Source organism: Pseudomonas sp. NBRC 111132, assembly GCF_001320565.1.
Lineage (GTDB): Bacteria > Pseudomonadota > Gammaproteobacteria > Pseudomonadales > Pseudomonadaceae > Aquipseudomonas > Aquipseudomonas putida_P.
On record NZ_BCBI01000013.1, the window covers coordinates 1 to 55568 of the forward strand.

Consider the following 55568-nt stretch of genomic DNA (forward strand, 5'->3'; position numbering starts at 1 on the left):
AATGGGCCGCAAAGCGGCCGCTGTAAATTCAGCCCAGAGCTGGAGTGCGCGGCGGGATCATGCGGCGCGAGCCGGTCGCCTCGAAGGCCGCACCAAAGCTCAGCAGCGCATTGTCGCTGTAGGCTCGGCCGGCAAAGGTCAACCCCACCGGCATGCCGATATCGGCCATCACGCCCATTGGCACGGTCACGGTCGGTACGCCCAGGTGGCGGATCGCCAGGTTACCGTTGGCCACCCAGATGCCGTTGCTCCAGGCGATGTCCGCCGACGCCGGGTTGACGTCGGCGTCAGCCGGGCCAACGTCCGCTACGGTTGGGAACAGCACCGCATCCAGGCCCAGCTTGTCCATCCAGTCTTCCAGGTCCAGCTTGCGGGTCTGCTCCAGGCCGCGCAGGCCATCTGGCAGGGTCTCGATCTGGTCCCAGGTCTTCAGGCCGCGCTTGGCCATGTTGACGTACTCGTCCATGCCCGCCGCCAGGTCGTCCTCGCGGTTGGGCAGGGTGCCTGGGTCGTGTGGGAAAATCTGTGGGCCATCGACATCGGCCAGGCGGTTGAGCTTGGGGTCGTCATTGGCACGCAGGAAGTCGTCGAAGCCCCAGCCCGAAAGCTCCCACAGTTCGTCATGGAGGAACTCCTTGCTGACGATACCGCGGTTGTAAACGGTCGGTGCGCCCGGGCGGTCGCCTTCGCAGTTGGACACCAGCGGGAAGTCCACTTCCAGCACTTGCGCACCGGCCGCTTCCAGGGCCTGGCGCGCTTGCTGCCACAGGTCGATGACCGTGGCGCGGGTGTTGATGCGTTGGCCAGTCGGGCCGCCGATGCCTGGTTTTTCGGAGGTACCGGCCTCGGTGTCGGCATTGATGTACATGCGTGGCACGCCAAAGCGCTTGCCCTTGAGCGCGCTGGCATCTACCGCCAGGTCCAGGTACGACGCCGGGCGCACCTTGGAGGCCGCCGGAATCGGCACCCACGGTTGCAGGCGCCACAGGTCGCCGCGCTTGTCGACGTCATCGGCGACCACCACGTCGAGAATTTCCAGCAGGTCGGCCATGGTGCGTGCATAAGGCACCACCACGTCCATGGTCGGGGTCAGCGGCCAGTTGCCACGCACCGAAATCACCCCGCGCGATGGGGTGTAGGCGCACAGGCCGTTGTTGGACGCCGGGCCACGGCCGCTGGACCAGGTTTCTTCGGCCAGGCCGAAGGCACTGAAGCTGGCGGCGGTGGCGGTGCCGGCGCCGTTGGACGAGCCCGAGGCGAACGGCGCGGTCAGGTAGTTGGCGTTGTAAGGGCTTTCGGCGCGGCCATAGACACCGCGCTGCATGCCACCGTTAGCCATGGGCGGCATGTTGGTCTTGCCCAGGCACACGGCACCCGCGGCGCGCAGGCGCTCGATGGTGAAGGCGTCGCGCTGGGCGACCAGGTTCTTGAAGGCAGGGCTGCCGGAAGCGGCAGTCAGGCCCTTGACCAGGTAGCTGTCTTTGGCGGTGTAGGGAATGCCGTCCAGTGGGCTCAGCACCTGGCCCTTGGCACGGCGGGCGTCGGAGGCCTCGGCCTCTTTCAGCGCCTCCGGGTTGCGTACCACTACGGCGTTCAGGGCCGTGGCCGTGTCGGCGCCATCGTAGGCATCGATACGTGCCAGATAGGCCTTGACCAGCTCGACCGCCGTCGTGCGGCCCGACTCGAGCGCGTCGCGCAGCGCGGCAATGGAAACCTCGGTTACCTCGATCATGCGTTCACCAAAAAAATGTGCAGGTGGGGGCTAGTGCGAGGAGTGTACAAGAAGGGCTTGGTGGGCGCAGGTTTGCGCAGGGGCAAATGGTTTTATGCAGGCGGGCATTGTCGGGGTCGCGCAGCGACCCCGGCCAGCAGTTAATCCAGGTCTGCCGCTGAATGGCGCTCCGGCACCTGGCTGTCTTCATCGCCCCAGGTACGGTTGACACGGGTACCGCGTTGTACCGCCGGGCGCAGGGCAATTTCCTCGGCCCAGCGCTGTACGTTGGGGTATTCGTCAACCGCCAGGAACTCAGCGGCGCCGTACAAGTTGCCGCGCACCAGCTGGCCATACCAAGGCCACACGGCAATGTCGGCGATACTGTACTCCTCGCCGCCCAGGTAGCGGCTCTCGCCCAGACGGCGGTCGAGTACATCCAGTTGACGCTTGGCTTCCATGGTGAAGCGGTTGATGGCGTACTCGAATTTTTCTGGGGCATATACGTAGAAGTGGCCAAAGCCACCGCCCAGGTAGGGTGCAGCGCCCATCTGCCAGAACAGCCAGTTCAGGCTCTCGGTACGTGCAGCTGGCGATTTTGGCAGCAGTGCACCGAACTTGTCCGCCAGGTACAGCAGGATCGAACCCGATTCGAATACCCGTACAGGCGGTTCGACGCTGCGGTCGAGCAGGGCAGGGATCTTCGAGTTGGGGTTGACCTGGACAAAGCCACTGGAAAACTGGTCGCCTTCGCCGATGCGGATCAGCCAGGCATCGTATTCGGCATTGGCGTGGCCCAAGGCGAGCAGTTCTTCAAGGGCAATGGTGACCTTCACCCCATTGGGCGTGGCAAGGGAATACAGCTGCAGCGGGTGCTTGCCTAGCGGTAGCTCCTTGTCGTGAGTCGGGCCGGCAACCGGGCGGTTGATGCTGGCGAACTGGCCGCCGGACGCTGCGTCGTTGCGCCAGACCTTGGGTGGCACGTAGGCGGGCTTGCTCATGCATGAATCTCCTTCATTGGCGCGAAACGGTCACGTAAGACGTGGACCTGCATCTATGCCACGGGTTCGACGCAATGCGCAAATGCATAGGGCGCAAGCGCGACATGCATGACGGCGTTTTCATCCAGTTTTCATCCGGCACAGGCCCGGCCGGTTTTATGCTGGGCCATCACTTCGCCCTGCAAGGAACCGCCGGCCGATGACCATTCCTCGCTGCTTGTTGGCGCTGGCTCTGCTCGGCGGCCTGTTGGCCCGCGCCGAAGCCGCGCCCTGGGTTGCCGGCCTGCACCACATGACCCTGGCCGACCCGGTCGATAGCCGCCCGATGCAAGCGTTGGCGTTCTACCCGGCCAATGGCGCAACCCGGAGCAGCCGCATAGATGGGTACCCGGTCGAAGTGGCCGAAGAAGCGCCCGTTGCCATGGGCCGGTTCCCGTTACTGGTACTGTCTCACGGCAATAACGGCAGCCCGTTGGCCTTGCACTACCTTGCCACGTCGTTGGCGCGCCAAGGGTTCGTGGTGGTCGCGGTGGTGCACCCAGGGGACAACGCGCGCGACCACAGTCGCCTGGGCACCCTGAGCAATCTTTATGGGCGGCCGCTGCAAGTCAGCGCCGCCATTAGCGCTGCACGCGATGATGCCGTGGTCGGGCCCTATCTGAATGAAGGCAAGGTGGGCGTGATCGGCTACTCGGCAGGCGGCGAAACCGCGTTGATCCTGTCTGGCGCGCGCCCTGATCTGGATCGGTTGCGTCAGTATTGCCTAGAGCGCCCGAATGACGCTGACGCCTGCAAGACCCACGGCATACTGATCGCCGACCGCAGCGAGCTCGCGCCTGAGGCTGATCCGCGAGTGGGTGCTGTGATGTTGATGGCGCCGCTAAGCCTATTGTTCGGTCGTCATGCACTGGCCGGGGTGCAGATACCCGCGCTGATCTACAGCGGCGACAGCGATCAACTGGTGGCCGTGGACCGAAATGCCGAAGCCTTGGCCCGCAAGCTGCCAGTCACGCCAGACTATCGCCTGTTGGCCGGTGCCGGGCATTTCGTGTTCATGGCCCATTGCGATGCCGAGCAATATGCGCGGATGCCGGCGCTGTGCAAGGACGCCGACGGCGTCGACAGGCGGCATATCCATCGCTCGCTGCAACGTGAAACGGCAGCATTTTTCAGCCAGGCTTTGGGGGCACCAGAGCCCGCCGAACGCTCAGCTGCGACGGGCACGCCGCGCCAGCAGCAACGTTAGGCCGACCCCGGCCAGGGCGAGCAGGGCCGCCACGCAGAAAATCGAGGCATAGCCCAGGTGCACGGCTACGGCCCCCATCACGGGGCCGGCGATGGCCAGCGCCATGTCGAAGAACACCGCATAGGCACCCAACCCCGCGCCGCGGCTGCTGCTGGGCACCTGCTTGATCGCCTCCACGCCCAGTGCCGGGTACACCAGCGAGAGCCCGAAACCGGTCAGCCCGGCGCCAACCAGCGCCCAGGGCGGCGAGGGCGCCAGCCACAGCAGGCACAGGCCGAGCACTTCGGTGGCCATGCAGGCTACTGCCACGTTGTAGCCACCAAAGCGGTTGACCGCGTTGACGAACAGCAGCCGCGAAATGATGAAGCACACACCGAACGCACTCAGGCACCAGGCCGCGCCTGCCCAGCCGCGCTCGAGGTAGTAGAGGGTAACGAAGGTGGTCAGGGTGCCGTAGCCGATCGAGGCCAAGGTCAGGCCCAGGCCACACGGCGCAACCCGGCCGAACGCTGACCAGAAGGGCAGACGCTCGCCGCGTACCACTACCACGTCGGGGCGCTTGCGCAGCACCAGCAGGGCAAGGGTTGCCAGTACCAGCAAGGTCGGCCCCAGTACGCTGAAGTCCAGCCCGTCCACGGCCAGTACGCCCAGCGGTGCACCGATGGCGATAGCGCCATAGGAGGCGATACCGTTCCATGAGATCACCCTGGCCGTGTGCTCGGGGCCGACCTGGCTGATGCCCCAGCTCAAGGTGGCCACCCCGATCAACCCTTGGGCGACACCCAGTAGCAAACGCCCGCCGAGTAACAGGGTCAGGCTCAGCAGTGGGGCGCTCAAGGTCCAGGCCGAGAACAACGTCAGCACACCGCAACCGGCAATCCCCAACAGGCCGAAGCGGATGGCCCGTTTACCACCCAAGGTGTCCGCCACCTTCCCCGCAAACGGGCGGCTAAGCAGCGTGGCCAGGTATTGCAGGCCAATCGTTACCCCAGCGATCACTGCGCCAAAGCCGAGTTGGTCGTGCACATAGCTGGGCAGTACTGCAATCGGCAAGCCGATGCAGAGGAAGGCAATGAAGGTGTAGAAAACGATCGACAGGATCTGCAGTGTGATGTGCAGCGTATTGCTGGTGGGGGCGGGTTGTTGCGCGGTCATGGGCTCTTCGCGGGCGGGCGGTTGGGCGTGGCCCCATCATGGCCGCTGCGCGAAATAAATGAAAGCAGGCTAACGAATTATTCGTCGGGGGATACTCACCTTCAGGATTGGTCGCAGGTACTTTACCTGTAGGAGCAGCCTTGTGCTGCCAAGAGGTCGGCCCAGCCACCTCAGATGGCCAGGCCTTACCCGTCAATCAGACCAATACGCCCTGGCTACGCAGGTAATCGTCATAGGTACCACTGAAGTCCACCACGCCATCGGGCGACAGCTCGATGATGCGCGTGGCCAGCGACGACACGAATTCGCGGTCGTGGCTGACGAACAGCAGGGTGCCTGGGTAGTTTTCCAGCGCCAGGTTCAGCGCCTCGATCGATTCCATGTCCAGGTGGTTGGTCGGCTCGTCCATTACCAGCACGTTCGGCTTCTGCAGGATCAGCTTGCCGAACAGCATGCGACCTTGCTCACCACCGGAAATCACCTTCACCGACTTGAGGATTTCGTCGTTGGAGAACAGCATCCGCCCCAAGGTGCCGCGGATCACTTGCTCGCCGGAGGTCCACTGGCCCATCCAGTCGAACAGGCTCAGGTCGTCTTCGAAGTCGTGGGCGTGGTCCTGGGCGTAGTAGCCCACCTCAGCGCTGTCGGTCCACTTCACCGAGCCTGCATCCGGGGTCATTTCGCCAACCAGGGTGCGCAGCAGGGTGGTTTTGCCAATACCGTTGGGGCCGATGATTGCAACGCGCTCGCCCGCTTCGACGGTAATGTCGAAGTTCTTGAACAGCACCTTGTCGTCGAAGGCTTTGGCCATTTTTTCGACGACCACTGCCTGGCGGTGCAGCTTTTTCGTCTGCTCGAAGCGAATGAACGGGCTGACGCGGCTGGACGGCTTGACCTCGGCCAGTTGGATCTTGTCGATCTGCTTGGCACGCGAAGTCGCCTGCTTGGCTTTCGAGGCGTTGGCCGAGAAGCGGCTGACGAAGGTCTGCAGCTCGGCGATCTGGGCCTTTTTCTTGGCGTTGTCCGACAGCAGTTGCTCACGCGACTGGGTGGCCGCGGTCATGTACTCGTCATAGTTGCCAGGGAACAGGCGCAGTTCGCCGTAATCCAGGTCAGCCATGTGGGTGCAGACGCTGTTGAGGAAGTGCCGGTCGTGGGAAATGATGATCATGGTGCTGTTACGCGCCGTGAGGATCGTTTCCAGCCAGCGAATGGTGTTGATGTCCAGGTGGTTGGTCGGTTCGTCGAGCAGCAGCACGTCCGGGTCCGAGAACAGCGCCTGGGCCAGCAGTACACGCAGCTTCCAGCCCGGTGCCACTTCGCTCATCGGGCCGAAGTGCTGCTCCAGCGGAATACCCAGGCCCAGCAGCAGTTCACCGGCACGGGATTCGGCGGTGTAGCCGTCCATTTCAGCGAATTCGGTTTCCAGCTCGGCGACGGCCATGCCGTCTTCCTCGGTCATTTCCGGCAGCGAGTAGATACGGTCACGCTCGGCCTTGACCTTCCACAATTGGCCGTGGCCCATGATCACCGTGTCGATCACGGTGAATTCCTCGTAGGCGAACTGGTCTTGGCGCAGTTTACCCAGGCGGGTATTCGGCTCGAGCATGACCTGGCCACCGGACGGCTCCAGGTCACCGCCAAGGATTTTCATGAAGGTCGACTTGCCGCAACCGTTGGCGCCGATCAGGCCGTAGCGGTTGCCGTTGTTGAATTTGACGGAAACGTTTTCGAACAGCGGCTTGGAGCCGAACTGCATGGTGATGTTAGCGGTGGAGATCAAAGGGCTTACCTATCAGTAACTTACGACGCTGGGCTTTCAGCTGATACCGATTTGATACCAATCTTGAGGTTTTCCAGCTCGCTCCAGTCGGAGCTTGAGTTAAGCCAACGGGCATACGTCGACAGCAGCATCTGAACGCTGTGACCCAGCTGTTGGGCGATAAATGCGGGGTTGAGGCCGGACATTGAGCGTATTGTCGCATAGGTGTGACGGCAGTTGTATGGGGGCGACGCCTGATCCCCAATTCATTCAGCTCGGGCACCCAAGGTTTTACGTATTCGGCATTGATAGGGGCCGATCAATCGGGAGGATCAGTCCGGCGCCCTGATTACGCACATTGCCGACGGCAGTGCTCACCCGATACCACTCGAAGGCCTCGGCCGGTTCGCTTAGGTTGAGCACCAGTTGCTCTGCATGCTCGCTTGGCATGCCCGCTGCGATCCACTCGCATGCCAGTTCTGGCGAAAGCACGACAGGCCTGCGGTCGTGCACGTCAATCATTCCTCCCTGGGCGTCGGCGGTAATGATCACGAAGCCGTCGTGCTCGTTGCCAGCAAACTGGCCGATGGACGCGCAAAGGGCAGGGCGCCCGTCACGCCGATGGATGAAGTACGGCTGCTTCTTCGGGCCGCCTTCATCTTTCCACTCAAACCATCCGTCCACTGGCGTGATTGCCCGGTGTGGCCAGATCGCACGGAAGAACGCGCCGTGCGCCACCTTTTCGACCCGAGCATTGATCGGCGCAGCACGGTCAGTCGCCCAGTGCGGCCGCCATCCCCACCTCACCAAGTCAGCGCGCGGGCCTGCATCATCCTCCCGCAGCACTGCCACCGGCATGGTCGGCGCGACGTTGTACCGTCCGAGCGCCTGGTCGCCGACATTGTTGCGCCAGGCCTCTGGCATGCTCAGGGTCTCAACGAAGTCATGGATCCCGCGGTACTGGCTCAGCCTTCCGCACATTCCCATTCCTCCTACTGGAGCACAAAGGATAGCCCGCCGGGCGGTGCTGGCCTGCTCGCAATAGTTTTTGAGCCGGCTGGAAATGGCTGCACGTTGAGACGCAGGTTATCTGGAGCCACGGGTAGCAGCCATTTGCCCCATGGCAGGCTCGTCAAACGGGTGGGCCTTCTGCACAATGAGGCCGTGCAGGTAGTGCAGCGTGGTTTATCACTCGCACCCCGACAACCACAGGAGGACACCGTAGATGAAGCGTTTGTTACTTGGCATCTTGCTCCTGGCGTCGGGCACTGCCCACGCCGGCATTCCGCTGTTGAACGCGACGTGCCCCGGAAACATCGAGGTTCATGCCGACAAGGGCGGGCCGATCTATATCAATGGCAAGGAAGGCAAACTGAAAAAATTCAACGACAACTACTACGAAGCCAAAGGCAGCGGGTTAACGGTATCGTTGTCGATCAATCCGGATGGCTCGCCTGACGTCTCATATACCGGCAAGAACAAAGCCAATGGTGTATGCCAGGTCAAGGACTAATTGCCCCACTTGTTTGCTTGGCTCCACCGGCGCCCGCAGGCTCCACCCAGTAGATGGAACGGGAATTGCTGTAGTCCTGAGACATTGATCATGCGGAGTACGCAGAAATGACTCAGGATGACCGCTATTACATGATTTTCGGCGTGGTTGCTGTGTTGGTGCTGGACCTGGCGGCAACTTACGTGTTTCTCAATGCCATTGCCTGACCCCGGTTATGGGTACGCCATACGCGTAATCGGGGCCAACCGCAGCCAGGGCCGCCGGGTAAATGAAATTATGCATGGAAGATGACCAACGGCCTGCGCCTGCCTGAACATCCCAACCCCGTGCGGTCCAACTCAGGGAAGGCATGGCTTCGCCCGCCGGAGGTTCGCACATGAAACGCAAGACTGCATGGGTTGTGGTGTTGTCCGGTTTGTTGTTGCTCAGTGGTTGTTGGCCGTACTGGCACGACGGCAGGCATCACCGCCATTACTATGACGGAGACCGTGGCGGGCAGGAATACCGTCGCTACTGATGCAGGGCGCGAGGGGGGCGCCCCAGAACCTATATAGCAAACAAACCTAATGCCCGGTTGTCATTGAGCAGTAACATGGGCATACGAAAACCAAAAAATGGGCAGGCTGCTTGGCAACACTTTCCCAGTTTTCGATGGGGGGCAGGAGCGTGTCGCGTGAAGAGCTCAAGATCGCTTGCCGGCGCAATACTGGTGTCCGGGTTTGCCACGTTGTTAATGGCAGGCTGCGCACAAAACCCTGATGTGCGTGACAGCCACGATTATACCGCTGGCACGACCGCGAAAAGCCCACCCGCGTATCTGGGGTGCGTCAAAGGCGAACTTCCAGGGCATGTGAAAACCTATGAAGTCGATGGCGATAACTCGGTCAAGCTGTTCATCGAAAGCACCGACCCCGACAAGGCTGATGGTCTTGTAGAATTGCGCGGCACGGGAACCCAGCACCAGTTCACGGCTTATCAACGTGATGCCTGGTACGACCACGGCAGGTTGCTGGATGCCGCGCTGATGTGTTCAAAAGCGTGATCATTCAACCGACGAAACAAAAAAGCCCGCCGTCCAGAGCGGGCTTTTTGCCAATGGGCCGCGTAAACTCGCGTGCTCAAGAAATGGCAGGAGGCACCGATAAGCTGCCTGCTAGTGTCTCGCTGACGCGATCAACACCATTACCACTGTCGGATGTCTCGCTTGCTCCTATTCGTCGCAAAACTCAAAAAACACCTGTCTCCGCGTCAGTTCATGCGCCTGCTGGATACCCATGACCTGGGTAAAAAACAGTTGAATCGCCTATTGGCCAAAACCGGTGTCCGTACCCAAAGCCATGTAGTCATTCGCCCGCCGTTCTACTTCGAGCGCGGCAACCTTGAATTGGGGCAGGGCGCTTTCATCAACAGCGGGTGCGTGCTCCTCGACGAAGCAACTATCCGCATCGGCCGCATGGCCATGCTTGGCCCGCAGGTGCGTTTGTGTACGACCAGCCACGATATCAACCCCCAGCGGCGCAAGGACAATGACTACATCGCCCCGATTACCGTGGGCGACAATGCCTGGATTGGCGCGGGTGCCGTGGTATTGCCTGGCATCAATATTGGCCATAACAGCGTGATCGCGGCGAACAGCGTGGTAACCGAGGATGTTCCGCCCAATGCGCTGTATGCCGGCTCACCGGCAAAGTTCAAGAAGTGGCTGGTGGAGCCGGAGCTGGCTTGAACCGCGCCGTTTTTGCATTTGCTGGCCCCGCCCGCGATAATCGTCGCATTTGAATGGAGAACAGCGGGTGGAAGCAAGAAGCGTTGTCGCCGAAATGTTCATTGGGATCCCGACGCATTTTTGGGTGTTGCCGGTTGCTGGCCTGGTTGCTTACTACGGCCTGAAGTGGTCCGCCAGGCTCGGCAATCGTGCCACTTGGCTGCAAGCCTCGACCTACTTGTCATTGCTGGCGCTGGCTGTGCTGCCCAACGGCTTTTATGCCCTGTTTCCGCCCGCGCCTGACCCGGATGTGCTGTTGAATCACGCACCGCTGCCCAACTATGCAGGGCGCTTCTACCTCGATGCATTCTATGTCTTCAGTGGTTGGGCGCTGAGCAAAGTGTTGAAGCTCAAGTTCAGCTGAGTCGCTGTCCGGTTACCACATGGTAACTGGAGCATTAATTGCAAGTCCCCAGAGAAAGTGGTGCATTTGGGGGAAACGGCAATGCTTACTGAAGACCTGTACGTCATGGCCCTGTTTGTAGGCAGTGTACTGGCCTTGGATGTTGCGGCCATCGTACTGTACCGGGGAGCCAAGCCCTGACCCCGCGTTTGGGGGCGGCGCCTAGAACCGGGTAGATTTCCCGTTCAGATGCCTATCATCAAGCACCTTCAATGTCGTCGATTCTTGCGGCCACGGCGCGCAACTCGTGCGCCACCACATCGATGGACCTGATGTGCGCGGTAACATCGAGCTCGCTCGGAGAGCTACCTCGCGCCTCCATGAACCTGGCGTGGCCACTCATGGCTTGGCTGAGTTTGTCCAGGTGCTCGGCAGTTCTGACCAGGTCTGACTTGATGTTGTGCAGCGTCTCCATAGTGCTAAAGGCCTTCCTTGTCTTCTGCTTCGACGGGCCTGTGAGCATCGCCTCAGGGCGGGGTGAAACGCAATAGCTGTGTGAAAGGCACTTGCTTGGAACTTCAGCTTTTCTCCTGCACCTGCAGCACCGAGCCCTTGTCGTCGGTCACCAGCAAGCCGCTGGTGTGGGTGCCGTTGGATTGTTGCTCGGCCAGTGGCACATCCGAAGAACGAAAGATGCTACGGCCCTGTTCACCGGTTTTAAGGGTGATGAGTTTGCCGTTCTGATAGAAGAACAGCGTGCTGTTGGCGTTATTTTGCATGGTAGGTTTCCTTGCCGAGTCGTAGTGATGCCCCATGGGCAGGTTCACTTTCTCAGCGTTCCGCCGCCCACGCTACTGGCAGAAATATCAGGTGTGCGCCAGTCATCGCGCTCAGGCTTCGTCTTGCAAACGCCCGGGGCTGAAGAAAAACGAGGCCACTACCACCGCTGTTATCACCCCTGTTGCATCGGCAAGGAACAGCAGTAGGGCACTGACGTCACCAGGCGCCATGTGATTGCCCAACGCAAAGTCCACGCCATGTGGGCATGCGGCGATCATTAGCAGCATGGCGGCCAGCAGGCCAGAGAGGACCTTCATGTAGGCCCTGCCGAATGCCAGGCCATAAGCCCAGAACACGAAGATACAGAGTACCGCCAAGCCGGTGGAAGTTACGTATTGGGCGAGTATTTCCAGCCACCACAACATGGGATTCTCCTTGGCGAAGCGCGCTGATCAATGTGGGTGGGTGAAGCCGGCCGGTGATTGCCGTTGCCGGATGCTAATCAGAAGCAGGGAAGAACGAATTCGTTCCCTCGCTTAAAACAATTCATTACTTTCAACCAGCCTTAGTTAATCAGCCGGCGTGTTGTTTGGTTGTCGTTGGCGCGTTGTGACTGTGTCAATTGCGCGAAAAAAACGCAGCAAGACCTTGGTTGATTAGAAACTCGCCGCAACCCCCGTTAGAATGCGGCGTATCCCTAATGGCCAATTGCAAATGCCTATTTTTCGTATCTTTGTCGCTTCTGCGCTAGTCGCCAGCCTTGTCGGCTGCGCAACGCCTGGCAAGCCCACTGCCAGCAAACTGACCAAAAAAACGCCGCAGCAGTACGCCGCCTGTGTATTGCCCAAATGGCAGGCGCTGGCGCCCCAGGCCACGCAGAAGTCGATAGCCCATGGCTACCGGCTGACGGCATCCAGCGCGGTGGCAAGTGACGATGTGCTGGACGTGGTCGACTCCCGCGATGGCAGCCGCGCGACTTTCTACAAGGGCAGCTTTCTGTCTGGCGACAAATTGCGTCAAGCTGCCAAGGACTGCCTGGACTGAATCAGTAGCCCGAGCCGCTTGAGCCGCCCATGCTGGGCAGGCGGGCCTTGTGCTGGGCATTGCTCCATTCGGCGCAGGTCATGAAGGCGGTCTTGTCCACCTTGCCGTTGCCGTCGAAGCTGACGCTGTAGGGTTGCCGTTTGCCGGCCTGGGTCAGCATGTAGTCGAAGCAGGTGCCGGGCACCACGGTACGGTCGGTCTCGGCATCAGGTTTGCCGCCTATTTGCACGACCTGGTCTTTGCTCATGCCGGTACCGACCTTGGCCACCAGTGGCTGGTCTTGGTACTGCGCAGAGTTGGATGAGCAGGCAGCAAGCGCAGCCAGGGCGAAGAGCAGCGCGTGATGGGGTTTGTTCATGGCAGTGCTCCGGTAGAGAACGGCGATGAAGGCAGGCCAGGCGAGTTGAGGCGGCAGGTAGCCCCTCATCCAGCCCGGCTTCTCATCATACGCCTGTACTGCCTTACCCGCAGTAACGTGCAGCCTTGCTCCAGCAACAAGGCGCGCAACGGTGACGCATGCGCCTTGGGCCTGTTGCCTGCTGCCAGCCGGCGCATCTGCAGTTTCACCAAGGCCATGTACGCCAGTGCGGCAAACGCCTTGCGCTTCCAGCGAATCGGCTGCAGTTCGGCGCTGGCTGTCGCTTCGCCGTTCAGCCAGCGCTGGGGCAAGCCAGGCTCTACAGCCAGGGCTGTCGCTATTCCGGCCATGGCCACGCCACTGGCGAGCACGTGCTCGACCACCGGCAGCCGGCGAATACCGCCGGTGACCATCACCGGCATCTTCGCAATGGCGGCGATCTCTCGGGCAAACTCCAGGAAGTACGCCTCGCGGGCCAGGGTCCGGCCGTCACGGGCGTCGCCCTGCATGGCCGGTGCTTCATAGCTGCCACCGGACAGCTCCACCAGGTCTACGGGCAATTGGTTCAGCCACAGCACCACCTGACGGGCATCTGCAGGTTCAAAACCGCCGCGCTGGAAGTCCGCTGAATTCAGCTTCACGGCCACGGCGAAGCCGGGCGAAACCACCTTGCGCACGGCTTTGACCACCTCCAGCAATAACCGCGCGCGGTTCTCCAGGCTGCCGCCCCAGCGGTCCCGGCGCTGGTTGCTCAACGGCGACAGAAACTGGCTCAGCAAATAACCATGGGCGGCGTGCACCTGTACACCACTGAAGCCGGCCTCTTCGGCCAGGGCCGCAGTACGAGCGAAGCGCTCGATCAGTGCGGCGATCTCGGCTTCGTCCAGTGCCTTGGGCCGAGGGAACAGTTTGGACAGGCCGCCCATGTCCAAGGCGATGGCCGAAGGCGCTACCGTGGGCTGCCCAAGGTTGGCCTGCATCTGCCGCCCTGGGTGGTTGATCTGCATCCAGAACTGCGCGCCATGGGCACGGCCTATACGGGCCCAGTCGCGAAATCGCTGCAGCGGCTGGCTGGCGTCGAGCATGACACCGCCCGGGCCGGTCATGGCGCTGGGGTCGACCATCACGTTGCCGGTGAGCAACAGCCCGGCACCGCCTTCGGCCCAGGCCTGGTACAGCCGCAGCAATGAGTCGGAAGGGGTCTGGTCCGGGTTGGCCAGGTTCTCTTCCATCGCCGCCTTGGCGATGCGGTTGGGTATGACACTGCCATTGGGCAGCAGCAGGGGTTGGAACGGCGTCATGGCGATCTCCGAATGGTGGCTACCACGCATCGGTTACTGCACGCGTGGGCTAGGTTCGGGAGAAGGCTAAGGTTAAAGTCAACTTTAAGGTCAATAGCGCAAGGGTATCGAGATGAAAATTGGTGAACTGGCGCGACGTACGGGGCTCAGTGCGTCGCGTATCCGCTTCTACGAAGCCACCGGGTTGATTGCCGCCCGGCGCCTGGGCAATGGTTACCGGGACTACCCTGAGCAGGTGGTGCGGGCGCTGGAAATCATTACCTGTGGCCAGCAGGCGGGGTTCAGCCTGGATGAAATGCGCAAGCTGACCGACGCCTCCGGTGCAGCCCCGGCTGATCATGGTTTGTTGCTGGCAAGCCTCAAGCGCAAAGTGGCAGAGATCGAGGCGATGCAGCAGCGATTGGCGCAGAACCGGGCACAGCTGCTGGCGGTAATTGCCGGTATCGAAGACAAGCCGCAGGGGATGGATTGCGAAGAGAATGCCCAGCGCCTGATTGCCGGCTTTGACAAGCATCCAGCAGGCTCATGAATAAAGCAGGTTGGCCGAACGCTGGGCGATGAACGCGCTGTCATCAAATGAAAACCCGCTGTCGTCCGATGCGAAGCACCCTGCAAGCCAAGGGCATACAGTCCAATCACCCAGAACTGACGCCTGGCGTCCAGATCGATGATTGGAGAGACAAGCATGTCCAAAGTCGTACGTTTCCATCAGACCGGTGGCCCCGAGGTACTGCGCTATGAGGACGCCGAAGTGGGCGAGCCCGGCCCGGGGCAGGTGCGATTGCGCCAGGTAGCGGTTGGCCTGAACTACGCCGACACCTACTTTCGCAACGGCACTTACCCGATCCCGCTGCCCAATGGCATCGGCGTGGAAGCTGCCGGGGTAGTGGAGGCGGTGGGCGAGGGGGTGACCCAGGTGGGTGTCGGTGATCGGGTCACCTACACCGGGTTCCTCAATACCCTGGGTGCTTATTGCACCGAACGCCTGATCCCCGCTGCGGTGCTGATCAAACTGCCGGAAACCATTGCCTTCGAGACCGCTGCCGCCATGACCATGCGCGGCCTGACCTCGGCCTACCTGTTGCGCCGCCTCTACGCCTTCAAACCCGGTGACAGCGTGCTGCTGCATGCGGCTGCTGGCGGCGTGGGCCTGATTGTCGCGCAGTGGGCACGGCTGCTGGGCTTGAACGTGATCGGCACCGTGTCCACCGAAGCCAAGGCCGAGGTCGCCCGTGCCCATGGCTGCAACCACATCATCAATTACAGCGTCGAGGACGTGGCCAGCCGTGTACGCGAGCTGACCGACGGGGTTGGGGTGAACGTGGTGTTCGACAGTGTCGGCAAGAACACCTTCACCGGCTCGCTCGACTCGCTCAAGCGCCGCGGGCTGATGGTATGCGTTGGCACGGCGTCGGGCACCATCCCGCCGTTCGACCCGCAGTTGCTGGCGATCAAGGGTTCTCTGCAGCTCACCCGGCCGGCCCTGGCCGACTTCATCGCCGACCCGGCAGAAAAGGCCGACCTGGCCGGCGAGTTGTTCGATCACGTCAGCAGCGGGCGCATCCGTATCGAAATCAACCAGCACTACGCCCTTCAGGACGCGGTTCAGGCCCACCGTGACCTGGAAGCCCGCAAAACCACCGGCTCGTCGATCTTCGTCATCTGAAGAGGGCAACAGCATGCACATCGAACAACTGACTTGCGCGATCGGTGCCGAGGTGAGTGGCGTCAACCTGGCCGACGCGATTCACGACGACGACCTGTTCGCCCAGCTGCGCCAGCAGTTGCTTCAGCACCGTGTGCTGTTCCTGCGCGACCAGCACTTCAGCCGTGCCGAACACGTGGCCTTCGCCCGTCGCTTCGGCGAGCTGGAGGACCACCCGGTGGCAGGAAGCGACCCGGAGCACCCGGGCCTGGTGCAGATCTACAAGCGCCCGGACCAGCCCAATGACCGCTACGAAAATGCCTGGCACACCGATGCCACCTGGCGTGAAGCACCGCCCATGGGTTGCGTGCTGCGCTGCGTCGAATGCCCACCAGTGGGCGGCGACACCCTGTGGGCGAACATGGTGCTGGCTTACGAAAACCTGCCCAGCGAGGTGAAGGCCAACATCGAAGGCCTGCGCGCCCGCCACAGCATCGAGGCCAGCTTCGGCGCCGCCATGCCGTTGGAAAAACGGCTGGCACTCAAGGCGCAATTCCCCGATGCCGAGCATCCGGTGGTACGCACCCACCCGGAAACCGGCGAGCAGGTGCTGTTCGTCAACGCCTTCACCACCCACTTCAGCAACTACCACACGCCGCAGCGGGTGCGTTTCGGCCAGGACGCCAACCCCGGCGCAGGCGACCTGCTGCGTTACCTCATCAGCCAGGCTTACCTGCCCGAATACCAGGTGCGCTGGCGCTGGAAGCCCAACAGCGTGGCAATTTGGGATAACCGCAGCACCCAGCATTACGCCGTCATGGATTACCCACCGTGCCATCGCAAGATGGAGCGCGCCGGGATCAAAGGCAGCCGCACCTTCTAAGCCAGCCGCTGGCAACCGCACAAAAACAATAGCGAGGACTACAGCATGCAATTCTTCGACGATTCGTTGCACCCGGAAAACATGGAAAAGGTGGTGATCACCGTGGCCCCCTATGGCCCTGAGTGGATGCCCGAAGATTTCCCTGAAGACATTCCGCTGACCATGGACGAGCAGGTGCAAAAGGCCGTCGACTGCTACGAGGCAGGCGCAACCGTGCTGCATTTGCACGTGCGTGAGCTGGACGGCAAAGGCTCCAAGCGGCTGTCCAAGTTCAACGAGCTGATCGCCGGAGTCCGCGAAGCGGTGCCGGACATGATCATTCAGGTTGGCGGTTCGATTTCCTTCGCCCCGGAAGGCGAAGGCGAGGCAGCCAAGTGGTTGTCGGACGACACCCGGCACATGCTCGCCGAGCTGACACCGCGCCCCGATCAGGTCACCGTGGCCATCAACACCACGCAGATGAACATCATGGAGCTGCTGTACCCCGAATACCTCGAAGGTACCTCGCTGGCCAGCCCCGCAATCCACGCCGCCTACAGCGAAATGACCGTACCGGCCGGCCCGGCCTGGGTCCGTGAGCACCTGCGCCGCCTGCAGGCCAGCAACATCCAGCCGCATTTCCAACTGACCGGCATGCATGCCCTGGAAACCCTCGAGCGCATCGTGCGCCGTGGTGATTACATGGGCCCGCTGAACCTGACCTGGATCGGCATTGGCGGCGGTTTCGACGGCCCCAACCCGTTCAACTTCTTCAACTTCATCCACCGCGCACCGGACGGTTGCACCCTGACCGCCGAATCGTTGCTGAAGAACGTGCTGCCGTTCAACACCATGGCCCTGGCCATGGGCCTGCACCCGCGCTGTGGCAACGAAGACACCATCATCGACCAGCACGGCAAACGCTTCACCTCGGTGCAGCAGATCCAGCAGACCGTGCGCGTGGCCCACGAACTGGGGCGCGAGATTGCCAGCGGCAAGGAGGCCCGGGCCATTTACCGCATCGGGCAGCAGTACGACAGTATCGAGCAGACGCTTAAAGCCAATGGCATGGCGCCGAACCGCCAGGCGGGTGAGAAGGGTGTGCCGCAGCGTACTTGATACAAACGTTGGCACGGCCAGATGAGTGCGGCCTTGCGTCGCGATAGGGCTGCAAAAGGTGCATCTGCACTGAAATCCTGGGGCTGCGTTGCAGCCCTATCGCGACACAAGGCCGCTCCCACAGGGGCCGACCAAGCTTGAGCAGTAGTGCATAACAACAAGAAAAACCCACACCACACCCAAGGAGGCAACATGGCCACCTATCTCGCCAGTGCCGAAGACTCCGGCACCGACACCGCCCACAGCGTCCCCCGGCGCTATGCCTGGGTGGTGTTTGCCCTGACCTTCGGCCTGTTGATCTCCGACTATATGTCGCGCCAGGTGCTCAATGCGGTGTTCCCGCTGCTAAAGGGCGAATGGGCGCTCAGCGACAGCCAGCTCGGCTTGCTCAGCGGCATCGTCGCGCTGATGGTCGGCCTGCTGACCTTTCCGCTGTCGTTGTTGGCCGACCGCTTCGGCCGGGTACGCAGCCTGGTGCTGATGGCGGTGCTGTGGAGCCTGGCCACGCTCGGCTGTGCCCTGGCGGAAAACTACCCGCAAATGTTCATTGCGCGCTTTTTGGTCGGGGTTGGCGAGGCAGCCTATGGCAGTGTCGGCATTGCCGTGGTGGTCGCAGTGTTCCCCCGCGACATGCGCTCGACGCTGGCCGGGGCGTTCATGGCCGGCGGCATGTTCGGTTCGGTGCTGGGCATGGCCTTGGGCGGCGTGCTGGCCCAGCATTTGGGCTGGCGCTGGGCATTTGCTGGCATGGCATTGTTCGGCCTGGTGCTGGCGATGGTGTATCCGATGATCGTCAAGGAGGCGCGCATTGCACCCAAGTGCGCGCAGCAGGCGCTCGACAAGGCCAGCCGCCCGCTGCGCACGCTGTACAGCAGCCGATCGGTCATCGCCGCCTATGTCGGCAGCGGCCTGCAACTGTTCGTCGGTGGCACCCTGATCGTGTGGATGCCCAGTTACCTCAACCGCTATTACGCCATGGGTACCGACCGTGCCGGGGCAATCGCCGCCGTCATCGTGCTGTGCAGCGGTATCGGCATGATCCTCTGCGCCATGCTCTGCGACCGCCTTGGGCGACAGCGCCCGGACCGCAAGATCAGCCTGGCCATCGCCTACTGCCTGGGCAGTTGCATGCTGCTGAGCATTGCCTTTGCGCTGCCTGCCGGCACCGCGCAACTGGTACTGATTTGCCTGGGCATGATGATCGCCGCCGGTACCAATGGCCCGTCCAGCGCCATGGTTGCCAACCTTACCCATGCATCGGTGCATGGCACGGCATTCGCCACCCTGACCCTGGCCAACAACCTGCTGGGCCTGGCCACCGGGCCACTGATCACGGGCCGGGTGTCCGACTTGATCGGGCTGCAGGCCGCGCTGCAATTGGTGCCGCTGATCAGCATCGCGGCGGCGGCCGTGTTCTTTATCGCCAAGCGTCACTACCACCGCGACATGGACCGTCTGCGCTCCAGGAGTTGAAACTGTGAAACAGCTGTTGTCCATCGAAGTGTTTTTCGATTTCGTCTGCCCTTGGTGCCTGATTGGCCAGCGGCACCTGCAAGCGGCCTTGTTGCTGCTGCAGCGTGAGCAGCCACAGGTACAGGTGCAGATACACTGGCGGGGCGTTCAGTTGCTGCCGGGGCTGCCTGCCAACGGGGTGCCTTTCAATACCTTCTACCTGCAACGCCTGGGCAGCGAGCAGGCGGTACGCGAGCGCCAGGCTCAGGTGCGTGCTGCTGCCAGTGTGGTGGGCGAGGACATCGATTTTTCGCGCATCCGTCGCATGCCCAATACCGGCAATGCCCACCGCTTGATGCAACGGGCCGGCAGCCTGCTCAGCGCGCCGCAGCAGGAAGCGTTGCTGGCGCAACTGTTCATTGCCTATTTCCACCAGGGCCGCGACCTGGGTGATAGCCGCACATTGCTCGGCATCGCCCAGGGTTGCGGGCTTGAGCCCGGGCAGGTGATCGACTGTTTGCGTGACGATGGCAGCCCGTTCCTTGACGGTGCAGGGCGAGCGGGCAGCGCCGTACCACGCTATCGCTTCAACCAGGGCCCGCTGCTTGCCGGGGTGCGGCCAGCCGAGGCGCTGTTTGCCGCCATGAATGACGCCTTGCAAGCGGTGGTGCAGGCATGAACCGGCGTATCGCACTGAGCCCTCAGCAACTGCCGGAGCGCAATGGCCGGGTGCTGCTGGCCTGCGAGGGCCGCAGCGTGGCCTTGTTCAATGTCGCCGACACGCTATACGCCATCGACGACAGTTGCCCGCACCAGGGCGCGTCGTTGTGCGGTGGTCGCCTGGAAGGGCGGGTCATTCAGTGCTGTGCGCATGGTCTGCGCTTCGACCTGGCCAGCGGCTACCTGATCAACTCCAAGGCCTTGAAAGTCGCCAGCTACCCGATCGAGCAACAGGATGGGCAGGTCTTTATCGTGCTGGACGGCGAAGCGGCGTCTTGAACCGCCGCCAAGACCACCATGGGCTCATGGCTGCGGCGTGTGCTGAGCCCGCCAAACAGCCGGTGGCATGCCGAACTGGGCGATGAACCAACGGGTGAACGAACTGGGCATCGAGTAACCGAGCATGTCGGCGATGCGCCCCAGCGAGTAACCGGGGTTTTCCAGGTAGCGCATCACCAGGTCGCGGCGCACGTTGTTGATCAGGTCCTTGAACGTCAAACCATTTTCTTCCAGCCGCCGCTGCAATGTACGCACGTTCATGCCCTGGGTCTGCGCCACCTGCTCGATGGTGGCACGGCCCATGGGCAGCAGCAGGTAGATGGTTTTACGCAGTTCCAGTTCCAGCGACGGTACGCCGCTGGCCGGCAGCGTGTCGAGGTAGCGCCGTGCCAGGCGGGCCATGGCTTCGTTGGCCTGCGGGCTGGCGCTGTCGAGGTCGGCGGCGGGGCAGACGATACCGTTGAACTCGCTGCCGAACACCAGCGTGCAGCCGAAGATGCGCCGATGAATGGCGGGGTCGGCGGGGGCCGCATGCGTGAAGTTGGCACTGATCGGGTGCCAGTGGGCGCCCAGCAGTGCCGCGCACAAGCGCATCATCACGCCGATGGCCAACTCGGTGGCCTGGCGGCTGCAGGGCGCGCGTTCGTTGATCACCTCTTCGCGAATGATCACGGTCTTGCCGGCTTCTTCGATATGAATGGCCAGCGCGTCATTGAGCAGGTGGCGGTATTGCACGATCACCTGCAGCGCATCGCGCAGGTTGCGTTGGTGGCTGAGCAACAGGCTGATTTCGCCGAAGTCCGATAGCTGGCGCAGCTCGGCCATGCGCAACCCAAAACTCTCGCACTTCGTGGCGCTGGCGGAAGCTTCCAGCAAACTGATGACGCTGGCCACCGGGATACGCCGGTTGGGGTCGTCGAGCAAGGCGGCGTTAAGGCCGACCTGCGCAAGCAGTGCATGGGGGTTGAGGCCCAGATGGCGGGACACTTCCAGGTAGTTGGTCAAGCTGGCGGCACGAACGAAAGCAGGCATTTTTTATTGTTGTCCCTAAAGCCGGGGTTTGCAGGGCCACTGGTTTTATAGCCTGCGTGTCATCAATTGAAAAGCAAAGCCCTGTTTATGTGGTTGTCATCAAATGAAAAGCGCCTGACGCCCAATGTAAAGCACCCCGGTGGAGGCCTGTTTACTGTGAACTTCAAGCGCTAAACCGCACACGAGGTTCACCGTGGAAAAACTGCAAACCACAGCCACCGTGCTGATTGTCCCTGGCCTGCGCGGCCACGTGGCCGAACACTGGCAGACCCTGCTTGCCGGCCGCCTGGCCAAGGTGCGCAGCGTACCGCCGCTGGAAGTCGACGGCCTGTGCTGTAACGCGCGGGTCGAGGCAATCCAGCGCGAGCTGGAACAGGTCGATGGCCCGGTGCTGCTGGTGGCACACAGTGCCGGCACATTGATGGTCGCCCACTGGGCGGCGCGCTACGGGCGGGCGATCAAGGGCGCATCGCTGGCGGCCCCACCTGACCTCGACGCCCACTGGCCCGAGCATTACCCAAGCCCGGCCAGCCTGGCCGAGATGGGCTGGTCGCCACTTCCACCTACGCCGCTGCCCTTTCCCAGCATTGTCGCGGCCAGCAGCAATGACCACCTCGCCAGCTACGCCGCTGCCGGTGAGCTGGCCCGGCGTTGGGGCAGCGAGCTGGTCAACCTGGGCGCCGTTGGACACCTCAACCCGGCTTCCGGTTTCGGCCCTTGGCCGTTGGCCGAGGCGTTGATCCGCCGACTGGACGCCGCAAACCTGTAGTAACGCATGGACGCCCCAGCCACGCCCGCAACAGACGGGCGGCGTAAAAAACAATAACAATACGTGGAGCCATCGTAATGCCAGAACACCGCATTCACCGTGCTGTGAAACCACAGCGCTGCCTGCTCGCCTGCGCCATCGGCCTGCTCACGCTGCCCGCCGCCCAGGCGTTCGAAGTCGATACCGGCCATGAAGACTGGGCCGTGCGCTTCGACAATACCGTCAAATACAACTACGGCGTGCGTACCGAGAGTGCCGATAAGCGCCTGCTGGGCACGCCCAACAGCAACGACGGCGACTACAACTTCCGCAAGGCCGGCACCAACATCACCAACCGGGTCGACCTGCTGACCGAGCTGGATGTGGTGTACCAGGGCAACAGCGGTTTTCGCGTCAGCACTGCCAGCTGGTACGACAAGGCCTATGACAACACCGGCTCCAACAGCAACCCATTCGTCAACGGCAACGGTGACCAGTCGGGTATCAACCCCAGCCTCAATGGCCTGCCTGGGACCGGCATCCCGCTAGGCAGCCCACACCTGAGCAACTACGCCCAGCGTTACTACAGCGGCCCGTCTGGCGAAGTGCTGGATGCCTTCGTGTTCATGAGCCGTGACGTGGGCGAAGCGTCGCAGGTCAGCGCCAAGCTGGGCCAGCACAACCTGTTCTGGGGTGAAACCTTGCTCAACCCGGTGCATTCGCTGAGTTATGGCCAATCAGGCCTGGACCTGGCCAAGCTGGCGGCCTCGCCGGGCACCGAGGCCAAGGAGCTTTTCGTACCCCGCAACCAGCTGTCGACCGCGTTCCTGGTCAACTCCGAGCTCACCCTGGGTGCCCAGTACTTCTTCGACTGGGATGCCGCCCGGCTGCCTGAAGCCGGCACGTACTATGGCGGCTCTGATGTGGTGGGTGAGGGCGCGCAGAGCTTCCTGTTGGGCCACACCGGTACGCCGGGGTTGATCCCGGTGCGCGGTGCGCTCACCACCATTCGCCGCGGTCATGACCTGACCCCCGGCAAAAGCGGTGACTGGGGCATCATGGCCAAGTGGTCGCCAGAGTGGCTGGGCGGCACCCTCGGCTTCTACTACCGCAAGACGTCCGAGATCCTGCCCCAGGCCTGGCTCGATGCGCGCGGCATGACCGTGGCCAACGGCCCATTCGGCAACCCACCGGGCAGCCGCCAAGGCGCGATCGGCAACCTCTACAACTCGCTGCAAAGCACCACTTACCAGTTTGCCTACGCCGACAACATCGACATTTATGGGCTGAGCCTCTCCAAGGATGTGGCGGGCATCAGCGTCGGCAGCGACCTGAACATCCGCCACAACATGCCGCTGGCGAGCATTCCGGCAATCGTCAGCGCCCCCGGCCAAGGCGGCCTGGGCGGCGGCTTTGGCCTGCTGCCGGCACGGCTGCCCAGCAGCGGGGTGATCTACGACGTGCCCAAGGATGGCGACAGCCTGAGCGCCACCGGCGACACCTTGCACTTCACCCTCAACGGCCTGATGACGATTGGCGACACACCGCTGTTCGACTCGGCAACCCTGCTGGGCGAGCTGTTCTACAGCAACCTGCTCAAGCTCGATAGCCACAACGAAGCTTTGTACAAAGGCAAGAGCAGCTACCGCGGCATCGACAAGGCCACCCGCGACAACTGGGGCATCGCCGTCAATTTCACCCCTACCTGGTACCAGGTGTTTCCGGGCATGGACCTGAGCATGCCGCTTTCGGTCAACGTCGGCATCGACGGTGTATCGCCGGTGCAGGGTGGCGGTGCCGAGAACACTGGCAACTACGCGGTGGGTTTCAGCGCTGCGATCTACAACCAGTACTTCGTCGACCTCAAGTACGTCGACAGCTTCGGTGAGACCAAGGCCTGCAAGGACGGCCAGACCGACGGCAGCACCCCCAATGCCCTGGACGGCGAACAGGATTACACCTGCTACGGCGGCGGCTACGCCTCCTTCTCGGGGGGTGGTGCCACCACTGAAGACCGTGGCGCCCTGTACCTGACCGTCAAGACGACCTTCTGAGTCATGTTTCCTACCGCCTACACAGGAAGACAACCATCATGAATTTCGTACGTACCCTGCTTGCCTCGTGCCTGTCGCTGGCCGCGCTCAATGCCGCCCAGGCGGCCGTTTCCCCTGACCAGGCTGCACACCTGGGCAGCAACCTGACCGCCATCGGCGCCGAAAAGGCCGGCAATGCCGACGGCTCGATCCCGGCCTACCAGGGCGGCCTGCAAACGCCCCCGGCCAGCTACCAGAGCGGTGCCAGCATGCGGCCGGACCCGTTTGCCAGCGAGAAGCCGCTGCTGGTGATCGATGGCAAGAATGCCGATCAGTACAAGGCTCAGCTGACCGCCACCACCCTGGAACTGCTCAAGCGCTATCCCAGCTACCGCGTCGACGTGTACCCGACGCATCGCAGCGTAGCGCTGCCGCAGGCGGTGCTCGACAACACCCGCAAGAACGCCACCGCTGCCAAAAGCCAGGAGGGCGGCACTGCAGTAGACAACGTGCTGCCGGGTATCCCGTTCCCCATTCCGCAGAACGGCGCCGAAGCCATGTGGAACTTCCTGCTGCGTTACCAGGGCGTGAGCATGACCGCCAAGTACGACTCGTGGAACGTCGACGCCGCCGGCAAACCGTCGCTGTCGACCACTGGACAGGCCAACATCAGTTACCCGATTTACGAGGACATGGCCAAGCCGATCGGCGCCAAGGACACCTACTACCAGATGAAATTGGTGTACACCGGGCCCGCACGCCGTGCCGGTGAAGCGATGATGCTGCGCGACGCCGCAAACCCGCTGGTGCAGCCACGCAACGCCTGGCAATACCTGCCAGGCCAACGCCGGGTGAAGCTGGCGCCCAACCTGGCCTACGACACGCCCAACCCGGGTACCTCCGGCTCTGGCACCTACGACGACGTGTTCGTCTTCAACGGCGCGCTGGACCGCTACGACTGGACCCTGGTGGGCAAGCAGGAAATGTACGTGCCGTACAACACCTACCAGCTGACCTACAACACCGACGTCAAGCAGGTGATCACGCCCAACCACCTGGCACCGCAGTTCGTGCGCTGGGAAAAACACCGCGTCTGGGTGGTGGAAGGCAAGCTCAAGGACGGCGCACGCCACATCTACCACAAGCGCCGCTTCTACCTTGACGAAGACAGCTGGATCGCCCTTGCCTCCGACCAGTACGACGCCCGTGGCCAGCTGTACCGGGGCTCGTTCGCCTTCCTGACCCAGAGCTACGACAAGCAGACCCCGGACGCCACGCCGTTCATGATCTACGACCTGATCGGCGGCACCTACAACCTCAACGGCGTGGTCGGTGCCTATGGTGGCATCCGCTACATCGAGCCGCTGTCGAAAACCCAGTGGTCGCCCGAGTCACTGGCCGGCAATGGCATTCGCTGAACCATGGAACAGAGGTTGCCAATGTCTGTCTTCAAACGATGCAGCGTGGTGATGTTGGCCCTGGCCGCGCTGCAGGGCGCGGCACAGGCGGCGCCATTCACCGATGTGCTGGATGTGCCCGCCATGCCCAGCACCCTGGCCAGCAGCAGCGCCCTGCGTGATGTGACCTTGGCCGGGCAGCGCCTGGTCGCGGTCGGCCCACGCGGGCATATCCTCTATTCCGACGACCACGGCGCGCACTGGCAGCAGGCCCAGGTGCCGGTCAGCGCCGACCTGAATGCGGTGAGCTTTGCCACGCCTGAACTGGGCTGGGCGGTCGGCCATGATGGTGTGGTACTGCACTCCCGTGATGCTGGCGTGCACTGGCAAAGGCAGCTGGATGGTCGAGCGTTGGCTGAACAGCTGCCCGGCGCTGGCACCGACAATGCCTTGCTCGATGTGTGGTTCAGCGATGCTCGTCATGGCTACGCGGTGGGCGTGTTCAACCTGCTGCTGCGCACCACGGACGGCGGCGAGCACTGGCAGCCCTGGCTCGACCACAGCGACAACCCGCAAGGCCTGCACCTGACCAGCCTGGCCGCAGTGGCTGACAACCTGTACATCACGGGCGAGCAGGGCTTGCTGTTGAAGTGGAACGGCGAGCGCTTCAGCCGCGTCGATACCCCCTACGCCGGCACTCTGTTCGGCGCCATCGGCAAGCCCGGTGTGCTGCTGATATACGGCCTGCGCGGCCACGCTTATCGCAGTACCGATGGCGGCGAGCAGTGGCAGCCGGTCGACACGGGCGTCAATACCAGCCTCACCGCCGCCGGTATCGATCGCGACGGGCAGCTGTGGCTGGCCAGCCAGGCCGGCGACCTGTTGCTCAGCCGCGACGACGGCGCCAGCTTCCGCCCGGTGCCACAAAGCGCCCGTGGCCCGGTGACCGCACTCGCCAGCGATGCCGACAACGGCCTGGTGCTGGTGGGCGAGCGGGGCGTGCGCAACCTGTTCGGTAACCCCACGCCGCACCCATAACAAGAGAAGACCCTGATGGCCGCTAACCGCCAAGATACCCTTCCGGTAATCCGCAACCTTGCCGATTTCGACCCGCGCTCGGGCAATGGCCTGGAACGCCTGGTGTTCAACCACCGCCTGCCATTTCTGCTGTGCATGCTGTTGGCGACACTGGTGCTGGGCTTCATGGCGCTGACCCGCCTGGAGCTGCGCCCCAGCTTCGACAAGATGCTGCCGCAGAGCCACCCCTACATCCAGAACTACCTGGCCAACCGCACCTCGTTGCGCGGCCTGGGCAATGCGGTGCGAGTGGTGGTGGAAAACACCCAGGGCGATATCTTCGACCCCGGCTACCTGCAGACCCTGCGCCACATCAACGACGAGCTGTTTCTCAGCCAGGGCGTGGACCGGGCCTGGGTGAAGTCGCTGTGGAGCCCGGCGGTGCGCTGGACCGAGGTTACCGAGGAAGGTTTTCAAGGTGGCCCGGTCATGCCCGACGGCTATCAGGGCGCGGCTGGCGACATCGAACAGCTGCGGCAAAACATCGAGCGCGCCAACATCGTCGGCAGCCTGGTAGCGCGCGACTTCAAGTCGAGCATGCTGGTGGTGCCGCTGCTCGACCAGGACTCAGCCACCGGCAAAGGCCTGGACTACCATGCCTTTTCGCAAAAGCTCGAACAGTTGCGCAGCCAGTACCAGGCCAGCGGCCAGTACCGCATTCATGTGATCGGCTTTGCCAAGCTGATGGGCGACCTGATCGACGGATTGATCCAGGTGATGGCGTTCTTTGCCCTGGCGGTGCTCACCAGCCTGGTGATCATCTACTGCTACACCCGCTGTGTGCGCAGCACCTTGCTGGTGGTGCTGTGTTCGCTGACTGCGGTGGTATGGCAGCTGGGTATCGTCGCCTGGTTGGGTTATGCCATCGACCCGTACTCGATCCTGGTGCCGTTCCTGATCTTCGCCATCGGCGTGTCGCATGCCGCGCAAAAGATGAATGGCATCCTCCAGGACATAGGCCGTGGTACCCATCGGCAGATTGCCGCCCGTTATACGTTCCGCCGCCTGTTCGTGGCAGGTGTCACCGCATTGCTGGCCGATGCCGTGGGCTTTGCCGTGCTGATGCTGATCGACATTCCGGTGATACAGGACCTGGCTATTACCGCCAGCATTGGTGTGGCGGTGCTGATCTTTACCTCATTGCTGTTGATGCCCGTGGCACTGTCCTATGTCGGTGTGGGCCGCCAGGCTGCCGAGCGGGCGCTGCGCATCGATGCCCGCGCCGATCAACACCGTGGCTTCGGCCGGCTGTGGGACTTGCTTGACCGCTTCACGCAACGCAGGTGGGCCAGCGCTGCGCTGCTGGTTGCCCTGGCCTTGGCCGCCCTTGGCATCTGGGGCAGTCTGCAGTTGAAAATCGGCGACCTCGACAGCGGCGCCCCCGAGCTGCGCGCGGATTCGCGCTACAACCTCGACAACGCCTACATCACCCAGCATTACGCACTGTCCAGCGACACCTTCGCGGTCATGGTCAAGACCGCCCCCGAAGGCTGCCTGCAATACCAGACCTTGATCCTCGCTGATCGCCTGGCCTGGGAGCTGCAACAGTTGCCGGGTGTGCAGACCACCGTGTCGCTGGCCAACGCCGTGCGCCAGATCACCGCCGGTACCTACGAAGGCAACCCGCGCCTGAACAGCCTGCAGCGCAACCAGGACGTGCTCAACTACGCCGCGCAGCAAGCCTCGGTCAACGCACCGGAGCTGTTCAACAACGATTGCTCGCTGATGCCGGTGATCGCCTACCTCAAGGACCACCGCGCCGACACGCTGGCCCAGGTCGCCGCAACGGCCGAGCGCTTCGCCCAGGCCAACGGCAGCGCCGAGCATCAGTTTCTGCTGGCGGCCGGCAGCGCCGGTATCGAAGCCGCCACCAACGTGGTGGTGCGCGAGGCCAACCACCGCATGCTGTTGCTGGTTTACCTGGCGGTGACGCTGTTCTGCCTGATCACCTTCCGCAGTTGGCGTGCCACGCTGGTGGCGATTCTGCCGTTGATGCTCACCTCGGTGTTGTGCGAGGCGCTGATGGTGGCCATGGGCATTGGCGTCAAAGTTGCCACCTTGCCGGTCATCGCCTTGGGCGTGGGTATTGGCGTGGATTACGCGCTGTACCTGCTTAGCGTGCAGCTGCATTACCAGCGCGCCGGCCTGAGCCTGGCCCAGGCTTATCAGAAAGCCGTGGCTTTCACTGGCCGGGTGGTAGGGCTGGTCGGTATCACCTTGGCGGCCGGCGTGGTCGGCTGGGCCTGGTCACCGATCAAGTTCCAGGCCGACATGGGCTTGCTGCTGACCTTCATGTTCCTGTGGAACATGCTCGGCGCGCTGGTGCTGATACCGGCGCTGTCGCACTTCCTTCTGCGCGGCGTGGGCCCCCAGGCAACTGCCGAAGCCCAGGCCAAAGCCCATTCGAAAACCCAAGAAAGCGAGTGTTCGCCTCATGTCTGATTACCTTCCGCCACTGCGTGACATGGATTTTCTGTTGAACGAAGTGTTCGACATCCCGACCTGGTGGGCGCAAACGCCCGCACTGGCCGAGGTGGTCGACGGCGACACGGCCCGGGCCATACTCGAACAGGCCGGCAAGCTGATCGCCGAGCGGGTAGCGCCGCTCAACCGCAGTGGCGACGAGCAGGGCTGCCGCTGGGAGGCTGGCCAGGTACGTACTCCCGATGGTTTCGCCGATGCCTATCGGGCATTCGCCACCGACGGCTGGGTAGGTGTGGCCGGGGCCCCGGAATACGGTGGCATGGGCATGCCGAAGGTGATCGGTGCTCAGCTCGAGGAGATGCTCAATGCCGCCAATCTATCGTTCGGCCTGTACCCAATGCTGACCGCCGGGGCCTGCCTGGCACTGCTCAACCATGCCAGCGAGCCGCTGAAGGCGCTGTACCTGCCGCCGATGTACCAAGGCCGCTGGACCGGCTCCATGTGCCTTACCGAACCGCACGCTGGCACCGACCTGGGGCTGATCCGCACCCGCGCGGAGCCCATCGCCGAAGGTTGCTACCGCATCAGCGGCACGAAGATCTTCATCACTGGCGGCGAGCAGGACCTGACCGAAAACATCATCCACCTGGTGCTGGCGCGGCTGCCCGATGCGCCCGCCGGGCCCAAAGGTATCTCGCTGTTTTTGGTGCCCAAGGTGCTGGTCGACGCCGACGGTGCGCTGGGCGAGGCCAACGCGGTAAGTTGCGGCTCGATCGAGCACAAGATGGGCATCAAGGCCTCGGCCACCTGCGTGATGAACTTCGATGGCGCCACCGGCTACCTGGTAGGCGAGCCGAACAAGGGCCTCAATGCCATGTTCACCATGATGAACTACGAGCGCCTGGGCGTGGGCATCCAGGGCCTGGCCCTGGGCGAGCGCTCCTATCAGGGCGCCATCGCCTATGCCCGTGATCGCCTGCAAGGCCGCGCGCCGACAGGCGCCGAAGCACTGGCGCAGCATGCCGACCCGATTGTCGTCCACCCGGACGTACGCCGTATGTTGCTGACCATGAAAGCGCTGAACGAAGGTGGGCGGGCGTTTTCAACCTACGTTGCGTTGCAGCTGGACCTGGCCAAGTACAGCGATGACCCGGCTGCCTGCGCCAAGGCCGAAGCCAAGGTGGCGTTGCTTACACCGGTGGCCAAGGCCTTCCTCACCGACATGGGGCTGGAGACCACCGTGCACGGCCAGCAGGTACTGGGTGGCCACGGCTATATCCGTGAGTGGGGCCAGGAGCAGTTGATACGTGACTGCCGCATCACCCAGATCTACGAAGGTACCAACGGCATCCAGGCCCTCGACCTGGTCGGGCGCAAGCTGTTGGGTGATGGTGGCAAGGCTTACCTTGGCGTGTCTGACGAAATGGTCGCCTTTGCCGAGGCGCTGCCGGTGGAGCACGCCGAGTTCGCTGCGCCACTGCTGGCTGCCGTGCACAACCTCGACGAACTGAGCGCTTGGTTGCTCGACCGTGGCCAAGGCAACCCGCGCGAGCTTGGCGCGGCGGCGGTGGAGTACCTTCAGGTGTTTGGCTACACCCTCTACGCCTACCTGTGGGCGCGCATGGCTGTGGTGTGCCTGGCCCATGCGGCACCTGAACCGTTCCACCTGAGCAAGCTCGGCACCGCGCGCTTCTACTTTGCCCGCCTGCTGCCACGCATCCACTCGCTCAGCGCCAGCGTGAGGGCCGGCAGCGATAGCCTGTACCTGCTCGAGGCCGGGCAACTGTGAAGGCCACCCACATGATCACTACCCGCGTCATGCCCCCGGCCGAGCAGGCCTATGCGTACCCGCTGCTGATCAAGCGCCTGCTGTTGTCGGGTGTGCGCTACCAGCCCAACCAGGAAATCGTCTACGCCGACAAGCTGCGCTACACCTACACCACGTTGCTGGAGCGTATTCAACGGCTGGCCAACGTGCTGAGCGCTGCCGGGGTCCAGCCTGGCGACACCGTGGCCTTGCTCGACTGGGACAGCCACCGCGCATTGGAGTGTTTCTTCGCCGTACCCATGCTGGGCGCGGTGTTGCATACGGTAAACGTGCGGTTGTCCAGCGAGCAGGTGCGCTACACCATGAACCACGCCGAGGACCGGCTGGTGCTGGTGCACGACGACTTCCTGCCGTTGATGCAGCAGCTGCGCGCCGACCTGCCGACAGTGGAGGGCTTCATCCGCCTGAGTGACGGCGGTCACGCCGCGCAAGGCGTGCCTCTGCTGGGCGAGTACGAAACCATGCTGGCGGCTGCAGAACCGTACTTCGAATTCCCGGACTTCGACGAAAACTCGCTGGCCACGCTGTTCTATACCAGCGGTACCACCGGCAACCCCAAGGGTGTGTACTTCAGTCACCGGCAACTGGTGCTGCATACCCTGGTCGAGCAGGGCACTTTGGCCGCGTGCGGTGAGGTACCGCTGCTGCGCACCGGCGATGTGTACATGCCGATCACGCCCATGTTCCATGTGCATGCCTGGGGCGTGCCTTACGTGGCGACGGCACTTGGCATCAAGCAGGTCTACCCGGGGCGCTACGAGCCCAACCGCCTGGTGCGCCTGTTCCATGAGGAGGGGGTGACCTTCTCCCATTGCGTGCCAACGGTGCTGCAGATGATGCTCGACAGCGAGCAAGGGCGCCGCACCGACCTTGCCGGCTGGAAAATGCTGCTGGGCGGCAGCGCGCTGACCCTGGGCCTGGCCCAGCGCGCCAGCGAGCGCGGCATCAGCGTGCACTGTGGTTACGGCATGTCGGAAAGCTGCCCGCTGCTCAGCATCACCTACCTGAGTGCCGAGCTGCTGGCAAAGCCCATGGCGCAACAATTGCCGCTGCGCATCGATGCCGGTGTGCCGATTGCCATGGTGGACCTGCGTATCGTCGACAGCGAGGGCCGGGAGGTGCCGCACGACGGTGAAAGCCTGGGTGAAGTCGTGGTGCGCGCGCCTTGGCTGACCCAAGGCTACCTGCACGAACCGGAGCAAGGCGCAGCACTGTGGTTGGGGGGCTGGATGCACACCGGTGACCTGGCTTGTATCGATGCGGCGGGCGTGGTGCGTATCCGCGACCGGATCAAGGACGTGATCAAGACCGGTGGCGAGTGGGTCAGCTCGGTAGCGCTGGAAAACCTGATCAGCCAGCACCCGTTTGTCGCCTCGGTGGCTGTCGTCGGTGTTCCTGATCCACAGTGGGGGGAACAACCCTTGGCCCTGGTGGTCTGCTGTGAGGGTGTGCAACTGGACCAGCCGTCATTGGCCAGGCACCTGCAGCCGTTTGTCGACAGCGGGCACTTGAACAAGTGGGCGATACCACGGCAGTTGCGTTGTGTGGACGAGATCCCCCGGACCAGTGTCGGCAAGATCGACAAGAAACGCATCCGCCAGACGGAAGTCTAGCGTTGGCTTGCGTTTTTCTGGGGCTGCGCAGCGGCCCCAAAACCCCGCCAAACAAGGGATGGCGGTTGACTGATGTTCAGCTAGGTAAAGTTAGGTAAAAGCGGCCACGGCGTATACACGGATCAGTATTGTGGTTTGTACTGTCCAGTTAAAGATGCCATTGATGAACACACTTCCGTCGCAGCCAAGCGCTGAACGCGGGGCGTTCTCCCATTTCGAGGCGTGTCGCAACACCCAGCAGGGCCCCGTGGTGATACTTGCGTCCGGTGCGTCTGCCAAGCATTTTCCATTGGGCGAATTCGCCCATTTGCCCATCATCGCCATGAACGGCTCGGTTGCCATGACCGCCGAACACGGTATCAAACCGTTCTTTTACGTGTGCACCGACAAAAGTTTTCGCCTGCAACAGCCGGCCTTGTTCGCCACGGCCTTGCGCGACAGCGAGCGCCTGGCACTTTGGCCCGAGCAGTATGCGGGTGCCAATGTGCCAGCGGATACCGAGTGTTATGCCTTGCACAAAGCCGACACGCCAGGCCTGCTGGACGGTTTGCGTGGCCACGGTGACAGCTGCGTGTGCAACCGCGCACTGTGGAGCAAACGTAGCCGTTCGATTGCCTTCAGCAAAGACCTGGCCCATGGTTTCTTCGATGCTCGCACAGTGGCGTACGTGGCCTTGCAGCTGGCTTACCACCTGGGCTTCGAAGAGGTGCTGCTGGTAGGGGTAGACCTCGATCAGAGCGTCGGGCGCTTCTACGAGAACGGCAACGGCGAGTGTTCGCCGTGCGGGCTGGACCAGCATTGGGACAGCCGCATTCTGCCGTCGTTGACACTGATGGCCAGAGAAGTGGTCAACGAACATTTTCATGTCTACAACCTGTCGGCGACTTCGCGTATTCCTGACGATCTGATCCCCAAGGTCAACCTCAGCCAGGCGCGGTGCATTGCCGGCTGCGCAATGACTTGAGCAAGAAAGCGGGTGCATCAGTAACTGTGGATGCGTACAGTAAGTTGATCGCAACCAGCAGGAGCCCGCTATGTCCAGCGCTTTCACTTTCATGCAATCGCCCGTCGGCACGCTGACCCTGGTGGCCCGTGGCGACAGCCTGGCAGCTGTGCTGTGGGAAGAGGAGCGGGAAAACCGCGTACGCCTGGGCGCCCTGCACCGTGATGACCAGTGCCCGGTACTGGTGGAAACCGCTCGCCAGCTCGGCGAGTACTTTGCCGGCAAGCGCCAGCGTTTCGAACTGGCGCTGGACTTTGCCGGCACCGAGTTCCAGCGGCAGGTGTGGGCCGCGCTGCTGGCGATACCGTTCGGCGAAACCCGCAGCTACGGCGATATCGCCCGGCAAATCGGCAACCCCAGCGCGGTGCGTGCCGTAGGCGCCGCCAATGGCCGCAACCCGATTTCGATCATCGCCCCGTGCCACCGGGTAATCGGCGCGTCGGGCAGCTTGACTGGCTTTGCCGGTGGCCTCGCGGCCAAGCAGTACCTGCTGGCGCTGGAGGGCCGGCAAAGCCTGGCGCTGGACTTCTAAGGCTTCAGCCGAACCAGCTGGCGACCAGGCAGACCAGTACGGCCAGCATCGAGCCAGCCATCAGGGTGTAGTGCCGATGCGCTCGACGCGCAAGGGGCTCGACCTCCCGCAGGTACTCGCCGGGCGTAGGTGCATCGGGCCGATGGCGCAAACCCTCGGCCACATCGGCAAGTTGGCCCTGAATCAGCAAGCCGACCAGGTAGTAGGTGCAGGCATAACTCAGCAACGCAAGAAACAGATAGATCATGCAGGGTGCGGGTCCAAAGGCAGCGCGCTTGCGCTGGCATTACGGGTGTCGAGTACGATCAGCCCTTCACTGTGCTCATCCAGGCTGGCCAGCAAGCGCCCCTGGCTGTCCCACGCAGCGGAGCCGCCGGCGCCGATGAAGGTGTCAGCCGGCCCCACGCAGTTGGCCATCAATACCGGCATGCCAAGCTCACGCGCCACTTCTGGGTAATGCGCGTGTCCCTCGCGGATGCCTTTGGCGGTTTTCGCCACGCTGACCAGGTACAGGTCGGCACCGTGCTCGCGAGCCATGGCCGCATGTGCCATGAACATCGATTCGTAACAGATTGCCGGCGCCACCCGGTGCTCCCCCATCTCCAGCAGCAAGGCCTGATCGCCTGGGGTGAAGTAGGGCAGTTCATCATCGTGCAAGCGCCGCTTGGCATAGGCCTGGCGGGGTGCCCCAGGGCTGAAGATCGGCATGCCGATGCGTATGCCGTCCGGCGTTGGCAGTGGTAGGCCCACGGCAATAGTGATGCCCAGGCGGTCACAAGCGGCTTGCAGCGGGTCCAGCCGTGTGGAGGCCACCGGCAGGGCGGCCTGGCGCGCCACACTCGGCTCGTAGCCGGTCAGCGACAGTTCGGGAAACACCACCAGTTCGGCACCCAGGGCCGCAGCCTGCTCGATGCAGGCCAGGTGACGCTGGAGGTTGCCTGGCAAATCGCCCTTGAGCGATGCCAGTTGTACGGCGCACAGTTTCATGAGAACCATTCCCTGGTACAGGTTGAAGGGCCGAGCATACTATCGGCACCAACACCTGTACCAGTGAAGGGTTTTTCAGGAAGCCGAGTGCGTCGCGAAGCGTTGGCGGAACCAGTCGCTGAGCATGGCCTTTTCGGCATACAGGCGGTCACTGCTGCTGGCGACCCGGCCCGGGCGGCTCAGGTACATCTTGTCGCTGACCCGCTCCTGCGCCTGCTGATCGGGTTTGCCAGGTTGGCTGAGGGTGTAGGTGAGGTCGATGGTCGGCCAGGTGATCTCGCGCATGAAGCGCACATCGTAGGCCTGGCTGTGCCAGGGCTCGAAGCGCCCGGCCAGGTCGATGTCGCGGATGTCGATGACCAGTTGCTGGCCCGGTTGCAGGTAGCGCTGGCCGAGCTGCTGCAGGTATTGGCTGAGGGTTTTCATGACATAGGCGTCGGCACCACGTTCATAACCGTGGCTGTCGAGGCTGGCATCGCGGAATTTTTCCGGGTGGTCGAAACGCACCTCGACCTGCGCGGCCGGGGCACCTTGTGCCATGCTGTCCAGTGACAGCGCCATGAGCACGGCACACACGAGGGCGGTACGCATGATGCACCTCCGGGGCAGATTGCGTGTGCTCCCATTTTACCCCTGGCGTGGCGCTACCAGCAGAGGAAGATTGTAATGGGACGGTTTCGGCGGCTGATCGCCAATATCCGGGGACGGGACCTGGCGGTCGGCGATATCCATGGTCACTTCCAGCGCCTGCAACAGTGCCTGGATGCGGTCGGGTTCGATCCAGCGGTGGACCGCCTGTTCAGCGTGGGTGACCTGGTCGACCGTGGGCCGCATAGCGAGGCAGCACTGGAATGGTTGGCACAGCCCTGGTTCCATGCCGTGCAAGGCAACCACGAGGCCCTGGCAATTACCCGCGTGCGCGGTGGGCGGCTGGACCTGGACATGTACCGCGCCGCTGGAGGTAGCTGGTTTCTCGACCTGCCACGGGGCGAGCAATTGCGCTTCGTGGAGCGCTTCGAGCAACTGCCGATTGCGATAGAAGTAGAAAGTGCGGCCGGGCTGGTGGGCCTGCTGCATGCCGACAGCCCGTTTGCCGACTGGGCAGTACTGCGCACCTGGCTGGAACTGGAGGACGACCCCAAGGTGCGGGAAGTGTGCCAGTGGTCGCGGCGGCGGCTGAAGGAAGGCGACACCCAGCCGGTGCAGGGCCTGCGTGCCTTGCTGGTCGGCCACACGCCGGTGCTGGAGGCCAAGCAGTTGGGCAATGTCTGGCACCTGGACACGGGCGGGTGGGCCAGTGGCCATTTCACCTTGATGGACATGCGTACCCTGAAACTGATCAGCCCCGCGCCAGGTGCAGCAACAACGCCCCCGCCAAAACCACCAGCATGACCCCCGAGGCCCGCTCCAGCCACGGCAGGCTGCGGGCGAAGCGCCGCAATACTCGCTGGTTGCCAATGGCCACGGCAACCGCTAGATCCCAGAGCAGTACGATGCTGAACATCCACACGGCGTAGGCCGTTTTCCAGCCGACGCTGGCACTGGCGACCATGCTGGCCAGGCTGGCATAGAACAGCGCGTTCTTGGGGTTGAGGATGCCGGACAAGAAGCCCATGCCCACATTGCGCCACCAGCCTTGAGCCCGCTGGCTGCCAGCGACTGTGCCCAGGCTGGTTTGCCCGGCATGGCGCAGAAACAGCACGCCGATGTACAGCAGGTAGCTGGCGCCGGCCAGCTGCAGCGTGGTGAACAACAGGCTGCCTTCCTGCAGTATCGAAAGGCCGGTGAAGGCCATGGCGATGAATGCGCCGTTGGCCAGGGCGATGCCCAGGCAAGCACCGCTGGCAGTGCACCAGCCGCTGTTGATCGAGCTGCGCGCGACCAGGAAGAAGTCCGGGCCGGGAGAAAGCAGGGCGAGAAAGTGGGCGAGGGCGATGATCAGAAACTGTTGCATGGGTGGGGCTGCTCTGCGGAAAAAACCGCAGTCTGCTGCCCCGCGTGTTGGGCGTATTGAAGAATATTGCAAACCCCAAAAAGCCAACGCGGCCCCTTGGGGACCGCGCACGCCTTCAATCGCCTCGGTACTGCCCCGGTGTCACCCCCACATGGGCCTTGAACACCCGCTGGAAATGGCTTTGGTCGGCAAACCCAAGCTGGTAGGCCACCTCTGCCAGTGCCAGCCCTTTACTCAACAGCTTTCGGCCGCGATTGACCCGGGCATTGAGTAGATAAGCATGGGGCGTAAATCCGGTCGCTGCGCGAAATGCTCGGATCAGCTGATAGCGCCCAAGCCCAGCCTCCCGCGCCAGTGCTTCCAGGCTCAATCGCGCTGGGTCGAGGTGCTCGATACGCTCGAGCACCTCACTCAATGTCGCGGCTTCCAGGGCAGGGGCCGCTACCAGTGGTGGGTGCGCGGAAAAATCCAGGTCCCCCAGAAAGGCAACCAGCGCCGCATCCTTCTCACTGTTGCTGGCGCGGGAAAACAGCAAACTGTTCAGCTCGCAGAACTGCCGATAGACCTGCGGCGCCCGGCAAATGCGTGCTGGCTCGCCGGCCTCGGTGCCGCTCAGCCCCGACTCCAGGCGCAGCTGCGTCAGCCAGTCGGCATCCACATGCAGCATCTGGTAGCTCCAGGCCTGCCCAGGCTCGGGGTTGCAGGCATGCACACGGCGGGCCGGGACCAGTACCAACGTGCCGGGTGTCAGGCGCTCTTGCCCACCGGCAGCCCCGGTGAAATGGCTGTGGCCGGCATCCACCGCACCGATGGAAAACGTCGGGTGGCTGTGGGCCTTGTAACAGGCGCGGCTATTACAGGCGCGGCGGCTTTCGACATGCGCCAGGGCCGGGTCGCGCCACACGACGGCGTGGGAACGGGGCATTACAGGCTCCTCGGTAGTGTCGGCAGGGTAACAGCTGGCGCATACCCGTACAGTTTTTATCGCTGGCTGTAACTTGACCGCAAGGCGCGACACACGCCGAAATAGGCGCCTGTTGTCAGAGGAAAACAAGAATGGACCTTTCAAGCCTGCTGCTTTTCATCCCTGCCTGCTTCGCTCTGAACATGGCGCCGGGGCCGAACAACCTACTGTCGCTGCACAATGCCAGCCGGTACGGCCTGCGCACCGCCTGTGTGGCTGGTGGGGGGCGCATCCTCGCCTTCAGCGGCATGATCGCCCTGGCCGCCATGGGCCTGGCGGTGGTGCTGCATACCAGCGAATACCTGTTCCTGACCATCAAGGTAGTGGGCGCGGCGTACCTGTTCTACATCGCCTGGCAACTGTGGCGCGCACCGGTGGGCGAGGCCGTGGTGGCCAGCGATCACCCACGCGGCACCTGGCGCCTGGCGCGGCAGGAATTCTGGGTGGCGGCTGGCAACCCCAAGGCCATCCTGATATTCACCGCCTTTCTGCCGCAGTTCGTTTCGGTTGGCAGCACTACGCCTGTGAGCGAGCAGTTCCTTTGGCTGGGCGTATTGTTCCTGTTGCTGGAATGGGCGGCGATCGCCATCTACTCGGGCCTGGGCGCCTACATGCAGCGCTGGTTCAGCCAGCCCGGGCCACGGCGCATGTTCAACCGGGTCAGCGCCTCCCTGCTAGGTTGCGCTGGCCTCGGTTTGCTGGCGGCGCGGCGCTAGAACTGCCAGCGAACACCCAGGTTCACGCCGCTGGATTCCTGCTGGCGGCTGTCCAGGTTGGCGGTGTACTGCACGCCGCCATGCAGGCTCAGTGCTTCGCTGACCTGCGCCACCACGCCACTTTCCAGTTGCACCGCGGTATAGCGGTAGTCGGTCTTGATCTTGTCTACCCCATCGAAGGTCAAGGTGTCGCGGCCACCGTCGCCGTGCCATAGGTTGACCTGCGCATAGGGCTGCAACAGGCGGCCGCTGCTTCCTGTGAACGCACCTTCCATACGCACACCCAGGCGGCCGGTCAGCTCAACCTGGGCGTCATGGCTAATGCGCGAGACGCTGTCGCTGGCGCTGTCGAGCGATACCTTTTGCGCGATCAACTGAGCTTGCGGCTCCACGGTCCAGCGTTCGGACAGGGCGATAGGGTAGCCAGACTCCAGCGAAGCGGTCCAGGCATGGCCATCGATGTTCAGCTTGTCGCCACGGTCGGAGCGCGCCCGGCCATCCAGGCGGGTGTACTGCAGCACCGTATCCAGGTATTCGCCTTGCGGCCCAACCAGCGTCCAGTAGGCGCCCACACTGTCGCCATCGAGCTTGAGGTCTCCCACCCGGCGGTCCTGCACGGCCAGGGCGAAACCTTTGACGTCGGCGTCCAGGCGGCTGTGGCTGACGTACAGGCCGACATGCTGGCGGTAGCCGTTGTCGCCCACCTTGGCATACAGGTCCTGGCCCACCTTGAAACCGTACAGGTCGCCATCCAGGCTCGGGTTGACCGTACCGCTCCATTGCTGGCGCAGTGCGCCGCCATAGGCCTGGCCCCAGCTGGCGGGCAGGGCGCCGTCAGCTTTGAGCAACTGCTGGTCACCCTGGCGCTGGTGGAATGTTCCTAATGCCTGACGGGCGATGATCGCGGCACCTCTTGGCGCCGCGGCATACACCGGGACTTCTGGGCGATACAGCGGCAGGCTTTCGCCCTGCACTGGAGCAGGCAGGTCGACCTGGCCGGGCGCTGGCGCAGCAACGGGTAGAGTGGCGGCTGGGGCGACCACCGGTGGCGTGCCCGGTTCGTTTGGCTGGCTGGGTTCGGTTGGCTGTGTAGGTTCGCCAGGTTCCGGCACGGGTTCCGGTACAGTAGCCGGAGCAGGTGGCGCGACCAGGGTGGAGCGCAGGTACCAGCTGTTTTCGCTACCTGCCGTCACCCCCCCTTTGAACAACCGGTAGTCGAAGGCACCGGCCGAAAGCGTCTGGGTCTGTACGAATGCGGTGGCCGTGCTGGTAGCGCCATCGCGGGCTTCGACCACCTGGATGCCGTTTTGCGTGGTTGCCGCACCTGCACCCTTGAAGTTGTTGATGAACATCTGGGTGGAGCCACCAATGGCCCCCCGGCTGACCACCAGGCGGTCGGAAGCTGCGTCATCGCCTGCCAGCACGCTGTTCAGGCGCAGGGTGCCGTTGTTGCCGGTGTAGTCGCCCTGGAGGGTCAGGCGGCCCCGCGCGTCGTTGCCACTGCTCAGGTCGATGGTGCCGGCGTTCACGACCGATGCCTTGTTCTCAACTTGAATACTGACGATGCTGCCCTGGCGGCTGATCAGCGTGCTATTTGCATCGATTTGCAAGGTGCCGGTGCCCGTGGCGGGGATCACGCGTGGCTGGGTGGCGCCCAAGTCTCCCAATGTCAGCGTGTCGTTGAGGGTAAGCTGGCTGCCTTGCTTGAGGGTGATGGACTCCCAGTTGACGTACAACGCACCTTTACCGACCTGAGCCTGCTCGAACGTCAATGTGTCGGTGCCGGTGCCGCCGTCCAGGGTAACCGTTGAGTTGCCGAGGTCCAGGGTGCGTACCGTGGCCGTGTCATTGCCGTTCTCCAAGAGGACTCTTTTACCGACCTGTCCACCCGTCCAGGTAAACACATCGTCATCGTTGCCAGTACGTATTTCGCCCTTTAGCGTGCCGCCGCTGATGCTTACCTTGTCAACGCCGCTGCTGGTACTGATATCACCGCCGATGGTGCCGCCAGTCATGGTGATCGTATCGTTGCCAAGCCCGCTGACGACATTGCCGACAACGATAGTTTCGACCCCGAGATCCTGGGAAATTTCAAGGAAATTGTCTGCGAGCTTGAGGTCTATTCGGCCAATGCTGCCGCCTTTGAAAAAGGCCGAGTCACCGTCTTCGAATGCGCCCGTGATGGTGCCGCCGGTCATGCTGAACGTGTCGAAGTCACCGCCTTGATTCAACGACCCTAGCGTGCCGCCAGACATGTTGAATGTGTCTTGGCCATTACCTTGCTGTAATGACTGAACCGTTCCGCCCGTGAGGGTAAATTCATCAGCGGCATTCGTCTGCACAAGGGCGCCAAGGTTTTCACCGGCTGAAACCGTCAGGGATTGGGAGTGAGCCAACAAAGGCAACGTCAGTAGGGGCAATGCGACAGGCAGCAGCAAGCGGTGGCATCGCATAGACAGGTCTCCGTGCCCATTGAAGGAGCCACAACCTGAAGCGACGCTTCGGCCCTGCCTGCTTTATATGCAATGTGCGGTGATGGAGCAACTGGCAAAAATGCTAGGTGCCCCCTGCTGTCAATCGCGGTAGAAGGTTTGTACCAGGTGGTAGCCGAACTTGCTCTTGATCGGCCCGTGTACCACGCGTAACGGCTTTTTGAAGATCACCTGGTCGATAGCACCGACCATTTGCCCAGGGCGCACTTCGCCCAGGTCACCGCCGCGCTTGCCCGAAGGGCAGAGAGAGAACTTTTTCGCGAGCACATCGAAAGCCTCGCCATTGGCGATGCGCTGCTTGAGCTTTTCGGCTTCGTCAGCGGTCTTGACCAGAATGTGGCGGGCTTGGGCTTTCATGGGGTACCTGTGCATCGGGAAAAAGGACGGCATTATGCCTGCTCGCGCAACTCCACGCGATCACGAAACTGCTCCAGCGCCTCTGGGTTGGCCAGCGCATCGGTGTTCTTCACCGGCAACCCGTGCACCACGTTGCGAATCGCCAGCTCCACCAGCTTGCCGCTGATGGTGCGCGGTATATCGCTGACCTGGGCGATCACCGCAGGTACGTGGCGGGGTGTGGTGTACTGACGTATCACCTGGCGAATGCGCTGGCGCAGGGCGTCATCCAGTTGCAGCCCTTGGTGCAGGCGCACGAACAGCACCACCCGCACATCCCCGTGCCAGTCCTGGCCGATGGCAACGCTTTCCATTACCTGCTCGACTTTCTCCACCTGGCGGTAGATTTCCGCCGTGCCAATGCGCACGCCGCCAGGGTTGAGCACGGCGTCGGAGCGACCGTGGATCACCACGCCCCCGCTGGCACGTTGCTCGGCATAGTCGCCCTGGGCCCACACCCCCGGAAACTGGCTGAAGTAGGTGTCGTGGTAACGGCTACCGTCCGGGTCATTCCAGAACCCCAGCGGCATGGAGGGAAAGTGGTGCGCGCACACCAGTTCGCCTTTTTCGTCCACCACGGCATGGCCTTGCTCGTTCCACACTTGCACCGCCATCCCCAGGCCCTTGCACTGAATTTCGCCACGGCGCACCGGCAAAGTCGGGTTGCCCAGCACGAAGCAGGAAACGATGTCGGTCCCACCCGACATGGACACCAGCCACAGGTCGGCCTTGATCTTGCCGTACACGTAGTCATAGCTGTGAGGTGACAACGGCGAACCGGTGGACAGCAGCAGCCGCAGGCTGCCCAGGCGGTGGCTGGCGGCAGGTTCAAGGCCCGCCTGCTCCAGTGCTGCCAGGTACTTGGCACTGGTGCCAAAGGCGTGGATGCCTTCGGCGTCGATCAGGTCCAGCAGGCGCTCGGGGCCAGGGTGGAACGGTGAGCCGTCGTACAGCACCAGCGTGGCCCCCACCGCCAGGCCGCTGGCCAGCCAGTTCCACATCATCCAGCCGCAGGTGGTGTAGTAGAACAGCACGTCATCGGCCTTCAGGTCATTGTGCAGGCCGTGTTCCTTGAGGTGCTGCAACAGCACGCCACCGGCACGATGGACAATGCACTTGGGCACGCCGGTGGTACCACTGGAGTAGAGAATGTACAGCGGGTGATCGAAAGGCAGCGGGGTGAAGCGGGGCTCGCCGCCGGGTTGGAAGAAGTCATCCCACAGGCTGACGTTGGTTGCCTGGAACTCGTCGGCGCGTGTACCGCTGCGGGTATGGGGCACCACGATCAGCTGCTCCAGGCCGGGCAACTGAGCGCACACCTGGTTGACCTTGGCTACTTGGTCGATGGCCTTGCCGGCGTATTGGTAACCGGCGCAGACAATCAGCAGCTTGGGTTCGATCTGGCCGAAACGGTCGATGATGCCGTGCACGCCAAACTCGGGCGAAGAGGTGGACCAGACCGCGCCAATGCTGCTGCAGGCGAGCATGGCGACCAGTGTTTGCCAGGTGTTGGGCATGACGGCGGCCACCCGGTCGCCGGGGGCGATACCAATGGCCTTGAGCGCCGTTTGCAGCCCGGCGACCTGTGCGGCCAGTTCAGCATGGGTGAACACTTCACGTTGGCCGTCTTCGCGCACGGCGACCACGGCCGGGCGGTCGTCACGGCGGCGCAGCAGGTGTTCGGCGAAGTTCAGGGTGGCATTGGCGAACCACTGTGCATCGGGCATCTGCGGCCCTTCGCTTAGCACTTGGCTCGGCGGAGTATGCCAATGAACGTGGAAATACTCGGCAAGGGTTTGCCAGAAGGCGGGCCGCTGCTCGATGCTCCAGCTGTGCAGCGCATGGTAGTCGTTCAGTTGCAGGTTGTAGCGCAGGTTGACCCGGCGGCGGAAGGCATCCATCCGGCTGGCCTCGATTTGCGCCGTAGAGGGGCGCCAGAGCACATCGTTCATGCCGAACCTCCTGAAGCCTGCAAAGCCCTCATCGCCGGATTGCCGGCGATGAGGGCACCCTCAAGATTTACTCTACGTTGGCCTTTTGCACATCCTGCGACGCCGACCACACGCGGTAGCGCACTTCGACATCCTTGGGCACATAGACCACCACCGGCAGCTTGCTGTTGTAGCGCAGCAGGAAGCCGTCACCGACCACCGGTACGAAGGCTTCGGTCTTTTTGCCATCTGGGCAGGCCATCAGCGTACTGGCCGGGCCGCTGACTTTGTCCAGGCGGTAGTAGTTGTAGCCCCAGCCTTCCAGGGTGCGTTCTTCCAGGCTGCCGCCCAGGCGCTGGCGATTGCAGTCGACCTTCAGCGTTTTGCCAGCGAGGATTTCCAGTTTATAGGCCGATTCATCGGCCTGGGCCGGCAGGTGGATGACCTGCCGGGTGAAGCCTTTTTCCGCTTCTGGGTAGGGGGCGACGTCCTTCAGGCTGGCAGCCATCGCAGGTGCGGCGGCAGCCAGGGTCAGGGCCAGAATCGCGGTCATCGGGGTTGGGCGCATAGGGCCTCCTTGCAGATAAACGAATGCGAGACCACCGCCAGGCCCAGGCCGCCCGTCACTGGGCCAACCAGCCACCATCGACGTTCCAGGCGGCGCCGCGAACCTGGCTACCGGCCTCGCTGCACAAGAATAGTACCAGTTCACCCAAGTGCTCGGGGGTAACGAAGGCCAAGGACGGTTGCTTTTCTGCCAATAGATCGTGTTGCGCTTGCAGTGGATCGCCACCGTTGGCGGCACGATCGTCGATCTGTTTCTGTACCAGCGGGGTCAATACCCAACCTGGGCAGATCGCGTTGCAGGTGACCTTGCTGGTGGCGGTTTCCAGGCCTACCACCTTGGTCAGCCCGACTACACCGTGCTTGGCCGCCACGTAGGCTGCCTTGCCGGTCGAACCCACCAAACCATGCACCGAAGCGATGTTGATGATCCGCCCCCAGTTGCGCGTGCGCATGCCCGGCAGCGCCAAACGGGTGCCGTGGAATACAGCCGACAGGTTCAGGGCAATGATCTTGTCCCAGCTTTCGGTGGGGAACTGCTCCACCGGCGCCACATGCTGAATACCGGCGTTGTTGACCAGAATGTCGACGCCGCCAAATTGGCCTTCTGCCAGGTTGAACAAGGCCTCGATCTGGGCCACGTCCGACAGGTCTGCCGGGTGATGGACCACCTTCACCCCGTGCCGGGCAATCTCGGCCATGGCCGGTGCCGGGTCGCCAAAGCCGTTGAGCACGATGTTGGCACCCGCGCGGGCCAACACCTGGGCGATGCCCAGGCCGATGCCGCTGGTGGAACCGGTGACGAGTGCAGTCTTGCCGTTGAGGGTCATGCGAAGCTCCTTAAACGATGCCGGTGGCATAGAACGTGGCGATGACCACGAACACCGCCAGGGTCTTGATCAGAGTAATACCGAAAATGTCCTTGTAGGCCTCGCGGTGAGTCAGGCCGGTAACGGCCAGTAAGGTGATCACCGCGCCGTTGTGTGGCAGTGTGTCCATACCGCCACTGGCCATGGCGGCTACCCGGTGCAGCACTTCGAGCGGGATGTTGGCGGCATGTGCGGCGGCGATGAAGGTATCGCCCATGGCCGCCAGGGCGATGCTCATGCCGCCCGAAGCAGAGCCGGTGATGCCGGCCAGCAAGGTCACGGTGATGGCTTCATTGACCAGTGGGTTGGGGATGCCGCGCAGGGCATCGGCCAGTACCAGAAAGCCCGGCAGCGAGGCGATCACTGCGCCAAAGCCGTATTCCGACGCGGTGTTCATCGCCGCCAGCAGCGCGCCGCTCACCGCGCTTTTGGTGCCTTCGGCCAGGCGTGTGCGAATGGCGCCGAAGGCGCACACCAGCACCATCAGGATGCCCACCAGCAACGCCGCCTGCACGGCCCAGATGGCGGTGAGCTTGGCCACGTCGCTTTGTACCGGCGCGCTCATGCCTGGCAGTTGCAGGCTGTGGCTCGGGCCGTACCACTGAGGGATCCAGTGGGTGAACAGCAGGTTCATCACCCCCACCAGTATCAGCGGCGAGAGTGCCAGCCAAGGGTTGGGCAGGGTCAGGTCGGCAGCGGTTTCTGGCTCGTTGCGCAAGTCGGTGCCATAACCTTCACCGGCGCGCTGGGCCTTGTTGCGTTGGCGCTGCAGGTAGGCCATGCCGGTAAAGAACACAAACAGCGTGCCGATCAGGCCCAGCCAGGGCGCAGCCCAGGCGGTGGTGTTGAAAAAGGTGCTGGGGATGATGTTCTGGATCTGTGGGGTGCCGGGCAGGGCGTCCATGGTGAACGAGAAGGCGCCCAGGGCGATGGTGGCCGGGATCAGGCGTTTGGGGATGTTGCTTTGGCGGAACATTTCGGCGGCGAACGGGTACACCGCGAACACCACCACGAACAGCGACACACCGCCGTAGGTGAGCAGGGCGCAAACCAGCACGATCACCAGCATCGCCTGGCGCGTGCCGAGCAGGCGGATGGCCGCCGCGACGATCGAGCGAGAGAAACCGGACAGCTCGATCAGCTTGCCGAACACCGCGCCCAGCAGGAATACCGGGAAATACAGTTTGATGAAACCGACCATTTTCTCCATGAACACCCCGGTGAATGCGGGGGCCACGGCGGATGGGTCGGTAAGCAGGACGGCGCCGAGGGCGGCGATGGGGGCGAACAGAATTACGCTGTAACCGCGGTAGGCAGCCAGCATCAGCAGGGCCAGAGCGGCGAGAGCGATGAGCACGGTCATCGGGGTGGGTCTCCTGGGTGAGTCTTGTTTTTATCGGTTTGCAGGAGGTAGCGGGAATCGTGCCAGTTTTTAAGTCATTGAAATATAAAGAAAAATTGTTTTTGTTGAGCGTTTTGTCTCTCTTTTGAGATTTTGAGGCCGCTTTGCGGCCCATCGCGACACAAGGCCGCTCCTACAGAAGGGCGCGTTTCCCTTGTAGGAGCGGCCTTGTGTCGCGATCGAGGGCGAAGCCCTCGCGACAATCTCAAAATTGAAACATAAATCTCCAATCAGAGACCGAGTGCCACCATTTTCTTGTACAGCGTTGACCGACCCAGCCCTAGCGCTGCCGCAGCTTGCGGCACAACGCCCCCATGCTCTGCCAATGCCTGGCCAATCAGCTGGCGTTCAAACGCTTCGCACGCCTCGCGGTAGGTCTGCCGCACAGGCGCAGGCGCATCGGCCAGCGGGCTCAAAGGCCCCAGCGCCGCCCGCAAATCCGCCGCTTCCAACCGGGGCTGGTCCGCCAGCAATGTTGCGCGCTCCAGTACATTGCGCAGTTCGCGAATGTTCCCCGGCCACGCATGCATCGCCAGCAGGTGCTGCGCGTCTGCCTCCAGTTCGTACCGGCTACCCAGTTCACCCAGTATGGCCTCGCACAGCGCCGGCAGGTCCTCCAGCCGCAACCGCAGCGGCGGCACATCGATCGGCAGCACATTCAGTCGGTAATACAGATCGGCCCGGAACGCCCCACGGGCCATGGCGGCCTGCAAGTCGATGGAGGTGGCGGCGATGATGCGCACGTCGCTGCGCAGCATCTGGTTCGAGCCTACCGGCTCGTATTCCTTCTCCTGCAGCACCCGCAGCAGCTTGCTCTGCAGGGCCAGCGGCATGTCGCCGATCTCGTCGAGGAACAACGTGCCGCCCTCGGCCAGCTGCAACTTGCCACTGCGGCCTTTGCGGTCGGCACCGGTAAATGCACCTGGCGCAGTGCCGAAGAATTCGGCTTCCAGCAGCGTTTCGGGGATTGCCGCGCTGTTGATACTGACAAAGGCTTTGTGTGCCCGCGCTGATGCGGCATGGATGGCGTGGGCCAGTAGCTCTTTGCCGGTGCCGGTTTCGCCCAGCAGCAACACCGGCGAATCGCTGGCCGCGCCACGCCGGGCGCGGCGCTTGGCTTCCAGGCAGGCAGCGCTGCTGCCAACGAACTGGGCGAAGCTGTACTTGGCCTGGCGGGCGCGCAGTTGCGAGCGGGTCGAGGCCAGTTCCTGCTGCATGCTGGAGTAGCGCTTGAGCAGCGGTGACAGGCTGCGCAGTTCGTCGAACAGGGCAAAGCCGATAGCGCCGATCAGCGTGCCTTGGTCATCGTGGATGGGCAGGCGCATTACCACCAGCGGCTCATTCGGGGTGTCGAGCATGTCCAGCAGAATCGGCCGGCCATTACTCACCACCTCGCGCATCAGGCTGCCGGGGATCACTGTTTCACACGGCTGGCCGATGGCACTGGCCGCGTCGGCCAGGCCAAAGCGTCGGGCGTAGCGCTCGTTCATCCAGACGATGCGTGCCTGGCGGTCGACGATCACCGTGCCTTCACTGGACTGCTCGATGATCTCGAACAGCGAGCGGATCGCCAGTTGCCGTACTTGTGGGTAGTCCTTGAGGCTGTCGCTGTCGTGCATGGGTAAAAATCCTGAAAAATCATCCTCGAGGATCGAACGCCTCGCGCAGGGCATCCCCGATAAACACCAGCAGCGACAAGATCACCGCCAGCGCAAAGAACGCGGTAAAGCCCAGCCATGGCGCCTCCAGGTGCTGCTTGCCCTGGGTCACCAGCTCACCCAGCGAGGCGCTGCCCGCCGGCATGCCAAAGCCAAGAAAGTCCAGCGCGGTCAGTGTGGTAATCGCCCCGGTCAGCATGAACGGCACATAAGTCAACGTGGCATTCATGGCATTGGGCAAGATATGCCGCAGCATCACCTGGCTGTCCGGCAGCCCCAGCGCCCGGGCGGCCTTTACATACTCAAGGTTGCGCCCACGCAGGAACTCGGCGCGCACCACGTCGACCAGGGTCAGCCAGGAAAACAACGCCATGATCCCCAGCAGCCACCAGAAATCCGGCTCGACAAAGCCGCTGAGGATGATCAGCAGGTACAACACCGGCAACCCCGACCATACCTCCAGCAAACGCTGGCCGAGCAGGTCGACCCAGCCGCCGTGGTAGCCCTGCAGAGCGCCGGCCACCACACCGATGAGCACGCTGACCACGGTCAGGGCGAAGGCGAACAGCAGCGATACCCGCGTGCCGTACAGCACCCGCGCCAGCACGTCACGGCCCTGGTCGTCGGTGCCCAACCAGTTGCTGGCACTGGGCGGGCTGGGGGTGGGTACCAGCAGGTCGTAGTTGGGGGTATCGGCGCTGAACGGGATAGGCGCGAACAGCATCCAGCCGCCCTGGCCTTCGATCAGTTGGCGCACATAGGCGCTGCGGTAATCGGGCTGAAACGGCAGTTGCCCGCCAAACTGCTGCTCGGTGTAGCGTTTGAGCGCCGGTACATACAGCTGGCCTTTGTAGCCCAGCAGCAGTGGCTTGTCGTTGGCCACAAGCTCCGCCCCCAGGCTCAACAGCAGAAGGCCGGCGAACAGCCACAGCGACACCCAGCCCAGGCGGTTGCGGCGAAAGCGTTGCAGGCGACGGCGCGATATGGGCGAGAGCATCAGTGCGCCCTCGTGTCGAAGTCGATGCGCGGGTCCAGCAGGGTGTACGACAGGTCCCCGATCAGGCGAATCAGCAGGCCAGCCAGGGTGAAGATGAACAGCGTGCCGAACACCACCGGGTAATCTCGCGACACGGCTGCTTCATAGCTCATGCGGCCCAGGCCATCGAGCGAGAAGATCACTTCGATCAGCAGCGAACCGGCGAAGAATACCGTGATCAATGCCTGCGGCAGGCCAGCCACCACCAGCAGCATGGCATTGCGCAACACATGGCCATACAGCACACGGCGCTCGCTGAGGCCCTTGGCCCTGGCAGTCACCACATACTGGCGGGAAATCTCGTCGAGGAAGGCGTTCTTGGTCAGCAGCGTGAGGGTGGCGAAACCACCGATCACCAGGGCGCCGACCGGCAACACCAGGTGCCAGAAATAGTCCGCGACCTTGCCCAGCAGGCTGAGCTCGTCGAAATTGTCCGAGACCAGGCCACGCACCGGGAACCAGTTGAGCGAGGTGCCGCCGGCGAACAGCACGATCAGCAACAGGGCGAAGAGGAACGAGGGCAGGGCGTAGCCAATCACGATCAGCGCGCTGCTCCAGGCATCGAAACGGCTGCCGTGGCGCACTGCCTTGCGAATACCCAGCGGGATCGACACCAGGTAAGTGATCAGCGTGGCCCAGAAACCCAGCGACAAGGTAACCGGCAACTTGTCGAGGATCAGGTCGGTCACCTTCGCTCCGCGAAAGAAGCTGTTGCCAAAATCCAGCCGGGCATACTGACCCAGCATCAGCCACAGGCGTTCGGGGGCGGACTTGTCGAAACCGTACTGGCGCTTTATCTCATCGATCAGTTTTGGGTCCAGGCCACGGGTGGCGCGGGATTCACCATGCACAACCTCAGCCCGCGCGCCGGGTGCGCTGCCACCGAGGCCCTGCAGGCGCGCCACGGCCTGCTCCACCGGGCCACCCGGCGCGGCCTGGACGATGGCGAAATTGACCAGCAGGATTGCCAGCAGCGTCGGAATGATCAGCAACAGGCGGCGCAGCAGGTAGGCGGTCATGGCGAGGCCTTCCGGCGTTCGGCCATTTGCTCATTGGTCAGCGCGGTGGGGCTTGCCTCCCACCAGGTGTCCAGGCCTTCGTCATAGGCGGCCTGTACCTTGGGCAGGCCGAAGCGGTTCCACCAGGCGGTGGAGCTGCCCGGTGGGTAGTAGTTGGGGATCCAGTAGTAGTTCCATTGCAGTACCCGGTCCAGCGCATGGGCATGATGCAGCATGTCGGCCTGAGTTTCGGCCCGCACCAGGCCGTCGATCAGGCGGTCCACGGCGGGGTCCTGCAACACCATCAGGTTGTTCGAGCCAGGGTCGTGCGCGGCCGTCGAGCCGAAGTAGTTGTACAGCTCGGCACCCGGCGACAGGGTGACCGGGTAGCCGGTGACGATCATGTCGTAGTCGCGCGCCATCAGCCGGTTGACGTACTGGGCCGAATCGACGTTGCGGATGTTCAGGGTGACGCCGATCTGGGCCAGGTTGCGCTTCCACGGCAACAGCAGGCGCTCCATGCCCGACTGGCCGTTGAGGAAGGTAAACGCCAGCGGTGTGCCCTGGCTGTTCACCAGGCGGTCGCCTTCAGGGTGCCAGCCGGCTTGTTCGAGCAGGGCAAGGGCCTGCAGCTGCTGCTGGCGGATGATGCCCGAACCATCGGTAACCGGGGCGGTGAACACGGTGGTGAAGACTTCGTCCGGCACCTTGCCGCGCAGTGGCTCAAGCAGCTTCAGCTCGCTGGCATCGGGCAGCTTGCGGGCAGCCAACGGGGTGTTGGAGAACACACTCTGTTGGCGGATGTACATATTGCGCATCATCTGCCGGTTGCTCCACTCATAGTCCCACAACATGCCCAGCGCCTGACGCACACGGCGGTCCTTGAACTGCGGCTGGTCGAGGTTGAACACGAAGCCTTGGGCCACCTGCGGCTTGGCCGGGCCCAGGTGGGCGCGTTGCAGACGGCCGTCGTCCAGTTGCACGCCGTTGTAGCCCAAGGTGTAGGCGGTGGCGGAGAACTCGCGGTTGTAGTCGTAGCCACCGCCTTTGAGCACTTGGCGCGCCACTTCGGTGTCGCCGAAGTACTCGATGCGCCACTTGTCGAAATTGTAGCGGCCACGGCTGGCGGGCAGCTCACGCGCCCACCAGTTCGGGTCGCGCTCGAAGGTGATGCTGCGGCCATTGTCGATGCGCCCGATGCGGTACGGCCCGCTGCCGACCGGTTTGTCGAAGCCGGCACCGTTGGCGAAGTCGCGCTGTTGCCAGTCGTGCTCGGGCAGCACCGGCAGGCTGGCGAGGTCCAGCGCCAGGGTGCGGCCGTGCTTGGGTTTGAAGTCGAAACGCACGCTGCGCGGGCTTTCCACGGTAACGCCGGTGACGTCGGCGAACTGGGTGCGGTACTTGAGGCTGCCCTTGCTCATCAAGAGTTCGAAGGTGAAACGTACATCGTCGGCACGCACCGGCTTGCCATCGGCGAAGGTGGCGCGCGGGTCTATTTCGAAACGCAGCCAGACGTCATCGGGCCCGCGCTCCATGCGTCGGGCAATCAGGCCATACACGGTGTAGGGTTCATCGAACGAGCGCACGGCCAGAGGCGCGTAGAGCAAGCCATCGACTTCGCTGACGCCGATACCCTTGTCGATGTAGGGGAGGATGTGGTCGAACTGACCAATCTCGATGGCCGAGCGGCGCAGGATGCCACCTTTGGGGGCGTTGGGGTTTACATAGTCGAAATGCTGGAAGCTGGCGTTGTAGCGGGGGGCTTCACCGTAGACGGTGAGGGCGTGGGAGGGGGCGGCCTGCGTGTTGAATGCGAAACAAAGCAGGAACAGGCAACACAGAACCTGTAGGAGCGGGTTTACCCGCGAATGCGTCCATCCATGCAACCTTGTTGCCTGATCTGGCGCATTCGCGGGTAAACCCGCCCCCACAGGGGACATGAGCAGCTACTGGCTACTTAGTCCTGGCGGCTGGTCACTTCCAGCAGGTGGTAGCCGAACTGGGTCTTCACCGGGCCTTGCACGGTGTTGACCGGGGCACTGAACACCACGGTGTCGAATTCCTTGACCATCTGGCCTGGGCCGAACGAGCCCAGGTCGCCGCCCTGGCGGCTGGACGGGCAGGTAGAGTTGGCTTTGGCGATTTCAGCGAAGTCGGCGCCTGCTTCGATCTGGGCTTTCAGTTCGTTGCATTTCTCTTCGCTGCTGACCAGGATGTGGCGGGCGGTTGCACGGGCCATGGGTACTGCTCCTTGGGGTAAAAAGGCAAGCCTAGCGCACTTGCTTGGGGTATGTCTCGCCAGGCTTGCAACCATCGGCCTAGAGTTTTTGTGCCGCCTCGCGCAACAGGGATTCGGTCGAGGCCCAGCCCAGGCAGCCATCGGTAATCGACACGCCGTATTTCAGTGCGCCCTTGCCCAGCGCCTGGCAACCCTCGAACAGGTGCCCCTCGATCATCACGCCGACCAGCGAACGGTCGCCGGCCAGACGCTGCGCCAAAACATCATTGAAGACGGCCGGCTGGCGCGCCGGGTCCTTGCCGCTGTTGGCGTGGCTGCAATCGACCATGATCCGTGCCTGCAGGCCGGCTTTGGCCAATGCCTGGCGGGCCATGGCGATACTGTCGGCATCGTAGTTCGGGCCTTTGTGGCCGCCACGCAGCACCAGGTGTGTGTCCGGATTGCCCAGGGTATCGATGATTGCCGGGTGGCCCTGCGCATCCATGCCGAAGTGGTGGTGCGAGTGGGCAGCGCTGCGCATGGCGTCGCTGGCGATGGCAATACCGCCGTCGGTGCCGTTCTTGAAGCCCACCGGCAGCTCCAGGCCACTGACCATTTCGCGGTGGATTTGCGATTCGGTGGTGCGTGCGCCAATCGCGGCCCAGGCCAGCAGGTCATCGAAGTAGCCGGCGGCCATCGGTTGCAACAGCTCGGTGGCGATGGGCAGGCCGCGCTCGATCATGCTCAGCATCAGCCCACGGGACAAGGCAAGCCCCGAGTGCATGTCGTCGCTGCCATCCAGGTGCGGGTCGTAGGCCAGGCCTTTCCAACCCACTGTGGTACGCGGTTTTTCGACGTAGGCGCGCATCACCAGCAGCAGCTTGTCATCGACTTCGCGGCTGAGGGCGGCCAGGCGGTCGGCGTATTCCAGGGCTGAGCGAGGGTCGTGAATCGAGCAGGGGCCGACGATGACCAGCAGGCGCTGATCGCGGCCTTCGAGGATGTTGCGGATAGCCTGGCGATGGGCCTGGACTTGCTGGGCCAGTTCGCTGGGCAGTGGCATCTGCTGCTTGAGCAGGTGCGGGCTGGGCAGGCGTTTGCTGACGGTGGTGTTGGCCGCTTGCGGCTGGGTCAGGGGCAGGGCGAGGTTGGAAGCTTGCATGGCGTTTTTCCCTGGGCGGACGGCGGGTTCAAGCCCGCGTGGTCGGCCCTATCGAGGTGTTCGACAGATCGTTGAATTCGTATTGGCTGCTGCATTGCCACCTGTAGAGGACCGATCGGAGGCGGCAGGCTGGCCCGAACGGGATTGGCTAAATCGCCAGGCATAGGTGTTTGCGTAGTAGTAAGTGGCGTAGTTCATGAATCTGTCCTCAATGTGAATCGGTGTTGTTCAAAGGCCTGAAAAGCAAAACCCCCGGTCGGGGAGCCGACCGGGGGTTTGAGTATTCTCATGTTCGGCGGCCCCTCGAAGGTGGGCGCCGTGTGGGTATCGGCGCCTAGTGGCTAAACCAATACCCAAAGTAATAGCTGGCAGGTGCCACGCAGCCGGCAACGGCCAGCACAGGGCGCAGGCTGCGACCGGTGTGGTTGGCGTGGTTGCGGGTGTGTTTCGGCATGTTGCTCTCCAGTGAATGACCCCGAGCTTACTTCAGTTGGTGCGGGCCATTCAATGGATAAATGCTATGGAGCTGATCATTTATTTTTGTACTGAATGGTTCAATGGCCGTAGCGCCCGACCAGGCTCTGCGCCCCCAGTGCGTGGCCTTGCAGCAGCTCCAGCAGGCCGTTGCGGTCCAGGTCTTCGGGCAATGTACCTAACGGCAGGTCGGTGGCGATCAGGGTCAATGCATAGTGGTGCGGGTTGTCGCCGGCGGGTGGGCAGGGGCCACGGTAGCTGCGGGTGCCCCTCGAGTTTCGGCCCACGGTCAGGTACTGCCCGCTCAGCCCGGCCATACCTTCCTTGAGCCCATCCTGTTCGGGGTCGATGTTGTAGGCAACCCAGTGCACTACGCCGACACCCTTGCCGCCGTCTGGGTCGAACATGATCAGGGCCAGCGATTGGGTGCCTTCGGGCAGGTTGTCCCAGCTCAGTTGCGGGGTGCGCTCCTCGCCGGCACCGCAGGCCGGGTCCAGGCCAACCTGCTGCAACGCAATCACGCCACCATCGGTGAACGACGAGGAGCTGATCGACAGCGCGCCTTGGTTGCTGCTGTTAGCCAAGGCCGCGCAAGGCATCAGGGCGGCGAGCAGCCAGGGTTTGAGGTTCATGGCAACTCCTTGGCAGGGCGTTGGAGCGCAGTGTAGCCCAGGCCCGCGTCAGTGGCTGTCCTGGTCCTCGGCGGTGCCACCGCTGTACCCGGCGCCGGAGCCCGTGGCTTCGCCAGTGCTGTTGGAACCGCCGCTGGCGCCGTCGGCGGCATCGGTATTGCTGCCGGTGTCGCTGCTGTCGTTGCTTTTGCCACTGCCGGGGCTGTTGACGCTGCTGTCATCACCGGCGGTCTTGCCGCCAGACTGGTCGGTTTGCGGGCGGCTGTCGGTATGGGTATCGGTGGCGGCGAACGTAGTGCCGGCGAGGCTGGTCAGGGCCAGCGCCAGACACAGGGAGAGCGGGCGAATGCGGATCATGGGACGTCTCCTTTGCGGATGATCTGTCATTCGTTTGGCTGGGGGTGTGAGGAGGGGTGCCTTCTGGGCGACGAGTGGTCGCAGGGGAGGGGCCGCTGTGCGGCCCCTGGGGTCAGTGCGTTTCGCTACGGGCAGCCTGCACGGGCTCCACTGGCTCCAGCGGCGGATGCTCCTGGGCCGCATGCATCAGGTCTTCGGTCACCCTCAGCTCGGCGCCGGTTGGCGAGAAGGTCGTCGAAGCGGTGAACGGGGCTGGGTGCTCCGCGGCCGGGCGCTTGCCACGGCGCCACATGAAGAAGCACACCATGGCCAGGTTGACCACGGCAAAGGCCCAGAACAGCCCGGCCTCGCCAAATTCGCTCATCATCGGCGAAATGGCCACCGGCGCCATGGCCGAACCCAGCGAGTTGATCAGCAGCAGGCCCTGAATCATCGGTACCAGCGCATCGGAAGGCGCGCGGTCGGCCGCGTGGCTGACCGCCACCGGGTACAGGGTGAACACGCCGCCACCGAGCAGGAACAGCATGGCTGGCAGCAGGAACGAGTCCGACGGCAGGAACACCGTGATCAGCGACAGCACCACGCACAGCGCAGCCAGGGCAATCAGCACATCTTGGCGGTCCTTGCGGTCGGACCAGCGCCCGACCGGGTATTGCAGCAGCATGGCACCCAGGATCACCCAGGCCATCATGTTGCCAACTTCCCCTACCTCCAGGCCGATGCGTTGCAGGTACAGCGGCAGCAGCGCATAAATACCGGCAATGGCCACGCCCGAGCCGAAGCAACCGACCAGGCCCGACGGCGCCACACCCAGCAATTGGCGGGGCTTGAGGGGTTCGACCTGGTCCAACAGCGGCGACACCCGCGGCAGGATCACGATTGGCAGCACCGACAGGGCGGCCAGCACGCCAGCCAGCATGAAGGGTGCGGTTTCGCCCAACTGGGTAATTTCGCCAAGGCCGGCCTGGGCGATTACCCCGGCACCATAGAACGCGATCATGTACAGCGCCAGCAA

56 protein-coding genes and 1 pseudogene (1 of these 57 running past the window's edge) are annotated in these 55568 nt (G+C 63.1%); 25 read left to right on the forward strand and 32 right to left on the reverse strand.

Annotated elements, in window-relative coordinates; genetic code table 11:
• Positions 1-28: 28 nt before the first annotated feature.
• Together APH35_RS08485 and yghU are read right to left on the reverse strand one after the other, a co-directional pair.
• On the reverse strand, positions 29-1732 hold the full coding sequence (locus tag APH35_RS08485) for an amidase (protein ID WP_060493716.1): 1704 nt from the start codon (positions 1730-1732) through the stop codon (positions 29-31).
• A gap of 140 nt (positions 1733-1872) precedes the next feature.
• A complete protein-coding gene (gene yghU / locus APH35_RS08490) occupies positions 1873-2712 on the reverse strand; it encodes a glutathione-dependent disulfide-bond oxidoreductase (RefSeq protein ID WP_012272471.1) in 840 nt (279 codons plus the stop codon).
• A gap of 199 nt (positions 2713-2911) precedes the next feature.
• Between yghU and APH35_RS08495 the strand changes: the two genes are divergently transcribed.
• Complete coding sequence (locus APH35_RS08495) at positions 2912-3958, forward strand: alpha/beta hydrolase family protein (protein WP_012272470.1); 1047 nt, start codon at positions 2912-2914, stop codon at positions 3956-3958.
• Here the strand turns inward: APH35_RS08495 and APH35_RS08500 are convergent.
• The 4 genes and pseudogenes from APH35_RS08500 to APH35_RS08510 form a co-directional block, all read right to left on the reverse strand.
• Positions 3920-5113, reverse strand: coding sequence for an MFS transporter (locus APH35_RS08500; protein ID WP_012272469.1), 1194 nt, complete (start codon positions 5111-5113; stop codon positions 3920-3922). The genes APH35_RS08495 and APH35_RS08500 overlap by 39 nt on opposite strands.
• A gap of 196 nt (positions 5114-5309) precedes the next feature.
• Positions 5310-6896: an ABC-F family ATPase gene (locus APH35_RS08505; protein ID WP_012272468.1), complete on the reverse strand. Its 1587-nt coding sequence runs from the start codon at positions 6894-6896 to the stop codon at positions 5310-5312.
• A 20-nt stretch (positions 6897-6916) separates the two neighbouring features.
• Positions 6917-7182, reverse strand: a pseudogene (locus APH35_RS29310) (site-specific integrase); the annotation flags it as partial.
• Complete coding sequence (locus APH35_RS08510) at positions 7167-7856, reverse strand: SOS response-associated peptidase (protein WP_012272466.1); 690 nt, start codon at positions 7854-7856, stop codon at positions 7167-7169. The gene APH35_RS08510 and the pseudogene APH35_RS29310, both read right to left, overlap by 16 nt.
• Before the next feature lie 244 nt (positions 7857-8100).
• Between APH35_RS08510 and APH35_RS08515 the strand changes: the two genes are divergently transcribed.
• From APH35_RS08515 to APH35_RS08530, 5 genes are all read left to right on the forward strand, one after another.
• On the forward strand, positions 8101-8388 hold the full coding sequence (locus APH35_RS08515; protein ID WP_060493082.1) for a hypothetical protein: 288 nt from the start codon (positions 8101-8103) through the stop codon (positions 8386-8388).
• A 376-nt stretch (positions 8389-8764) separates the two neighbouring features.
• Positions 8765-8905: a hypothetical protein gene (locus tag APH35_RS28975; RefSeq protein WP_171577247.1), complete on the forward strand. Its 141-nt coding sequence runs from the start codon at positions 8765-8767 to the stop codon at positions 8903-8905.
• A 156-nt stretch (positions 8906-9061) separates the two neighbouring features.
• Positions 9062-9430, forward strand: a complete 369-nt coding sequence (locus APH35_RS08520; RefSeq protein WP_060514546.1) for a hypothetical protein — start codon at positions 9062-9064, stop codon at positions 9428-9430.
• A gap of 153 nt (positions 9431-9583) precedes the next feature.
• Positions 9584-10114, forward strand: a complete 531-nt coding sequence (locus tag APH35_RS08525) for a DapH/DapD/GlmU-related protein (RefSeq protein ID WP_012272462.1) — start codon at positions 9584-9586, stop codon at positions 10112-10114.
• Between the two features lie 94 nt (positions 10115-10208).
• Complete coding sequence (locus tag APH35_RS08530) at positions 10209-10517, forward strand: hypothetical protein (protein ID WP_041166499.1); 309 nt, start codon at positions 10209-10211, stop codon at positions 10515-10517.
• A gap of 238 nt (positions 10518-10755) precedes the next feature.
• On the opposite strand, the gene APH35_RS08535 is transcribed toward APH35_RS08530, so the two are convergent.
• The 3 genes from APH35_RS08535 to APH35_RS08545 all read right to left on the reverse strand — a co-directional run bounded on the left by APH35_RS08535 (position 10756) and on the right by APH35_RS08545 (position 11701).
• Positions 10756-10971: a hypothetical protein gene (locus APH35_RS08535; protein WP_012272459.1), complete on the reverse strand. Its 216-nt coding sequence runs from the start codon at positions 10969-10971 to the stop codon at positions 10756-10758.
• A 103-nt stretch (positions 10972-11074) separates the two neighbouring features.
• Complete coding sequence (locus APH35_RS08540) at positions 11075-11275, reverse strand: hypothetical protein (protein WP_012272458.1); 201 nt, start codon at positions 11273-11275, stop codon at positions 11075-11077.
• Positions 11276-11386: 111 nt separating this feature from the next.
• The gene (locus APH35_RS08545; RefSeq protein WP_060493085.1) at positions 11387-11701 is read right to left on the reverse strand and encodes a hypothetical protein; all 315 of its coding nucleotides are present in this window, start codon (positions 11699-11701) and stop codon (positions 11387-11389) included.
• Between the two features lie 259 nt (positions 11702-11960).
• Here APH35_RS08545 and APH35_RS08550 point away from each other — a divergent pair, with 259 nt between their 5' ends.
• Complete coding sequence (locus tag APH35_RS08550; RefSeq protein WP_060493086.1) at positions 11961-12320, forward strand: hypothetical protein; 360 nt, start codon at positions 11961-11963, stop codon at positions 12318-12320.
• A gap of 1 nt (position 12321) precedes the next feature.
• On the opposite strand, the gene osmE is transcribed toward APH35_RS08550, so the two are convergent.
• Together osmE and APH35_RS08560 are read right to left on the reverse strand one after the other, a co-directional pair.
• Entirely contained in the window at positions 12322-12678 is a 357-nt protein-coding gene (gene osmE / locus APH35_RS08555) for an osmotically-inducible lipoprotein OsmE (RefSeq protein ID WP_012272455.1), read from the reverse strand.
• A 65-nt stretch (positions 12679-12743) separates the two neighbouring features.
• Entirely contained in the window at positions 12744-13979 is a 1236-nt protein-coding gene (locus APH35_RS08560) for an NADH:flavin oxidoreductase/NADH oxidase family protein (protein ID WP_060493087.1), read from the reverse strand.
• A gap of 112 nt (positions 13980-14091) precedes the next feature.
• On the opposite strand from APH35_RS08560, the gene APH35_RS08565 reads away from it, so the two are divergent.
• The 7 genes from APH35_RS08565 to APH35_RS08595 all read left to right on the forward strand — a co-directional run bounded on the left by APH35_RS08565 (position 14092) and on the right by APH35_RS08595 (position 20056).
• On the forward strand, positions 14092-14508 hold the full coding sequence (locus APH35_RS08565; RefSeq protein ID WP_012272453.1) for a MerR family transcriptional regulator: 417 nt from the start codon (positions 14092-14094) through the stop codon (positions 14506-14508).
• Positions 14509-14664: 156 nt separating this feature from the next.
• Entirely contained in the window at positions 14665-15645 is a 981-nt protein-coding gene (locus tag APH35_RS08570; protein WP_060514547.1) for a quinone oxidoreductase family protein, read from the forward strand.
• Positions 15646-15658: 13 nt separating this feature from the next.
• The gene (locus APH35_RS08575) at positions 15659-16507 is read left to right on the forward strand and encodes a TauD/TfdA dioxygenase family protein (protein WP_012272451.1); all 849 of its coding nucleotides are present in this window, start codon (positions 15659-15661) and stop codon (positions 16505-16507) included.
• Positions 16508-16552: 45 nt separating this feature from the next.
• Positions 16553-17605, forward strand: a complete 1053-nt coding sequence (locus APH35_RS08580) for a 3-keto-5-aminohexanoate cleavage protein (protein ID WP_012272450.1) — start codon at positions 16553-16555, stop codon at positions 17603-17605.
• 192 nt (positions 17606-17797) lie between these two features.
• On the forward strand, positions 17798-19078 hold the full coding sequence (locus APH35_RS08585) for an MFS transporter (protein WP_012272449.1): 1281 nt from the start codon (positions 17798-17800) through the stop codon (positions 19076-19078).
• 4 nt (positions 19079-19082) lie between these two features.
• On the forward strand, positions 19083-19736 hold the full coding sequence (locus APH35_RS08590; RefSeq protein ID WP_012272448.1) for a DsbA family protein: 654 nt from the start codon (positions 19083-19085) through the stop codon (positions 19734-19736).
• Positions 19733-20056, forward strand: a complete 324-nt coding sequence (locus tag APH35_RS08595) for a Rieske (2Fe-2S) protein (protein ID WP_012272447.1) — start codon at positions 19733-19735, stop codon at positions 20054-20056. Before APH35_RS08590 ends, APH35_RS08595 begins: the two co-directional genes overlap by 4 nt.
• A gap of 24 nt (positions 20057-20080) precedes the next feature.
• Here APH35_RS08595 and APH35_RS08600 read toward each other — a convergent pair whose 3' ends face one another.
• Positions 20081-21088, reverse strand: a complete 1008-nt coding sequence (locus APH35_RS08600) for an AraC family transcriptional regulator (RefSeq protein ID WP_060514548.1) — start codon at positions 21086-21088, stop codon at positions 20081-20083.
• Positions 21089-21281: 193 nt separating this feature from the next.
• Here APH35_RS08600 and APH35_RS08605 point away from each other — a divergent pair, with 193 nt between their 5' ends.
• From APH35_RS08605 to APH35_RS08645, 9 genes are all read left to right on the forward strand, one after another.
• Complete coding sequence (locus APH35_RS08605) at positions 21282-21857, forward strand: RBBP9/YdeN family alpha/beta hydrolase (RefSeq protein WP_060514549.1); 576 nt, start codon at positions 21282-21284, stop codon at positions 21855-21857.
• Between the two features lie 77 nt (positions 21858-21934).
• Complete coding sequence (locus APH35_RS08610; protein WP_012272444.1) at positions 21935-23890, forward strand: DUF1302 domain-containing protein; 1956 nt, start codon at positions 21935-21937, stop codon at positions 23888-23890.
• A 38-nt stretch (positions 23891-23928) separates the two neighbouring features.
• Positions 23929-25287: a DUF1329 domain-containing protein gene (locus APH35_RS08615; protein ID WP_012272443.1), complete on the forward strand. Its 1359-nt coding sequence runs from the start codon at positions 23929-23931 to the stop codon at positions 25285-25287.
• Positions 25288-25308: 21 nt separating this feature from the next.
• Complete coding sequence (locus APH35_RS08620; protein ID WP_060514550.1) at positions 25309-26304, forward strand: WD40/YVTN/BNR-like repeat-containing protein; 996 nt, start codon at positions 25309-25311, stop codon at positions 26302-26304.
• Between the two features lie 15 nt (positions 26305-26319).
• Complete coding sequence (locus tag APH35_RS08625) at positions 26320-28785, forward strand: efflux RND transporter permease subunit (protein WP_012272441.1); 2466 nt, start codon at positions 26320-26322, stop codon at positions 28783-28785.
• Positions 28778-30556 carry an acyl-CoA dehydrogenase C-terminal domain-containing protein gene (locus APH35_RS08630; protein WP_060514551.1) on the forward strand — a complete coding sequence of 593 codons (1779 nt, stop codon included), beginning with the start codon at positions 28778-28780 and terminating at the stop codon, positions 30554-30556. The genes APH35_RS08625 and APH35_RS08630 overlap by 8 nt, the downstream gene beginning before the upstream one ends.
• Positions 30557-30567: 11 nt before the next feature.
• On the forward strand, positions 30568-32208 hold the full coding sequence (locus APH35_RS08635; RefSeq protein ID WP_012272439.1) for a fatty acid--CoA ligase: 1641 nt from the start codon (positions 30568-30570) through the stop codon (positions 32206-32208).
• A 163-nt stretch (positions 32209-32371) separates the two neighbouring features.
• Positions 32372-33172, forward strand: a complete 801-nt coding sequence (locus APH35_RS08640) for a hypothetical protein (RefSeq protein WP_060493093.1) — start codon at positions 32372-32374, stop codon at positions 33170-33172.
• A 70-nt stretch (positions 33173-33242) separates the two neighbouring features.
• Positions 33243-33743, forward strand: coding sequence for a methylated-DNA--[protein]-cysteine S-methyltransferase (locus APH35_RS08645; RefSeq protein WP_012272437.1), 501 nt, complete (start codon positions 33243-33245; stop codon positions 33741-33743).
• Between the two features lie 4 nt (positions 33744-33747).
• On the opposite strand, the gene APH35_RS08650 is transcribed toward APH35_RS08645, so the two are convergent.
• The 3 genes from APH35_RS08650 to APH35_RS08660 form a co-directional block, all read right to left on the reverse strand.
• Entirely contained in the window at positions 33748-33990 is a 243-nt protein-coding gene (locus APH35_RS08650; RefSeq protein ID WP_060514552.1) for a hypothetical protein, read from the reverse strand.
• Positions 33987-34730, reverse strand: coding sequence for a carbon-nitrogen hydrolase family protein (locus APH35_RS08655; RefSeq protein ID WP_012272435.1), 744 nt, complete (start codon positions 34728-34730; stop codon positions 33987-33989). The genes APH35_RS08650 and APH35_RS08655 overlap by 4 nt, the downstream gene beginning before the upstream one ends.
• A gap of 75 nt (positions 34731-34805) precedes the next feature.
• Entirely contained in the window at positions 34806-35321 is a 516-nt protein-coding gene (locus APH35_RS08660) for a DUF3016 domain-containing protein (RefSeq protein WP_012272434.1), read from the reverse strand.
• A 75-nt stretch (positions 35322-35396) separates the two neighbouring features.
• Between APH35_RS08660 and APH35_RS08665 the strand changes: the two genes are divergently transcribed.
• Positions 35397-36122, forward strand: coding sequence for a metallophosphoesterase (locus APH35_RS08665; RefSeq protein ID WP_012272433.1), 726 nt, complete (start codon positions 35397-35399; stop codon positions 36120-36122).
• Here the strand turns inward: APH35_RS08665 and APH35_RS08670 are convergent.
• Positions 36070-36684, reverse strand: coding sequence for a LysE family translocator (locus APH35_RS08670; protein ID WP_060514553.1), 615 nt, complete (start codon positions 36682-36684; stop codon positions 36070-36072). The genes APH35_RS08665 and APH35_RS08670 overlap by 53 nt on opposite strands.
• Positions 36685-36799: 115 nt before the next feature.
• Complete coding sequence (locus APH35_RS08675; protein WP_060514554.1) at positions 36800-37609, reverse strand: helix-turn-helix transcriptional regulator; 810 nt, start codon at positions 37607-37609, stop codon at positions 36800-36802.
• Positions 37610-37740: 131 nt separating this feature from the next.
• Between APH35_RS08675 and APH35_RS08680 the strand changes: the two genes are divergently transcribed.
• Positions 37741-38364 carry a LysE family translocator gene (locus APH35_RS08680; RefSeq protein ID WP_060493096.1) on the forward strand — a complete coding sequence of 208 codons (624 nt, stop codon included), beginning with the start codon at positions 37741-37743 and terminating at the stop codon, positions 38362-38364.
• Here APH35_RS08680 and APH35_RS08685 read toward each other — a convergent pair.
• The 15 genes from APH35_RS08685 to APH35_RS08755 form a co-directional block, all read right to left on the reverse strand.
• A complete protein-coding gene (locus tag APH35_RS08685; protein ID WP_060514555.1) occupies positions 38361-40817 on the reverse strand; it encodes an autotransporter family protein in 2457 nt (818 codons plus the stop codon). The two genes, APH35_RS08680 and APH35_RS08685, sit on opposite strands and share 4 nt — an antisense overlap.
• A 120-nt stretch (positions 40818-40937) precedes the next feature.
• Positions 40938-41213, reverse strand: coding sequence for a peptidylprolyl isomerase (locus APH35_RS08690; protein ID WP_012272428.1), 276 nt, complete (start codon positions 41211-41213; stop codon positions 40938-40940).
• Between the two features lie 32 nt (positions 41214-41245).
• Positions 41246-43204 carry an acetoacetate--CoA ligase gene (locus APH35_RS08695; protein WP_060514556.1) on the reverse strand — a complete coding sequence of 653 codons (1959 nt, stop codon included), beginning with the start codon at positions 43202-43204 and terminating at the stop codon, positions 41246-41248.
• 67 nt (positions 43205-43271) lie between these two features.
• Positions 43272-43751 (reverse strand): serine protease inhibitor ecotin, encoded by a 480-nt coding sequence (eco, locus tag APH35_RS08700; protein ID WP_012272426.1) that lies wholly within the window; start codon positions 43749-43751, stop codon positions 43272-43274.
• Between the two features lie 55 nt (positions 43752-43806).
• Positions 43807-44577, reverse strand: coding sequence for a 3-hydroxybutyrate dehydrogenase (hbdH, locus tag APH35_RS08705; RefSeq protein ID WP_012272425.1), 771 nt, complete (start codon positions 44575-44577; stop codon positions 43807-43809).
• Between the two features lie 10 nt (positions 44578-44587).
• Entirely contained in the window at positions 44588-45979 is a 1392-nt protein-coding gene (locus APH35_RS08710; protein WP_060514557.1) for a GntP family permease, read from the reverse strand.
• A gap of 269 nt (positions 45980-46248) precedes the next feature.
• Positions 46249-47637 (reverse strand): sigma-54 interaction domain-containing protein, encoded by a 1389-nt coding sequence (locus APH35_RS08715; RefSeq protein WP_012272423.1) that lies wholly within the window; start codon positions 47635-47637, stop codon positions 46249-46251.
• Between the two features lie 19 nt (positions 47638-47656).
• The gene (locus tag APH35_RS08720; protein WP_012272422.1) at positions 47657-48673 is read right to left on the reverse strand and encodes an ABC transporter permease; all 1017 of its coding nucleotides are present in this window, start codon (positions 48671-48673) and stop codon (positions 47657-47659) included.
• Positions 48673-49731 carry a microcin C ABC transporter permease YejB gene (locus APH35_RS08725; protein ID WP_060514558.1) on the reverse strand — a complete coding sequence of 353 codons (1059 nt, stop codon included), beginning with the start codon at positions 49729-49731 and terminating at the stop codon, positions 48673-48675. Before APH35_RS08725 ends, APH35_RS08720 begins: the two co-directional genes overlap by 1 nt.
• The gene (locus APH35_RS08730; protein ID WP_060493103.1) at positions 49728-51656 is read right to left on the reverse strand and encodes an extracellular solute-binding protein; all 1929 of its coding nucleotides are present in this window, start codon (positions 51654-51656) and stop codon (positions 49728-49730) included. Before APH35_RS08730 ends, APH35_RS08725 begins: the two co-directional genes overlap by 4 nt.
• Positions 51657-51667: 11 nt before the next feature.
• Positions 51668-51949 carry a peptidylprolyl isomerase gene (locus APH35_RS08735; protein ID WP_003258780.1) on the reverse strand — a complete coding sequence of 94 codons (282 nt, stop codon included), beginning with the start codon at positions 51947-51949 and terminating at the stop codon, positions 51668-51670.
• A 79-nt stretch (positions 51950-52028) separates the two neighbouring features.
• Entirely contained in the window at positions 52029-53090 is a 1062-nt protein-coding gene (locus APH35_RS08740; protein ID WP_060514559.1) for a 3-deoxy-7-phosphoheptulonate synthase, read from the reverse strand.
• Positions 53091-53644: 554 nt separating this feature from the next.
• Entirely contained in the window at positions 53645-54196 is a 552-nt protein-coding gene (locus APH35_RS08745; protein ID WP_012272418.1) for a YbhB/YbcL family Raf kinase inhibitor-like protein, read from the reverse strand.
• A gap of 48 nt (positions 54197-54244) precedes the next feature.
• Positions 54245-54553: a hypothetical protein gene (locus tag APH35_RS08750; protein ID WP_012272417.1), complete on the reverse strand. Its 309-nt coding sequence runs from the start codon at positions 54551-54553 to the stop codon at positions 54245-54247.
• A 112-nt stretch (positions 54554-54665) separates the two neighbouring features.
• On the reverse strand, positions 54666-55568 hold the 3' portion of the coding sequence (locus tag APH35_RS08755) for an MFS transporter (protein ID WP_012272416.1). The gene runs 393 nt beyond the window's last position; 903 of the gene's 1296 nt are visible here — the last part of the coding sequence; its start codon lies off the right edge, out of view; its stop codon occupies positions 54666-54668.

What these genes read in the sequence shown, in the direction of transcription:
- APH35_RS08485 (WP_060493716.1), bottom strand. Translation starts at nt 1,732, where the DNA reads ATGATCGAGGTAACCGAGGTTTCCATTGCCGCGCTGCGCGACGCGCTC.
- yghU (WP_012272471.1), bottom strand. Translation starts at nt 2,712, where the DNA reads ATGAGCAAGCCCGCCTACGTGCCACCCAAGGTCTGGCGCAACGACGCA.
- APH35_RS08495 (WP_012272470.1), top strand. Translation starts at nt 2,912, where the DNA reads ATGACCATTCCTCGCTGCTTGTTGGCGCTGGCTCTGCTCGGCGGCCTG.
- APH35_RS08500 (WP_012272469.1), bottom strand. Translation starts at nt 5,113, where the DNA reads ATGACCGCGCAACAACCCGCCCCCACCAGCAATACGCTGCACATCACA.
- APH35_RS08510 (WP_012272466.1), bottom strand. Translation starts at nt 7,856, where the DNA reads ATGTGCGGAAGGCTGAGCCAGTACCGCGGGATCCATGACTTCGTTGAG.
- APH35_RS08515 (WP_060493082.1), top strand. Translation starts at nt 8,101, where the DNA reads ATGAAGCGTTTGTTACTTGGCATCTTGCTCCTGGCGTCGGGCACTGCC.
- APH35_RS28975 (WP_171577247.1), top strand. Translation starts at nt 8,765, where the DNA reads ATGAAACGCAAGACTGCATGGGTTGTGGTGTTGTCCGGTTTGTTGTTG.
- APH35_RS08525 (WP_012272462.1), top strand. Translation starts at nt 9,584, where the DNA reads ATGTCTCGCTTGCTCCTATTCGTCGCAAAACTCAAAAAACACCTGTCT.
- APH35_RS08530 (WP_041166499.1), top strand. Translation starts at nt 10,209, where the DNA reads ATGTTCATTGGGATCCCGACGCATTTTTGGGTGTTGCCGGTTGCTGGC.
- APH35_RS08535 (WP_012272459.1), bottom strand. Translation starts at nt 10,971, where the DNA reads ATGGAGACGCTGCACAACATCAAGTCAGACCTGGTCAGAACTGCCGAG.
- APH35_RS08540 (WP_012272458.1), bottom strand. Translation starts at nt 11,275, where the DNA reads ATGCAAAATAACGCCAACAGCACGCTGTTCTTCTATCAGAACGGCAAA.
- APH35_RS08545 (WP_060493085.1), bottom strand. Translation starts at nt 11,701, where the DNA reads ATGTTGTGGTGGCTGGAAATACTCGCCCAATACGTAACTTCCACCGGC.
- APH35_RS08550 (WP_060493086.1), top strand. Translation starts at nt 11,961, where the DNA reads ATGCGGCGTATCCCTAATGGCCAATTGCAAATGCCTATTTTTCGTATC.
- osmE (WP_012272455.1), bottom strand. Translation starts at nt 12,678, where the DNA reads ATGAACAAACCCCATCACGCGCTGCTCTTCGCCCTGGCTGCGCTTGCT.
- APH35_RS08560 (WP_060493087.1), bottom strand. Translation starts at nt 13,979, where the DNA reads ATGACGCCGTTCCAACCCCTGCTGCTGCCCAATGGCAGTGTCATACCC.
- APH35_RS08565 (WP_012272453.1), top strand. Translation starts at nt 14,092, where the DNA reads ATGAAAATTGGTGAACTGGCGCGACGTACGGGGCTCAGTGCGTCGCGT.
- APH35_RS08570 (WP_060514547.1), top strand. Translation starts at nt 14,665, where the DNA reads ATGTCCAAAGTCGTACGTTTCCATCAGACCGGTGGCCCCGAGGTACTG.
- APH35_RS08575 (WP_012272451.1), top strand. Translation starts at nt 15,659, where the DNA reads ATGCACATCGAACAACTGACTTGCGCGATCGGTGCCGAGGTGAGTGGC.
- APH35_RS08580 (WP_012272450.1), top strand. Translation starts at nt 16,553, where the DNA reads ATGCAATTCTTCGACGATTCGTTGCACCCGGAAAACATGGAAAAGGTG.
- APH35_RS08585 (WP_012272449.1), top strand. Translation starts at nt 17,798, where the DNA reads ATGGCCACCTATCTCGCCAGTGCCGAAGACTCCGGCACCGACACCGCC.
- APH35_RS08595 (WP_012272447.1), top strand. Translation starts at nt 19,733, where the DNA reads ATGAACCGGCGTATCGCACTGAGCCCTCAGCAACTGCCGGAGCGCAAT.
- APH35_RS08600 (WP_060514548.1), bottom strand. Translation starts at nt 21,088, where the DNA reads ATGCCTGCTTTCGTTCGTGCCGCCAGCTTGACCAACTACCTGGAAGTG.
- APH35_RS08610 (WP_012272444.1), top strand. Translation starts at nt 21,935, where the DNA reads ATGCCAGAACACCGCATTCACCGTGCTGTGAAACCACAGCGCTGCCTG.
- APH35_RS08615 (WP_012272443.1), top strand. Translation starts at nt 23,929, where the DNA reads ATGAATTTCGTACGTACCCTGCTTGCCTCGTGCCTGTCGCTGGCCGCG.
- APH35_RS08620 (WP_060514550.1), top strand. Translation starts at nt 25,309, where the DNA reads ATGTCTGTCTTCAAACGATGCAGCGTGGTGATGTTGGCCCTGGCCGCG.
- APH35_RS08625 (WP_012272441.1), top strand. Translation starts at nt 26,320, where the DNA reads ATGGCCGCTAACCGCCAAGATACCCTTCCGGTAATCCGCAACCTTGCC.
- APH35_RS08630 (WP_060514551.1), top strand. Translation starts at nt 28,778, where the DNA reads ATGTCTGATTACCTTCCGCCACTGCGTGACATGGATTTTCTGTTGAAC.
- APH35_RS08635 (WP_012272439.1), top strand. Translation starts at nt 30,568, where the DNA reads ATGATCACTACCCGCGTCATGCCCCCGGCCGAGCAGGCCTATGCGTAC.
- APH35_RS08640 (WP_060493093.1), top strand. Translation starts at nt 32,372, where the DNA reads ATGAACACACTTCCGTCGCAGCCAAGCGCTGAACGCGGGGCGTTCTCC.
- APH35_RS08645 (WP_012272437.1), top strand. Translation starts at nt 33,243, where the DNA reads ATGTCCAGCGCTTTCACTTTCATGCAATCGCCCGTCGGCACGCTGACC.
- APH35_RS08650 (WP_060514552.1), bottom strand. Translation starts at nt 33,990, where the DNA reads ATGATCTATCTGTTTCTTGCGTTGCTGAGTTATGCCTGCACCTACTAC.
- APH35_RS08655 (WP_012272435.1), bottom strand. Translation starts at nt 34,730, where the DNA reads ATGAAACTGTGCGCCGTACAACTGGCATCGCTCAAGGGCGATTTGCCA.
- APH35_RS08660 (WP_012272434.1), bottom strand. Translation starts at nt 35,321, where the DNA reads ATGCGTACCGCCCTCGTGTGTGCCGTGCTCATGGCGCTGTCACTGGAC.
- APH35_RS08665 (WP_012272433.1), top strand. Translation starts at nt 35,397, where the DNA reads ATGGGACGGTTTCGGCGGCTGATCGCCAATATCCGGGGACGGGACCTG.
- APH35_RS08670 (WP_060514553.1), bottom strand. Translation starts at nt 36,684, where the DNA reads ATGCAACAGTTTCTGATCATCGCCCTCGCCCACTTTCTCGCCCTGCTT.
- APH35_RS08675 (WP_060514554.1), bottom strand. Translation starts at nt 37,609, where the DNA reads ATGCCCCGTTCCCACGCCGTCGTGTGGCGCGACCCGGCCCTGGCGCAT.
- APH35_RS08680 (WP_060493096.1), top strand. Translation starts at nt 37,741, where the DNA reads ATGGACCTTTCAAGCCTGCTGCTTTTCATCCCTGCCTGCTTCGCTCTG.
- APH35_RS08685 (WP_060514555.1), bottom strand. Translation starts at nt 40,817, where the DNA reads ATGCGATGCCACCGCTTGCTGCTGCCTGTCGCATTGCCCCTACTGACG.
- APH35_RS08690 (WP_012272428.1), bottom strand. Translation starts at nt 41,213, where the DNA reads ATGAAAGCCCAAGCCCGCCACATTCTGGTCAAGACCGCTGACGAAGCC.
- APH35_RS08695 (WP_060514556.1), bottom strand. Translation starts at nt 43,204, where the DNA reads ATGAACGATGTGCTCTGGCGCCCCTCTACGGCGCAAATCGAGGCCAGC.
- eco (WP_012272426.1), bottom strand. Translation starts at nt 43,751, where the DNA reads ATGCGCCCAACCCCGATGACCGCGATTCTGGCCCTGACCCTGGCTGCC.
- hbdH (WP_012272425.1), bottom strand. Translation starts at nt 44,577, where the DNA reads ATGACCCTCAACGGCAAGACTGCACTCGTCACCGGTTCCACCAGCGGC.
- APH35_RS08710 (WP_060514557.1), bottom strand. Translation starts at nt 45,979, where the DNA reads ATGACCGTGCTCATCGCTCTCGCCGCTCTGGCCCTGCTGATGCTGGCT.
- APH35_RS08715 (WP_012272423.1), bottom strand. Translation starts at nt 47,637, where the DNA reads ATGCACGACAGCGACAGCCTCAAGGACTACCCACAAGTACGGCAACTG.
- APH35_RS08720 (WP_012272422.1), bottom strand. Translation starts at nt 48,673, where the DNA reads ATGCTCTCGCCCATATCGCGCCGTCGCCTGCAACGCTTTCGCCGCAAC.
- APH35_RS08725 (WP_060514558.1), bottom strand. Translation starts at nt 49,731, where the DNA reads ATGACCGCCTACCTGCTGCGCCGCCTGTTGCTGATCATTCCGACGCTG.
- APH35_RS08735 (WP_003258780.1), bottom strand. Translation starts at nt 51,949, where the DNA reads ATGGCCCGTGCAACCGCCCGCCACATCCTGGTCAGCAGCGAAGAGAAA.
- APH35_RS08740 (WP_060514559.1), bottom strand. Translation starts at nt 53,090, where the DNA reads ATGCAAGCTTCCAACCTCGCCCTGCCCCTGACCCAGCCGCAAGCGGCC.
- APH35_RS08745 (WP_012272418.1), bottom strand. Translation starts at nt 54,196, where the DNA reads ATGAACCTCAAACCCTGGCTGCTCGCCGCCCTGATGCCTTGCGCGGCC.
- APH35_RS08750 (WP_012272417.1), bottom strand. Translation starts at nt 54,553, where the DNA reads ATGATCCGCATTCGCCCGCTCTCCCTGTGTCTGGCGCTGGCCCTGACC.